This is a genomic window from Pantoea sp. GbtcB22, assembly GCF_019091025.1.
GTDB lineage: Bacteria > Pseudomonadota > Gammaproteobacteria > Enterobacterales > Enterobacteriaceae > Pantoea > Pantoea leporis.
Window position 1 is genome coordinate 1 of the sequence record NZ_JAGXKB010000004.1, and the last position, 57,671, is coordinate 57,671.

Consider the following 57,671-nt stretch of genomic DNA (forward strand, 5'->3'; position numbering starts at 1 on the left):
TATTTTTTTGCGTCCGGAGACGCGGATATCAATCCTGCGAGTGCCCACACAGATTGTCTGATAAATTGTTAAAGAGCGTTGCGAACAGCGGCTGAACCGTCTGTCGCGAGGTGGCGTATACTACGCTACTCTCCTTCGGAGTCAAACACTTTTTTCAGCGTTTTCATCCGGCGGGATGAATTTCTTCACTCCCTGCCGAGCCGTCTGCGTTGCCGCTTTGCCGTCTCAGTGGTGGCGCATTATAGGGAGTTATTCGGAGCTGACAAGTGCAAATTTCAAGTTTTTTGCTGTTCGCTTGAAATTTGCGCAAAAGGCCCGTTTTCAGGCCTTTTTGATACGTGCTGGCAGCTCTGCCAGACTGTTAATCACCCAATCCGCCACTGCTTCCCCTTCTGCCGTTACCGGCTTGCCACTACGCACCAGTACTTTGGTACCCACACCCGCTGCTAGCGCCGCCTGCATATCTTCTATTTTGTCGCCTACCATATAAGAAGAAGCCATATCGATATCCAGATGCTGCTGCGCGGAGAGCAACATGCCCGGCTGCGGCTTACGGCAATCACACTGCTGGCGATACGCTTCTACCGGTGCATCTGGCAAATGCGGACAGAAATAGATGCCATCCAAATCAACATCACGATCGGCCAGCGACCAATCCATCCATTCTGTGAGTTGCATAAACTGGTCTTCGGTAAACATGCCACGCGCAATGCCCGACTGGTTAGTCACCAGTACCAGCGCATAGCCCATTTTCTTTAACGCCTGTAGCGCTTCGATGGTGCCATCAATGAATTCGAAATTATCGATTTCATGAACATAGCCGTGATCAACATTCAATGTGCCATCACGATCAAGAAAAATAGCCGGGACTTTGTTCGCCACGTAGAAACTCCTGCTGAAAATGTGTCGCTAAGTATCGCATGATTGCGTATAGCGAGAGAATGGCAGTTTGAATGACTTCCATTGATTTAGCCGTCTGGATGCCTTAACATCCATCCAAATTTCGCACAGCCCTGCTGAGTGAAGCCCCATACACCACGGATTATGCAACACGATAATAAATAAACTAATGATTAAACTCGAAAATATCACCAAAGTATTCCAGCAAGGCTCACGCACCATTCAGGCGCTGTCCAACGTCAGCCTGCACGTGCCTGCTGGACAGATCTATGGCGTCATCGGTTCCTCTGGAGCCGGTAAAAGTACCCTGATTCGCTGCGTCAATCTGCTGGAGCGCCCAACCTCCGGACGCGTGCTGGTTGATGGCCAGGAATTAACCACCCTTTCTTCTGGCCAATTGACGCGGGCACGCCGCCAGATTGGCATGATTTTCCAGCACTTTAATCTGATGAACTCCCGCACCGTCTCCGGTAACGTGGCGCTGCCATTAGAGTTAGGCAATCTTTCGCGCGAACAGATAAAGAAGCGCGTTAGCGAATTGCTGGATCTGGTGGGATTATCTGACAAGCATGATAGCTGGCCAGCGAATCTCTCTGGCGGACAAAAGCAGCGTGTTGCGATTGCCCGCGCACTGGCGAGCAATCCTAAGGTGCTGCTGTGTGATGAAGCCACCAGCGCCCTGGATCCTGCAACCACGCGTTCGATTCTGGAGCTGCTTAAGGACATTAACCGTCGTCTGGGCATTACCATTCTATTGATCACCCATGAAATGGATGTGGTGAAACGCATCTGCGATCAGGTTGCGGTGATCAGCAATGGTGAGTTAATTGAAAAAGACAGCGTGAGCGAAGTGTTTTCGCATCCGAAAACGCCGCTGGCGCAACAATTCATTCAATCGACGCTGCATCTGGATATCCCCGACGACTACCAGCAACGCATGGCGCCACAGCCAACAGCTGATAGCGTGCCGCTGCTGCGTCTCGAGTTCACCGGCAAATCGGTGGATGCTCCGCTACTGTCAGAATCGGCTCGCCGCTTTAACGTTAATAACAACATCATCAGTGCGCAGATGGATTACGCCGGCGGCGTGAAGTTCGGCATCATGCTGGCTGAGATGGATGGCAGTGAAACAGATACACAAGCCGCGATTGCCTGGCTGAAAGAAAATCATGTGAAAGTAGAGGTGTTGGGTTATGTCTGAAGCGATGATGTGGTTACTGACGCGTGGCGTCTGGGAAACGCTGATGATGACCTTCGTCTCTGGTTTCTTTGGTTTTGTCCTCGGTCTTCCGATTGGCGTGCTGCTGTATGTGACGCGTCCCGGCCAGATTCTGGCCAACAACGCGCTTTATCGCGTGCTGTCCGCGCTGGTGAATATCTTCCGTTCGATTCCGTTCATTATCCTGCTGGTATGGATGATTCCATTCACTCGCGCCATTGTCGGCACCTCGATTGGCCTGCAAGCCGCGATTGTGCCGCTAACCGTCGGCGCCGCGCCGTTTATTGCACGTATGGTGGAAAACGCCCTGCTGGAACTGCCAACCGGATTGATCGAAGCATCTCGCGCCATGGGCGCCACGCCGCTGCAGATCGTGCGTAAAGTCCTGCTGCCGGAAGCGCTGCCAGGTCTGGTGAATGCCGCTACAATTACCCTGATTACGCTGGTTGGCTACTCCGCAATGGGCGGAGCGGTTGGCGCAGGCGGTTTGGGCCAGATTGGCTATCAATACGGTTACATTGGCTATAACGCCACCGTAATGAACACCGTGCTGGTTTTGCTGGTTGTGCTGGTCTATTTAATCCAATTCTGTGGCGACCGCATTGTACGTGCTGTGTCCCATAAGTAAGCAAGCAACATCAATAGTCCTCTATTAAGGAAAGGATATGTCTTTTACATTTAAAAAGATTGCCGCTGTGGGTGCTCTGATTGGCGCAATTGCGCTGGCAGGATGCGATCAGAAAGCAAAAGATCCAAACCACATTAAAGTGGGTGTGATTGTCGGCGCTGAGCAGCAGGTTGCTGAGACTGCAGTGAAAGTGGCGAAAGAGAAATATGGCCTCGATGTTGAGCTGGTTACCTTTAACGATTACGTGCTGCCAAACGAAGCGCTGAGCAAAGGTGATATTGACGTTAACGCCTTCCAGCATAAGCCGTATCTGGATCAGCAGATCAAAGATCGCGGTTACAAGCTGGCCATCGTAGCGAACACCTTCGTTTACCCAATCGCCGGCTACTCTAAGAAAATCAAATCACTGGATGAACTGCAGGACGGTTCACAGGTTGCTATCCCGAACGATCCAACCAACCTGGGACGTTCACTGCTGCTGCTGCAGAAAGTCGGCCTGATCAAACTGAAAGATGGCGTTGGCCTGCTGCCAACCTCACTGGATATCATTGAGAACCCGAAAAAGCTGAAGATTGTTGAGCTGGAAGCGCCGCAGCTGCCACGTTCACTTGACGACCAGCAGATCGCACTGGCGGTGATCAACACCACGTACGCCAGCCAGATTGGTCTGACGCCAGCGAAAGATGGCATCTTCGTGGAAGACAAAGATTCACCTTACGTGAACCTGATTGTTAGCCGTGAAGACAACAAAGACGCTGAGAACGTGAAGAAGTTTGTGCAGGCTTACCAATCAGACGAAGTGTCTGAAGCGGCCAACAAGATCTTCAACGGCGGCGCAGTGAAAGGCTGGTAATGTTCACCTTTCATTCCTTGCAGGGCGGCTTCGGCCGCCCTTTCTTTTGCCATAAATTGCACCTGACTTGTTATTTATTGTCGTCCTTGTTTCAATAACGCCACTTTTTTATTACTTGAGGATGTTGCCATGCGTTTTTTACCGCTCTGCTTGTTAGCATTGATGCTAACCGGGTGTGTGCGTGAATATCACCCGATAAGCAGTGCTCCTTCTCGTCCGCAACAGGCATCCAGCGAACCACAACGTAAACCGACTCCACGTCCCGCGCCGGTGAAGATCTACACCGATGCGACCGATCTGGTCAGCAACCCGTTCCGCGATTTGGGCGAAGTCTCTGCTGAAGATTGCCAGAGCAGCAGCCAGGATTCGCCTCCTAACATCAACACCGCGCGCAAGCGCCTGCAGATTCGCGCAGCCGGCATGAAAGCCAACGCCGTCCTGCTGCATAAGTGCGAAATTGTCACCAGCACGCCGGGATGCTATCGCCAGGCCATTTGCCAGGGCTCCGCACTGAAAGTATCAAATCAATGAGTGAGTTTGCCTTTGCGCAAATCGGCGTAATTCGTTCGCCGTGGAAAGAGAAGTTTGCCGTTCCGCGCCAGCCCGGTCTGGTGCAGGATGGCGGCGGCGAGCTGCATCTGCTACCACCTTACAATCAGCCGGAAGCGGTACGCGGGCTGGAAGCGTTTAGTCATTTGTGGGTGCTGTTTGTGTTCCACCAAACGATGGAAGGTGGCTGGCGTCCGACCGTGCGTCCACCGCGCCTCGGTGGCAATGCGCGTATGGGCGTGTTCGCCACCCGTTCAACCTTTCGCCCCAATCCTATCGGCATGTCGCTGGTTGAGTTAAAAGGCATTCGCTGCGAGAAGCAGCAGGTGATCTTGCAGCTCGGCAGCCTCGATTTAGTCGATGGCACGCCGGTGGTGGATATCAAACCTTATCTGCCGTTCGCCGAAGCGCTGCCTGATGCGCGCGCCGGGTTTGCGCAGGCGGCGCCTGATGCCACCATGCCGGTGCGCTTTTCGCCGCTGGCGCAGAGCCAGCTTCAGCTGCAGCAGAAAACCCATCCGCAGCTAGCGCGTTTCATTAGCGAAGTGCTGGCACAGGATCCGCGCCCGGCTTACCGTAAAGGTGTGACGGAAGATCGTGAATATGCCGCCTGGCTACTCGACTTTAACGTGCGCTGGCGCATTGATGAGGCAGGAACCGAGGTGATCGCCCTCGATCCCCGTTAAAACCCGCTTTTGAGTGATTGATCTCGCTGGTACACTAGCCGCCAGAAAAATTTGTCAGTTTCCTTCCGTATAACTGGAATCGTAATCAATGCGTACTACTCAATATCTGCTCTCCACTCTGAAGGAGACACCTTCCGATGCAGAAGTGATCAGCCACCAGCTGATGCTGCGCGCCGGCATGATCCGCAAACTGGCTTCCGGTCTCTACACCTGGTTGCCGACCGGGATTCGCGTGCTGCGAAAAGTTGAAAACATCGTGCGTGAAGAGATGAACAACGCCGGTGCGATTGAGATCTCCATGCCGGTGGTTCAGCCTGCCGATCTGTGGGAAGAGAGCGGCCGTTGGGAGCAATACGGCCCGGAACTGCTGCGCATTAAAGATCGTCACGAACGTCCCTTCGTGCTGGGTCCAACCCACGAAGAAGTGGTCACCGATTTGATCCGCAACGAGCTGAGCTCTTATAAACAGCTGCCGCTCAATCTGTATCAGATCCAGACCAAATTCCGCGATGAAGTGCGCCCGCGTTTTGGTGTGATGCGTTCACGCGAGTTCATCATGAAAGATGCTTACTCGTTCCACACCACGCAGGAATCGCTGCAGGAAACCTACGACGCGATGTACCGCGCCTACAGCCAGAGCTTCAGCCGTATGGGCCTGGATTTCCGCGCCGTACAAGCTGACACCGGTTCTATCGGCGGCAGCGCATCACATGAATTCCAGGTGCTGGCGCTGAGCGGTGAAGATGACGTGATCTTCTCCAGCGAATCTGATTACGCGGCCAACATTGAGAAAGCCGAAGCCTTAGCGCCGGCTGGCGAGCGTCCGCAGGCCACAGAAGCCATGACGCAGTTCGATACGCCAAACGCCAAAACTATCGCCGAGCTGGTTGAGCAACATCAGTTGCCGATTGAGAAAACCGTTAAGACGCTGTTCGTCAAAGCCACCGAAGAGAGCGGCCACACGCTGGTTGCCCTGCTGCTGCGCGGCGATCATCAGCTGAACGAAATTAAAGCGGAGAAGCTGGATATCGTCGCTGAACCGCTGGAGATGGCGAGCGAAGAACAGATTCGCGCGCTGCTGGGTGCCGGTCCAGGCTCGCTCGGCCCGGTCGGTTTGACCATGCCAGTGATCGCCGATCGTACTGTGGCAAAAACAGCTGACTTCTGCGCGGGTGCCAACATTGATGGCAAACACCTGAGCGGCATCAACTGGGGCCGCGATCTGCCAGAACCGCGCGTGGAAGATATCCGTAACGTGGTGGAAGGCGATCCAAGCCCAGACGGCAAAGGTACGCTGCTGATTAAACGCGGTATCGAAGTGGGCCACATCTTCCAGCTGGGTACCAAGTACTCCGAAGCGATGAAAGCAGCGGTTCAGGGCGAAGATGGTCGTAACCAGGTGATGACCATGGGCTGTTACGGCATCGGTATTACGCGCGTTGTGGCGGCGGCAATTGAGCAGAACAACGACGAACGTGGCATCATCTGGCCTGCGGCATTGGCACCGTTTGAAGTGGCCATTCTGCCAATGAATATGCACAAATCTTTCCGTGTGCAGCAGTTGGCTGAAGCGCTGTACAACACGCTGCGTGCCAAAGGCATTGACGTGATTCTGGATGACCGCAAAGAGCGTCCAGGCGTGATGTTCGCGGATATGGAGCTGATTGGCGTGCCGCACACCATCGTAATTGGCGATCGTAATCTCGATAACGAAGAGATTGAGTACAAGGCGCGTACCGCCAGCGAGAAGCAGATGATTAAGCAACATGACATCGTCGACTTCCTGGTGAAAGCACTCAACAAGTAACGCTAAAACGCCTCCAGCCGGAGGCGTTTTTTATTGCACCTTTCCGCGCATCGCCTTCACGTTACTGCGCCGCGTTTTACCTTCCAGCCGCCTCACTTTAGAGCCGTGCGTCGGTTTGGTCGCACGCCGCACTTTTTCCACCGTGGTTAACTCCCGAATCAGATTTATCAGCCGCTGCACGGCCGCTTCCCGATTCATTTCCTGGCTGCGATGTTCCTGTGCTTTGATGATCACCACGCCTTCCGCGGTAATCAAATGATGGCTCGCCGCCAGCAGCCGCTCTTTATAAAACGGCGGCAGCGATGAGGCATGAATATCAAATCGCAGGTGAATCGCCGTCGACGTTTTATTCACATGCTGGCCACCGGCACCTTGCGCACGGATGGCACTGAGTTCCACTTCATTATCTGCAAGTGAAAGCGATCGAGACAGCACAATCATCTGTCACCTACCGTTTGGCTCGACGTTGCGTCGCGTAATAACCTGTTCATCAACTTAACCTTTTGTGCGCACGCTGAATGCATAAGACCAGCGCGAAATGTCACTTTTGCCCATTTGCTTGCATCATTCCCGTGACGACCGGGCTGATTTCGATGAAATTCCTGTGATATAGTCGCCTATCATCCAGAGTATCAACTCTGCTGAGGAGGTGTATGTGCAAAAGTATTGTGAGTTAGTTCGCCAGAAGTATGCCGAAATTGGTAGCGGCGACCTTGGGTATGTGCCAGACGCCATAGGTTGTGCGTTGAAGGCTCTCAACGATATTGCCGCTGATTCTGCGCTAAACTCTTCTCTCAGGGAACAAGCAGCGTATGCCGCTGCAAACTTATTGGTGAGCGACTATGTTGACGAATGAAGCCTACAAACCCATCAACTGCGATGATTACGACAACCTTGAACTCGCCTGCCAAAAACATTGGACGCTGTCGTTAGAGTTAAAAAACGGCGATCAGCTCAAGGCCAAAGCCGTGGACATGGTCTCACGTAAAAACGTCGAGTACCTTGCCGTCGATCTTTCAGGCGAGACCCGCGAAGTGCGGCTCGACCACATCGCCAGCTTCACACATCCGGAGCTGGGCACCGTCGTCGTCAGCGAAGACGAGTAAAACCTCTCTCGGGCGGGAATCACATCCCGCCCACCTCGCTTAAGGTTTTAACGAACTGTAATACGCCGATAAATCTGCCATATCCTGATCGCTCAATCCCGCTACAAACGCTTTCATCACTTCCGCCTGGCCGCCGCTCCGCTCGCCTTTTTTATAGGCTTGCAGTGAATGCAGCAGATAAGGCGCATGTTGCCCGGCCAGATTGGGATAAAGCGGCACCGCGCTTTTGCCCTCCGCACCGTGACACGCCATACAGCTGGCCGCTTTTTGCGCACCCGCATTCACATCGCCATCGGCCAACGCCGGCAGCGCCGCAGCGAATAACGCCGCGGCCGTCAAAAGTTTCATCATTGCTCTCCATTTTATTGTTGTGGTGACCAGACCGCCTGCCAGCCTTGCTCGTTGCTGGCTGCGCCTTCGCGGGTAATAAACAGCCCCGGCGCGCTAATTAACGTCTGGTTAAAATAAATCAACGGAATACGTTCGCGCTGCCAGGGCGCAACGCCCAGCTCTTGCCACAGCTTCTTCATCTCGCGGCCACCTGCGCGCCCCTGTATATGATAATAACCCTGCGCCTGAAAGCGGATCGTGATCGCTTCATCCGCTGCAGGCTGGCGCAGCTCGGCAATCCACGCATTCGCGTGCAGCGAACCTAAACCAGCGGGTAAATTAAGCGGCTGCGTGCGGTCTTGCCAGGTTAGCAAGTGCTGACTAAGTGAAGGCTGCGGCGGTAACCAATAGAGTTGCTGGCGATAGCGGCGCAGCTCAAAAGCGCCGAAACGCAAGCAAGGTTTGGCGTCTTCACGGCTGTTGATGACTTCATCGGTGATGCGTTTCAATGCCTCGCGCGAAGGCATCGCGCCGCCCTGTTGAGCAATCCAGCGGCGTAACAGCGCATGACGCCGCGCTTCGCTCATGTTCATTAACGGCGGGAAGTGCAGCGCGCCCTGCGCATCGCTAAGCTGCGCCAGCTGTTCAGCCAGCAACTCGTCGAGCAGTTGCTCCTGCTCGCCACAGAGCGCGGCGCTGCGTGCACTGGCGGCACTGAAGTGCGGCCAGCGCGCCTGCAGCTGCGGCAGAATCTGCTGACGCAGGAAGTTGCGGTCATAGCGGCTATCGGCGTTGCTTTCATCTTCAATCCAGCGCAGTTGATGCTCGGCAGCATAGTTTTCCAGCTGCTGACGGCTAACGTCGAGCAACGGACGCAGATGCCGATGTTCACCCACGCTGCGCTGCAGCGGCATCGCGGCCAAACCCGCCGGTCCGCTGCCGCGTTTTAACGCCAGCAGCAGCGTTTCCGCCTGATCGTCAAGGTGCTGAGCGGTAAGTAAGTGTTCACCGGGTTGCAGATGCTGAAACAGCGCCTGATAGCGTGCTTCGCGGGCAGCCGCTTCAATGCCGTTGGCGCGGCCATCAACCTGCACATGCAGCACTTCACAGGGAATCTGCCACTGCTGGCAAACTTGCTGGCAATGCAGCGCCCAGCTATCGGCATTCGGGCTAAGACCATGATGGACGTGTAACGCGCGCACGCGTAGCGCTGGCTGCTGACGTTGCCAGCAGACCAATTGATGCAGTAGCACGGTGGAATCAAGTCCGCCGCTGAACGCCAGCACATAGCCAGCGTCGGGTGTCAGCAGCGAAGCAAGATGAGATAAAGACATGAGCGCGTTCCGTCCGGGCGAGCCACCGAATTGCGGCTCGCGGCGGACGCTAGTTTACGCCTGATACAGCTCCAGCGGCAAACCATCCGGATCGGGGAAGAAGGTGCAGGCTTTACCGGTTAACGCATCGATACGAATCGGCTCACACGTCACGCCCTTCTCCGCCAGCGCCGCTATAGACTGCTCAACATCCTCAACGCAAAACGCCAGATGACGCAGGCCGCAGGCTTCCGGTCCACTAACGCGTGGCGGCGGCGAGGGGAAAGAGAACAGTTCGATGGTATAAACCCCGTTCAGGCCAAGATCGCCTTTCCACGAGTCACGCTCGGCGCGGTAATATTCACCCAACAATTCAAAGCCCAGCACATCACAATAAAACGCCTTACTGCGCTGATAATCGGTGGCAATAATGGCGATGTGATGGATCTGTTTAATCTGCAGCATAGCGACTCCGGTTTTCACACAAGCCGCTTACACTACGTGGCAGATGCGGCCATGAAAAGAGGTGATTGTCCTAAGTTAGCCTTCGTCATCTTCACGCAATACGCGCACCAGATAACGCCCATCGTCCGTCAACGTCGCACCGTGAATGTCGGTCTCGAAGCCGGGATAGTGCCGGCCGATGGTGCATAGCATCAGCAGAAAATCGAGTACGGAACGGCTCTCTTCGGTGATCATCTCGCCCGGCATCACCACCGGCACGCCAGGCGGATACGGCAGAATCATGTTGGCGGAAATGCGCCCCACCAGCTCGCGAATATCCACCGTTTCCACCTGACCTTTTACCTGGCGCTGAAATGCCTGATGCGGCGTCATCTTCATCTCCGGCAGTACGTCGAACGCTTTCAACATCAGTCGCGGCAGATCATGTTGCAGGATCAATTGATGAATACCCTGCGCCAGCGTTTGAATGCGCATGTTGCGGTAGAAGTCGGGATCTTCAGCGTAGAGATCCGGCAGCATATTTTTCACCCGCAGGTTGAGATCGTATGCGCGCTTAAACTCCGTCAGCCCACGCAGCACGCTCATCGCTTTGGTTTTATCGATGCCGATGCTGAACAGGAACAGCAGATTGTACGGCCCGGTTTTCTCCACCACGATGCCGCGCTGATCGAGGAACTTCGCCACCAGCGCGGCTGGAATGCCCTCTTCCGCCATGTTACCCAGCTCGCTCATGCCCGGCGTCAGAATGGTGACTTTGATCGGATCGAGATACATATGATCGCGATCGGCATGGGTGAAACCGTGCCAATCCTCCTCGCCCGGCTGGATCGGCCAGCATTCGGCCTGATCGACCTGCTCTGGCTGCCAGATATCAAAGAACCAGCCGTCAGACTCTTCCCGCAAGCGTTGAATCTCACGACGGAAATGCAGCGCACGTTCAACCGAGCGGTTGATCAGTCGCTTACCCGGATTGCCGCGCAGCATCGCCGCCGCGGTTTCAATCGACGAGACAATCGCGTAGCTTGGCGAGGTGGTGGTGTGCATCATGTAGGCTTCGTTGAAGGTGTGCTCGTCGTAATCGCCTTTGATGTGAATCAGCGAAGCCTGCGAGAACGCCGCTAACAGTTTGTGCGTCGATTGCGTTTCATAAATCACTTTGCCGGGAGTACGATCGCCGCTCATGCCGCTTTTACCGGCATAGATCGGATGGAAATTGGTGTACGGCACCCACGCAGAATCAAAGTGGATCGATGGCACATCCAGCGTCTGTTTGATGAACTGCGTGTTGTACAGCAGGCCATCGTAGGTTGAGTTGGTGATCACCGCATGCACTGGCCAGCTAGCGCGCGGCGTGGCGTTGACCTTTTGCTGGATGCTGTCACGCGTAAACTCGCGCTGCGGAATGCCGCCCAGAATGCCCAGCGCGTTGCGCGTCGGTTTCAGCCAGATTGGGATGATGTCGCTCATCATCAGCAAATGGGTCAGCGATTTATGGCAGTTGCGGTCAATCAGCACCGTGCTGCCCGATGGAGCCGCATACATGCCGACGATTTTGTTCGAGGTCGAGGTGCCGTTAGTCACCATGTAGCTTTGCTCAGCGCCAAAGGTGCGCGCAACGTACTCCTCCGCTTCCAGATGCGGGCCGGTGTGATCGAGCAATGAACCCAATTCCGTGACCGAGATCGAGACATCCGCTTTTAAGGTGTTCGAGCCAAAGAAGTCATAAAACAGGCTGCCCACCGGGCTTTTCTGGAAGGCGCTGCCGCCCATGTGACCCGGCGTGCAGAAGGTGTATTTGCCCTCTTTGACGTAGGTGAACAACGCTTTAGTTAGCGGCGGCGTGATGTTATCGATGTACTCATCGGTGTACTGACGAATATGCAGCGCGATGTCATCGGCAGCGCTCAGGGCATACTCGAAGAAGTGCAGCGCCATGCGCATCTCGTTGATGCTGACATCCATCTGCGAATGGGTGTTGATGAAGGCATAGAGCGGCAGATATTCATTAAGCTGATTGATGTCGCTACACAGCGCCAGACTGTAATCGTCCCAGTCAAAAATCACACCGCAGATACGCGGATTGTGTTCAATCAACTTCAGCAGGTCGCTGGCATTATTGGGGTAAACGGTTTGGAAGCCTTGCAGCTTGAGGGCAGCATCCAGTTCGCGAATAGGCTCATCTTTGTAGAAAGCGCCGTGCGGTCCCATGATCGCAATAATATTCAATGCTCACCTCCTGTGGTGTTGTGGCACTGAATAAGGATAGCGAAAAGCGCGCGGGGATAAACCTGGAATGCTCTGCTGTTGAGTGATTGCAACCGAATGCTAATGCACCAGAAAAGCCACGATCAAGCCAAAGGGGACAGGAAAGAGCAGCCCGAAGAGCAAAGCGTCCGAGCCATGGATGGCGAGGCCGATCTGCATGGATGCAGTTATTCTTTGCGATCGGGCTGGTCTTTTCTGGACCTTGCACCGGAGTCACAGCGAAATCGTCGAACCAGGTAGCCATGGATGGTTACCCTACGGATGGCTGATCAGAATGGTGTTCGTTCGACATAAAAAAAGCGGACCGGGGTCCGCTTCTTGCTTAGCTCTGATGTATCAAGCGTAGCCGTAGTTCATCAGGCGCTGATAGCGACGGTTGAGCAACTCTTCGGTGCTCAGCACATCGAGATCGGCCAGATCGGCCAGCAGTTGCTGCTTAAGCGAAGCCGCCATATCTACCGGTTGACGATGCGCACCGCCCAGCGGCTCAGGAATGATGGAATCGATCAGCTTCAGCTCTTTCAGACGCTCAGCTGTGATACCCATCGCTTCCGCAGCCAGCGGAGCTTTATCGGCGCTTTTCCACAGGATCGACGCACAACCTTCCGGTGAAATCACCGAATAGGTGCTGTACTGCAGCATGTTGACTTTGTCGCCCACGCCGATTGCCAGCGCACCACCGGAACCGCCTTCGCCGATTACGGTACAAATTACCGGAATTTTCAGGCCAGACATTTCACGCAGGTTGCGTGCGATCGCTTCTGACTGACCGCGCTCTTCTGCACCCACGCCCGGATAAGCTCCCGGCGTATCGATGAAGGTGATCAGCGGCATCTTAAAGCGTTCAGCCATTTCCATCAGACGCAGCGCTTTGCGATAGCCTTCTGGTGCCGGCATACCGAAGTTACGACGAATTTTCTCTTTGGTTTCGCGACCTTTCTGATGACCAATGATCATCACTGGACGACCGTCAAGACGGGCAATACCGCCGACAATCGCTTTATCATCGGCATAAGCACGATCGCCAGCCAGTTCGTCGAAATCATCAAACGCGTTGCGGATATAGTCCAGTGTGTAAGGACGCAGCGGATGACGCGCGAGTTGCGCCACTTGCCATGCGCCTAAATCGGAGAAGATTTTACGGGTCAGCTCAACGCTTTTTTCGCGTAAACGCTGCACTTCCTCATCCAAATTAATATCGTGTTTCTCATCCGAACGGCCAATCGATTTTAACGAGTCGATTTTCGCTTCAAGCTCTGCGATTGGCTGTTCAAAATCCAGGTAATTAAGACTCATAATGTTCCTGTTTTAGTCAAACTCCAGTTCCACCTGCTCCGATCCTACTAACGACCGCAAATCGTTGAGTAAACGATCGCTGGGCGAAATACGCCACGCTGCACCAAAGCGTAGCTTCGCTCGCGCATCGGCTCTCTGATAGTAGAGATGCACCGGAATGGTCCCGGAACGATGAGGCTCCAGAGACTGGCGGAGACGGTTTAAAAGCTGGTCATCAATTTGCCTGTCCGTCAGCGAGATAGCAAGTCCGCGCGCGTATTTTTCCCGCGCTTCGTCGATGTCCATCACTTCTCGAGCGGTCATTTTAAGGCCACCGCTAAAGTCATCAAAGCTGACCTGTCCACTGACGATCAGGATACGGTCCTTCTCCAGCAACTGCTGGTATTTATCTAACGCATCGGTAAATAACATCACTTCAAGACGACCAGAACGATCGTCAATGGTACAAATACCAATTCGGTTACCGCGTTTAGTGACCATCACGCGGGCGGCAATCACCAGCCCCGCCGCGACGGTTACTTTACCACGATCTGTCGGATGCATGTCTTTCAGCCGCATGCCGCCGACGTAACGCTCAATTTCTTTCAAATACTGGTTAATCGGATGTCCGGTAAGATAGAGACCCAAAGTCTCTCGTTCGCCATCCAGTTGAATTTGTTCCGGCCACGGCGTGATGCTGGCGTAGGATTTCTCTACCTGCTCTGGCTCTTCGGCCAGCACGCCAAACATATCGGCCTGGCCGATGGCTTCGGCTTTAGCATGCTGATCGGCCGCTTTTAATGCATCGCCGAGTGCACTCATCAAAGCCGCGCGATGCGGGCCGAGACGATCGAATGCGCCCGACATGATCAGTTTTTCCATTACGCGACGGTTGATCTTTTTGGTGTCGGTGCGCGCACAGAGATCAAACAGCTCTTTGAAGTAGCCGCCTTCATTACGCGCATCAATGATCGCTTCGATCGGGCCCTCACCCACGCCTTTGATCGCGCCGATGCCGTAAACGATCTCGCCTTCGTCATTGACGTGGAACGGATACAAACCGGAGTTGATGTCTGGCGGCAGCACTTTAAGGCCCATGCGCCAGCATTCGTCGACCAGGCCAACCACTTTCTCGGTGTTATCCATATCAGCGGTCATTACGGCCGCCATGAACTCTGCCGGATAGTGCGCTTTCAGCCACAGGGTTTGATAGGAAACCAGCGCGTAAGCGGCGGAGTGCGACTTGTTAAAGCCATAACCGGCAAATTTTTCTACCAGATCGAAGATTTTCATCGACAGCTCACCGTCGACGCCCATCTTCTCCGCACCGTCCCGGAACACCGAACGCTGCTTCGCCATCTCTTCCGGTTTCTTTTTACCCATCGCACGACGCAGCATGTCCGCGCCGCCCAGCGTGTAGCCAGACAGCACCTGCGCAATCTGCATCACCTGTTCCTGATACAGAATGATGCCGTAGGTCGGCTCCAGCACCGGCTTCAGGGTTTCGTGCTGCCACTGAATATCCGGATAAGAGATCTCTTCGCGACCGTGCTTACGGTCAATGAAGTTATCTACCATGCCCGATTGCAGCGGTCCCGGACGGAATAGCGCAACCAGTGCGATCATATCTTCGAAGCAGTCAGGCTTCAGACGTTTGATCAGATCTTTCATGCCGCGCGATTCAAGCTGGAACACCGCCGTGGTTTCCGAGCGCTGCAGCATATCAAAGCTTTTCTTGTCATCCAGCGGAATGGCGGCGATATCAATCGGTGGCAAACCCTGCTTTTCACGGCGCGGGTTAATCATCTTCAGCGCCCAGTCGATGATGGTAAGCGTACGCAGGCCAAGGAAGTCAAACTTCACCAGCCCGGCATATTCCACGTCATTCTTATCAAACTGGGTAACCGGGAATTGCCCGTTTTCATCGCAGTACAGCGGCGCAAAATCGGTGATTTTGGTCGGCGAGATCACCACACCACCGGCATGTTTACCGGCGTTACGCGTGACACCTTCCAGTTTGCGCGCCATGTCGATCAGCGCTTTCACCTCTTCATCAGCCTCGTAGATCTCCGGCAGCTGCGGTTCAGCCAGGAAGGCTTTCTCCAGCGTCATGCCCGGATCCGGCGGGATCAGTTTCGAGATACGATCAACAAAACCGTACGGATGACCGAGTACGCGTCCCACATCGCGGATGACCGCTTTCGCCGCCATGGTACCGAAGGTGATGATCTGCGATACCGCATCGCGTCCATACATATCGGCCACGTGATCGATCACCTGATCGCGCTTCTCCATGCAGAAGTCAACGTCAAAGTCAGGCATCGACACACGTTCCGGGTTCAGGAAACGTTCGAACAGCAGGTCAAACTCCAGCGGATCGATATCGGTGATTTTCAGCGCATACGCCACCAATGAACCGGCACCCGAACCGCGGCCTGGGCCGACGGGAATGCCGTTGTCCTTCGACCACTGAATAAACTCCATCACGATCAGGAAGTAGCCCGGGAAGCCCATCTGGTTGATAACAGTGAGTTCAATCTCCAGACGTTCATCATATTCCACGCGTTTTTCTGCGCGCACCGCCGGATCCGGGAAGAGGAATTCCATACGCTCTTCCAGGCCTTCACGTGACTTCGCCACGAGGAAGTCTTCAGTGCTCATGTCACCGGTGGGGAACTGCGGCAGGAAATATTCGCCGAGGCGCACCGTCACGTTACAGCGCTTAGCAATCTCTACGCTATTTTCCAGCGCTTCCGGAATGTCCGAGAACAGCTCGCACATCTCCTCTTCACTGCGCATATATTGCTGAGGACTGTAGTTGCGTGGACGCTTGGGATCGTCCAGCGTATAGCCGTCATGAATTGCGACGCGGATTTCATGCGCATCAAAATCTTCTTCATTCAGGAAGCACACTTCGTTGGTGGCAACGACGGGAATGCCTTCGGCCACCGCCAGCTCGACGGCGGCATGCAGATACGCTTCTTCATCGGCGCGACCGGTGCGCATCAATTCCAGGTAATAACGATTCGGGAAGTGTTCCTGATAAAAGCTCAAACACTGCGCTACCATCGCGCTATTACCGCGCAGCAGACTGCGGCCCACGTCGCCGCGACGTCCGCCAGACAGCAGAATCAGGCCTTCGCCCAGCTCCAGCAGCCAGTCGCGATCAATGATTGGGCCCGCAATGCCGTAACCGCGCTGATATGCACGTGAAATCAGCAAGGTCAGGTTTTGATAACCGGTGTTATTGGCCGCCAGCAGCGTTAACTGTGTCAGCTCATCGCCCATCAATTCGCTGGCAACCTGGAAGTCAGCACCAATAATCGGCTTGATCCCCGCGCCGTGCGCGCTGCCGTAAAAACGCACCAGCCCGCACAGGTTGATGTAATCGGTAATAGCAATCGCCGGCATGCCCAGCGCAGCCGCCTTCTTGACTAAGGGTCCGGTTTTCGCCAGACCATCAACCATGGAGTAATCACTGTGGACGCGCAGATGTATAAAACGAGGTTCAGCCATATCAGTTTCCGGTTAAAACAGCGTCAGGCTATTAAAGCGTAGTTGGCTGGCGGGCTGCCAGCACATCGGCATCAATCAAGGCGTTACGCACCGGCGCAAAGCTGCGACGATGATGAGGTGTGGCGCCGTGCTGCGTCAGCTTTTCCATGTGCAGCGCGGTTGGGTAGCCTTTGTGTTGCGCAAAGCCATATTGCGGGAACAGCAGATCCAGTTCGGCCATTTCACGATCGCGCGTGACTTTGGCGATGATCGAGGCAGCACTGATCGCTTGCACCAGGCTATCACCCTTCACCACCGCCTGCGAGGGCATCGGCAGCGCCGGGCAACGGTTACCATCAATCAGTACGAAGTCCGGTACAATTTGCAAACCCGCGACCGCGCGCTGCATCGCCAGCATGGTAGCGTGCAGAATATTGAGCTGATCGATCTCCTCTGGCTCGGCACGACCAAGGCTCCAGGCCAGCGCCTTCTCTGTGATCTCGTCATACAGCGCCAGACGACGCTTCTCGGAGAGCTTTTTCGAGTCGGCCAGTCCTGCTATCGGGTTGGCGGGATCGAGGATCACCGCCGCCGTGACCACGGCGCCAACCAGCGGGCCGCGCCCTACTTCATCAACGCCAGCAATCCGCTGCGCGTTGGGATAGATAAATTCAGCCATTGATAATCTCCAGTACCGCATCCGCCGCCTGCTCATCGGCATTCCAGCGAATCTGTTGATGCAGTTCGGTGAAGGTTTTCAGTAGCGCTTCGCGCTCCGGGCCAGCGTGCAGTAACGGCTCCAGCGCCGCGGCGAGCGCGTCGGGCTGGCATTCGTCCTGCAGCAACTCTTTCACCAGCTCGCGACCGGCCAGCAGATTTGGCAGGGAAACGTACGGCGTTTTTACCAGACGTTTTGCCAGCCAGAAGGTCGACGGCTTCATGCGATAACCAACCACCATCGGGCATTTCGCCAGCATGCACTCCAGCGCAGCGGTGCCAGACGCAAGAATAGCGGCATCGCTGGCCAGCATCGCCTGGCGGCCTTTGCCATCCAGCAAATGCATCGGCAGTTCTGGCGCAACTTGCGCTTTGATCTGCTCAAACTGCGCGCGGCGTTTGGCGTTCACCAGCGGCACCACGATTTCCAGCGTGGGATAGCGCTGACGCAGCAGCTGCGCGGCGCGCAGGAAATCGGCGCTGAGCATTTCCACTTCGGCACCGCGACTGCCCGGCAACAAGCCAAGGCAAATCGCCTCGTCAGCAATGCCTAACTCGCGGCGCGCCGCCAGCTTATCGGGCTGCAGCGGCATCGCATCAGCCATGGTGTGGCCGATAAAGCGGCACGGCACGTTAAAGCGATCGTAAAACGCTTTTTCAAACGGCAGGAATGCCAGCACCAGATTGGTGTTGCGGCCGATTTTGAAAACGCGCTTTTGACGCCATGCCCAAACCGAAGGGCTGACGTAATGAATGGTGCGAATGCCCGCGCGCTTGAGGCGACCTTCCAGCGTGATGTTGAAATCCGGCGCATCAATGCCCACGAACACATCCGGCTTGAGTTCGGTGAAGCGCTGTGTCAGGTCACGACGAATTTTCAGCAGACGCCGCAGGCGTCCCAGCACTTCGACGATGCCCATCACCGCCAGCTCTTCCATCTCATACCAGGCTTCGCAGCCTTCGGCCTGCATCAGCGGACCGGCCACGCCAACAAAGCGCGCATCAGGATGGCGCGCTTTTAACGCACGGATGAGACCTGCACCAAGAATATCGCCGGAGGTTTCTCCGGCGACCAGGGCAATCGTGAGGGGACGCGCTGACATGGATTAACGAATCAATCCACGCGTTGAACGGGCAAGGAAGTCATAGAAAGGCTGTACTTCACTGTGTTGTTTCGCCAGCTCTTCAATCTCTGGTTTCACTTCATCCAGCGTTTTGCCGCTGCGGTATAGCAGTTTGTACGCATTGCGAATGGCATGCAGCGCTTCTTTGCTAAAGCCGCGACGCTTCAGACCTTCGATGTTGATACCGTATGGCGTTGCGTGGTTGCCCTGCGCAATGACATAAGGCGGCACATCCTGCGCGACGCCTGAACAACCGCCAACCATCACGTGAGCACCAATGGTGCACCACTGATGTACCGCCGTCATGCCGCCGATAATCGCAAAATCATCAACGGTGACGTGACCGCCCAGCGTGGCATTGTTAGCAAAGATGCAGCGATTACCGATCACGCAGTCATGCGCGATGTGAGCATTCACCATCAGCAGGTTATCGCTGCCGACCTTGGTCACATTGCCGCCCTGCGTAGTGCCACGATGAATGGTGACGCTCTCGCGGATGCGGTTGCGATCGCCAATTTCAACGCGCGTCGGTTCGCCCGCATATTTCAGGTCCTGATTCACTTCACCGATGGAAGCGAACTGGTAGATCTGATTGTCTTTGCCGATACGCGTGTGGCCGTTCACCACCACGTGCGATTTGAGTACGGTTCCTTCACCAATTTCCACATTAGCGCCGATAAAGCAAAACGGGCCGATGTGAACATTGGCGCCGATGACGGCACCCTCTTCAATGACAGAACTGGGATGGATATTGGCGGTTGAATCAATCACTTATTATGCCTCCCGGCTACGGGCACACATCATGGTCGCTTCACAGACAATTTTGCCGTCCACGGTCGCCACGCCTTTAAAGCGCGTCAGACCACGACGGGTTTTCTCGAAGGTCACTTCCATGATCATCTGATCGCCCGGCACAACCGGACGTTTGAAACGGGCTTCATCGATACCAGCGAAGTAATAGAGTTCGCCTGGTTCCAGTTTCCCAACGCTTTTGAACGCCAGAATACCGGTCGCTTGCGCCATCGCTTCCAGGATCAGAACGCCTGGGAAAATCGGCTTACCAGGGAAATGTCCCTGGAAAAACGGTTCGTTAACAGAAACGTTCTTCACCGCGCGCAGATATTTATGCTCTTCAAAATCCAGCACGCGATCAACCAGCAAGAAAGGATAGCGATGTGGCAGCAGTTCTAAAATCTCTTCAATTTTCAGAGTATGCGTTTCAGTAGTCAAAATACTCTTCCTGTCCTAAAAATCTGATGGCATCAATAACACGGCCTGCACCGATCAAAATGATCTTCCGCAGGCCGCAAATTAGTTCGGGGCGTTTCGCTTTCTTACGATACCTGCTGCCATTCTCGGGTTACCGAAGGTGGAAGAAAGTACACTTCTTGTTATGAAAGCAAGTAGCGTGGGATGCGTTTAGTCGTCTTTACCGACCTTACGTTCGATGGCTTTTAAGCGTTTGCTTATTTCATCGATGTTCATCACCAGCGCTGCTGTTTTACGCCAGGTTTTGTTGGGTTGCAGTGGAATACCCGACGAATATACGCCTGGCTCTGTGATCGGGCGCATTACCATGCCCATGCCCGTTACGGTCACTTTGTCACAGATTTCCATATGGCCGTTAATGACGCTGGCGCCGCCAATCATACAGTAACGTCCAATCTTCAGACTACCCGCCATGATCACACCACCCGCAACAGCGGTGTTATCACCAATCACGACGTTGTGCGCAATCTGACACTGGTTATCTATGATAACACCATTGCCGATCAGAGTGTTATCCAGCGCGCCGCGATCGATGGTAGTACAGGCACCAATTTCAACCCGATCACCAATCACGACGGTACCCAGCTGCGGGATTTTCACCCAATTGCCGCGATCGTTAGCATACCCGAAACCATCAGCACCAATGACGGTGCCGGACTGAATCAGACAATCCTGACCAATCTGGATTTCGTGATAAATCGTGACGTTAGCCCACAAACGTGAGCCGCGACCGATACGCGTCTGCTTACCAACAAAACATCCTGCACCAATAACGACGTCGTCACCCAGCTCTACGCCAGACTCGATTACCGCATTTGCGCCTACCGAAACGTTGTTACCCAGCTTAGCCGTTGCAGCGATCACCGCGCTGGGCGCGATATTCTGCGCGGGCTGCGGCGTTGTGTCCAGCAGTTGTGCCATGCGGGCATAAGTCAGGTAAGGATTTTTCACCACCAGGGCGGCCGTTTTACACCACTCCAGATCCGCTTCCGTCAGCACCACGGCTGAAGCCTGGATAGTAGCGAGCTGCTCGCGGTAGCGGCTGTTTGCAAGAAAAGTGATTTGGCCAGTTGTGGCGGATTGCATAGAAGCAATGCCGGAGATGACGATATCGCCATCTCCGTGCAATTCTGCATCCAACTGCTGGGCTAAATCAGCCAGTCGAATTGATGACATCAATTATTTAACCTGTTTTACAACGTCAGCAGTGATGTCTTTAGCATCAGAAGAAGAGTACAGCACGGCCTGAGAGTCCAGAACCAGATCGTAACCTTCGCTTTTCGCTACAGACTGAACAGCGGTCTGGATTTTAGCCAGCAGCTTGTTACGCTCCTGCATCTGACGAGTTTGGTTGTCTTTGTCAAAAGCCTGTGCTTTTTGTTCAAAGGCAGCACGCTCAGAAGAAATTTGCTTCTCTTTCTTGGTGCGGTCGCTCGCTTTCATGGTCGATGCATTACGCTGCAGATCCTGAATTTCTTGCTGGATCTTCTGCTGCTGAGACTGGAGGTCAGAGGCGCGGCTCTGGAATTCACCTTCAAGCTGTTTAGCAACAGCGGCACGCTGCGGAGACTGCTGGAAAACCTGGCTCAGGTTAACGACGGCAACTTTATCAGCCGCTTGGGCACCCGCAGAAGCAGCTAATGCAACACCCAGAGCAGCAGCACAGAACAACTTTTTCACTATAAACTCCTTACCTCAACGTGTGTGTTTGCAGCGTGCCGCATTATCAGGCAGCACGCGTGCAAGACGGTATTTTCACTTCCCTGCTCAGAGCCTTACCAGGTTTTACCAATGTTAAACTGGAATTGCTCTGACTTGTCTCCCTCGACTTTCTTCATCGGCTGGGCGTATGAGAAGACCAGCGGCCCTAACGGTGACATCCACTGCAGTGCCACACCGGCAGAGACGCGAATGTTATTAGGATCGCTGTAATCTGGCACACCCGCCGCGCGTGTTTCCGCAGTGTTCTGCCATTTGGTATCCCAAACGGTACCGGCATCCATAAACACCGAGGTACGCACGGAATTCGCATACTTCTCGCTCAGGAACGGCGTTGGCGTAATCAGCTCCAGGCTGGCAATCGCCATGGCGTTACCACCGACCGCATCGTCCGACTTACAGACGCCGTTTGGATCAGAGATATTACAGTTTGACGAGCCATCGTTCAGGTACGCAGCTTTAGGACCAATGGTGTTGGACTGGAAGCCACGAACCGTGCTCGAACCACCGCCGTAGAAGTTCTCATAGAACGGCATCTCTTTTCCATTAAGTCCGTCACCATATCCTACACGGCCACGGCCTAACACCACCCACGTACCATCGCGGTTCAGCGGTACATATTGCTGGCTATCCAATGTCGCTTTATAGAACGCATTATCAGAGCCTGGAATCGTCACTTTACCGTTCAGGTTGGTACGGTTACCGCGCGTAGGGAAGAAGCCGCGGTCTAAAGTGTTATAGGTCCAACCGTAGTTGAAGGTGAAATCATCTGCAGAGAAATCACCGTCATCGTTCAAGCCCTGATGGCGACCGACCGAATCCAGATAACGCCACATCGCAACCTGAGGACGCATGTTGGACAGGTCGTTATGCACATAACCTAAACCAACACGCAGCGTGTTATTTTCATTGACCGGGAAGCCTAGCGTACCGTCGAGACCATAACTTTTGTTGGTATAGTCAGACAGATCCGCATTATCGGCTTTAAAGTCGTTGTAGAACAAACGACCGCCAAGGCTCACGCCGTCGACCGTGAAGTACGGATCGGTCAGTGAGAACTCAGCATAGGTCTGGTAATCGTTTTTGGTACCGCTGATGCCTACAGTGTTACCGGTGCCGAGCCAGTTTTCCTGGGTCACGCCCACCTGGAAGCTGACGCCACTTTCAGTACCGTAACCGACACCAAAGTTGAAAGTACCGGTGTTACGCTCTTTCACCTTGTAGACGACATCAACCTGATCCGGCGCACCCGGAACACGTTGCGTATCCACATCCACGGTTTCGAAGTAACCGGTACGATTCAGACGCTCTTTACCCTGATCGACGAGATCGCTGCCCAACCAGGCACCTTCCATCTGACGCATTTCACGGCGCAGTACGGAATCTTTTGAGGTGTCGTTACCTTCAAAGCGCACTTTACGCACGTAGTAACGGTTGCCCGCATCCACGTTGATATGCAGCTTGACGGTTTTATCAGCATCGTTGATTTCTGGCTGCGTCATTACGCGCGGATAGGCGTAACCGTAGCGTCCCAGCAATTTCTTAATGTCATCTTCCATCTGGGTGACTTTGGTGCCGTTATACAGCTCACCCGATGGAATCCTGGTCATCTTTTCGATTTCAGCAGAATGGCCCGCCATGCTGCCGTTCACGATCACGCCAGCAATCTTGTACTGATCGCCTTCGTTAATGTTCACGGTGATGTAGATGCCTTTCTTATCTGGCGTCAGGCTCACCTGCGTGGAATCGATGTTGAAACGCGCATAACCGCGATCCAGATAGAAGCTGCGCAGGGTTTCGAGATCGCCCGCTAACTTCTGTTTCTGGTATTTACGATCGCCCACCACGTTCCACCATGGCACTTCGTCACGCAGTGAGAAGCGCGAGATCAGTTCGTCAGAGGTAAATGCTTTATTACCGACGATGTTGATCTGCTGGATCTGCGCTGAAACGCCTTCCTGGAAGACGAATTTCAGATCCACACGGTTGCGCGGCAGCGGCGTAGCAATCGCTTTGACGCTGGCGGTGTATTTACCGACGCTGTAGTAGAAGTCTTCCAGACCCTTCTCGATTGAAGAGAGCGTGGTGCGGTCCAGCGCTTCGCCAACGCGCACGCCAGAGGCTTCGAGGTTCTGTTTCAGCTGATCTTCTTTCACCGCTTTGTTGCCGGAGAAAGTGATGTTGGCAATGGTTGGACGCTCTTTCACCTGAACAATCAGGGTTGTACCGTCACGCAGAACCTGCACATCTTCAAAGTTACCGGTGGCGAACAGTGAGCGAATGGTGTTTCTGACATCATCGTCATTCACCGTATCACCGACACGTACCGGCATGCTGAGCAGAGCCGCGCCGACGGCGACTCGCTGGAGACCTTCGAAATGAATGTCCTTCACTACGAAATCGTCTGCACCGTAAACGGTGGCGCTGCTAAACAGCAGCGACGCTATGAGCAACTTTTTCATCGCCATCGTTGTTATGCGTTTTCCTAACACATCCCGCGCCTGTATGCGTTCCAGCTATTACAGACGTGAGAAATCATTGAAAAGTGCAAGCCCCATTAACAGCACTAGCAATATTGAGCCAATGCGATAACTAAAGTCCTGAACTCGCTCGGACACCGGTCCACCTTTGATCTTTTCGATCGCCAGAAAGAGCAGGTGACCACCATCTAAAACCGGCAGAGGGAACAGGTTAATGATGCCCAGGTTGACGCTGATCAGCGCCAGGAACATCAGGTAATAAATCACCCCGTACTCAGCTGATAACCCGGCACCCTGCGCGATCGAAATCGGCCCGCTCAGGTTATTCAGCTTCACATCCCCGATTATCAACTTGCCCAGCATGGAGACTGTTAGCTTCATCAACTGCCAGGTTTTTACACTGGCTTCGCCGATCGCCGCAAAAGGTCCATACTGCCTTACCGTTTTGTACTCATCAGGCAGCGGAATCACACGCGGGATGACACCCGCGAAGCCTTCCGCTTCATTGCCCGGTTTCGCTTCCGGCGTTAACGTCAACGCCACAGGTTCGCCGTTGCGCTCGATATCTAGCGCCATGTTTTTGCCCGGATTATCCCGCACCTGTGCCGCAAAAGCCTGCCACTGTGACAATGGCTGACCATCGACTTTAACGATCCTATCGCCCGCTTGCAAACCAGCATTGCTTGCCGGTGAGTTTGCCTGAACTTCGGCTAAGGTCGTTTCAATCTGCGGCCCACGTGGACGAATACCTAAAGCGACCACCGGATCCTGTTTATCAGGCTCAAATTGCCAATCGCGCAAATTTAATTGCTTTTGCTGCGTGGCTTCTTCGCCAAATTGCGAGACGGTAAGCGTGGCATCGCTGTCGCCGATTTTACCGATCAGCGCCATACGCACAGCATCCCAATCAGGCGTTTCGATACCATCTACCGCTTTAAGTTCCATGCCGGAGGTAATTTGCGCTTCGGCAGCGACGGAACCGTTCAGAATTTCACCAACCACAGGACGCACACCTGGCACGCCGTGAATAAACACGACCCAGTAAGCAAAGATGGCGAAGATGAAGTTGGCGATAGGACCGGCTGCGATAATCGAAGCACGCTGCAGCACGGTTTTGTTGTTGAAGGCTTGATGACGCAGCTCGGCGGGAACGCTTTCAACGCGTTCGTCGAGCATTTTGACGTAGCCGCCAAGAGGGATCAGCGCGATGACATATTCGGTGCCCTGACGATCGCTGCGACGCCACAGCGCTTTACCAAAGCCAATCGAGAAACGTTCAACTTTAACACCGCAGCGGCGCGCCACCCAGAAATGGCCAAACTCGTGCACGGTAATTAGCACGCCAAGCGCCACGATAAAGGCGGCAAAACTCCAGAGTATACTCAACATCGCCAGCTATCCTCAGAGGGTGCGAAACACCAACAGCAGCAGGCAGGCAAACACCGGCACCGCAGCAGTCAGGCTATCAATACGATCGAGAATACCACCGTGCCCCGGAATCAAGTTACCGCTGTCTTTAATGCCCGCTTCACGCTTGAACATACTTTCAGTCAGGTCGCCCAATACCGATGCCAGCGTCGCAATCACCGCACAGATAATTAGCGTGCCCGGCGCCACCGAAAGCGGTGCCAGCAGAGCAAACAGCCAGGCGATAATGGCAGATGACAATAGGCCGCCGAAGAAACCTTCCCAGGTTTTACCCGGAGAGACTTTCGGTGCCAGCTTGTGTTTGCCAAACAGGCGACCAAACATGTAAGCACCGGAATCTGCGCCCCAGACAAGGAACATCACGAACAGCAGCCACCATGCGCCGGCGAAATGGTCAGTATCGTAATGATACTGACGCAGCGCCATCATGCCCCAGAAGAACGGAATCAAGGTGAGCACGCCAAACAGCAGGCGCAGCGTACGTGAGTGACGCCACAACGCGGCAGAAGCGGGATAGAACAGTACTAAGATGAGCGCGACAATCCACCACAACAGCGATGCCCAGAGCGAGCCTTCCATCTGGAATTGGTGCAGATTGCGTTGATAGGGTTCAAGGGTAAAGAGCATCGCGGACAGCAACAGGCCGCAAAGCACGGCCAGCCAGATACGTTGCTGACGCGTTTTCATGCCGGCAAACTGCCCCCATTCCCAGGCGGCAAGCATGCAGATGATGATAGTGATAATCGCAAAACCGGACAGGGGTAACCAGAACAGTGCAGCGATCACCAGCGGAATCAAAATTAACGCGGTAATCAGACGAGACTTCAGCAAAGGTTACCCCCAAATTGCTTAGGCGCCGCCTGGTGCAGTACCGCCATAGCGTCGCTCCCGCGTAGAGAATGCATTCAGTGCACCTTCAAAAACGTTTTCATCAAAATCAGGCCAAAGAACATCGGTAAACCAAAACTCAGCATAGGCGATTTGCCACAGCAGGAAGTTGCTAATCCGATGCTCTCCCCCGGTCCTTATCACTAAATCCACTGGCGCCAGCTCCTGCATACACAGATACGGAGCCAGGCTTTCTTCGGTAATCTGGTCAGGACGCAATAAACCTTCCTGAACCTGTTCGGCCAATTTTCTGGCACCCTGGATAATATCCCAACGGCCGCCATAGTTGGCAGCAATGTTTAGGGTCAGTCCATTATTTTGCTGAGTCAGTTCCTCGGCGCGGCGAATGCGTTCCTGAATTCGGTTATTGAAACGACTGATATCGCCAATAATGCGCAGACGCACATTGTGTTTGTGCAGGTTTTTGACTTCGCTGTCGAGCGCCCAGACAAACAACTCCATTAACGCTGCCACTTCCTGAATCGGACGGCTCCAGTTTTCACTGCTGAACGCATAAAGCGTGAGCGCTTCCAGTTTATGGCTAACCGCAAAGCTGACAGCCCGGCGTACTGATTTTACCCCGGCTTTGTGGCCTGAAATACGCAGTTTGCCCTGATTTTTTGCCCAGCGACCATTACCATCCATAATGATGGCCACGTGACGTGGCGTGCAGTACGACTCGTCATCGATTGTGTTGTGATTGTTGGACGACATAACGCGTAATAATTCCTTTCATCAGAAATGCTGTGGTTTCTGAATACATTGCGCCTGCAGCAAACTCCGGCAAACACGCCAGATGACATCGAAACAATGTCGGCTGTGAAACGCGAGCGAGCGACTATACCATTTTCACCCAGAGCGAACAAATAGCGGGAACTATCAACCTGCTAAACGAAAGCGCGGTAACAATTCATTGGCACGCACGCGCGCTAACCGATCAATCTCCATCACCTCGTCAATGCTGCCCGGCTCCAGACAACTCAGGGACGCCAGCACTTCGCTGTTGATGGCGGCAATATCGGTAAAGCGAATCTGGTGCTGCAGAAAAGCTGCCACCGCCACTTCATTCGCTGCATTCAGCGATGTCGTAGCGGCCTGACCTGTGGCACAGGCATCAATCGCAAGCTTCAGGCAGGGATAGCGCTCGTAGTCCGGCTCGGAAAACGTCAACGACTTCATGCGCGTGAAGTCGAGCGGCGTTACGCCCGCAGAAATGCGTGCTGGCCATGCCATGCTGTGCGCAATAGGCGTCCGCATATCCGGAGAGCCCAATTGCGCCAGCACGCTGCCGTCGCAATAACGCACCATCGAATGGATAACCGACTGCGGATGCAGGATCACCTCCATCTGCGCGTCAGTCGCATTAAACAGCCAGCGGGCTTCAATGTATTCAAGACCTTTATTCATCATGGTGGCCGAATCAACGGAGATTTTACGCCCCATTGACCAGTTCGGATGCGCACAAGCCTGATCCGGCGACATACCGGCTAAATCCGCTAATGGCGTGTCACGAAAAGGACCACCCGATCCCGTAAGGAGAATCGACTCGATGCCGTTTCCCCGCAGATCAGCGTACCCCAACTGATGCTGTATGGAAGCGGGTAAACTCTGAAAAATGGCGTTGTGCTCGCTATCGACCGGCAGCAATTGCACCTGATGTTGGCGTACCGCCTCCATAAACAGACGGCCGCATGTGACAAGCGACTCTTTGTTGGCCAGCAGCACGGTTTTACCGGCACGAATCGCCGCCATGGTGGGCTGTAAACCTGAGGCGCCAACAATCGCCGCCATCACCTGATCCACGTCATCCAGCGCGGCCAATTCGCAGGCTGCCTGAACGCCGGAGAGCACTTCGGTATTAACGTTGAGTGCTTTCAGTCGCTCACGCAGCGCTTGTGCGGAAGTCTCGTCGGACATCGCGGCATAGCGCGGTTGGAATTGCAGGCATTGTTCAGCCATCAACGCCACATTCTGGCCAGCCACCAGCGCGGTCACCTGATAAAGTTCAGGATTGGCGGCAATCACCGCCAGCGTGCTGGTACCAATGGAGCCGGTCGATCCCAGCAGAGTTAATCGCTTCATCATGCTATCCCTGTGAAGTCGTGGAGAGTGTCCGCAACAGCGCCAGACACAATGTAAAACGCCGCCAGAGTCGAACACGTCTCGTCTCTGAACGGCGTTTTGAAAAGCAGTTGATGGAATTAGAAGTCCATCAGTTCCTTTTCTTTATCGGCCAATGCGGCATCAACACTCTTGATGTGCGCATCGGTCATTTTCTGGATCTCGTCCTGCGTACGACGTTCGTCGTCTTCGCTGATCTCTTTGTCTTTCAGCAGCGCTTTGATCTTATCGTTGGCGTCACGGCGGACGTTACGCACGGAAACACGGCCCTGCTCTGCTTCGCCACGTACGATCTTGATCAGGTCTTTACGACGCTCTTCGGTCAGCGCTGGCAGCGGCACACGAATATCGCTACCGGCTGAGCTTGGGTTCAGACCCAAATCAGACGTCATAATCGCTTTCTCAACCGCAGCGCTCAGCGAGCGATCAAATACGTTGATTTTCAACGTACGTGAATCCTCAACCGTCACGCTAGCCAGCTGGCGCAGCGGCGTTGGTGTACCGTAATAAGGAACCACAATGCCGTCGAGCAGTGAAGGCGAAGCACGGCCGGTGCGGATTTTGCTGATGTTGTTTTTAAATGCATCCACACATTTTTCCATCCGCGTGTCTGCATCTTTTTTAATGTCGTTAATCACGTTGAAACCCTTGAATTCGGTTGACCTGGCCATTTCCGGGCTAACCGGAAGCGGTATCGATAAACATCGATCATCCTAATTGCTGCGCGATGTCAGAGCATCGCGGCAAAAGAATATACCTTATTTTAACGTGCGTCGGGTATTAATGCGTAATCAGGGTGCCTTCTTTTTCACCCATCACGACGCGACGCAATGCGCCAGGCTTGTTCATGTTGAAGACGCGGATAGGCAGCTTGTGGTCACGCGCCAGCGTAAAGGCGGCGAGATCCATTACTTTAAGCTCTTTATCCAACACTTCTGCATAGCTCAGTTGGTCATACAGCGTGGCATCCGGGTTTTTCACCGGATCTTCAGAGTAGACGCCGTCTACTTTGGTGGCTTTCAGTACCACGTCGGCTTCGATTTCGATGCCGCGCAGGCAGGCTGCAGAGTCAGTGGTAAAGAACGGGTTGCCGGTACCGGCCGCGAAGATCACGACGCGGTTATTACGCAGCAGGCTGATCGCTTCTGCCCAGCTGTAGTTATCACACACGCCGTTCAGCGGAATCGCTGACATCAAGCGCGCATTGACATACGCACGGTGCAGCGCGTCACGCATTGCCAGGCCATTCATCACTGTTGCCAGCATGCCCATATGGTCGCCGACCACACGGTTCATGCCCGCCTGGGCCAGACCTGCGCCGCGGAACAGGTTACCGCCACCAATAACCACACCCACCTGAATGCCCAGCTCAACCAGCTCTTTCACCTCTTGCGCCATGCGGTCAAGCACGCTCGCGTCGATGCCAAAACCTTCGGCACCTTGCAGTGCTTCGCCACTCAGTTTTAGCAGGATACGTTGATATACAGGTTTTGCGTTGGTCGCCATGGTCAGTTCTTCCTGGAAGATATGATGAAAAGGAGAAGTAAAATCTGGTCGATCATCCGCAAAGCCCGCGAGAAAAGCTATTGGGATGAGACTGAAAGTGCTGCACTAAATCGCAGACAAAAAAGAACCGCCTTGTGGCGGTTCTTTCGGACCATTAAGACTGTTTGGACATTGCAGCAACTTCTGCTGCGAAGTCAGCTTCAACTTTCTCAATGCCTTCGCCCACTTCGAAGCGGATGAAGTTGATGACGTCAGCGTTTTTCTCTTTCAACGCCTGGCCAACGGTTTTGCTTGGGTCGATAACGAAAGCCTGACCGGTCAGAGAAACTTCGCCGGTGAATTTCTTCATGCGGCCTTCAACCATTTTCTCTGCGATTTCTTTTGGCTTGCCAGACTGCATGGCGATATCCAGCTGGACCTGGTACTCTTTCTCGACCACGTCTGCAGACACGTCTTCTGGCTTAACGAATTCTGGCTTGCTTGCAGCGATGTGCATAGCAACTTGCTTGCTCAGTTCTTCGTCAGCACCGGTGGTAGAAACAACCACGCCGATACGTGCGCCATGCTGATAGCTGTTCAGCTCAGCGCCTTCCAGGATAGCAATACGACGGATGTTGATGTTCTCACCGATTTTCGTAACCAGCGCTACGCGTTCTTCTTCGAACTGCGCTTTCAGAACTTCCACATCGGTAACTTTGCCAGCGACAGCTGCATCCAGAACCTTGTCAGCAAACGCCTGGAAACCGCCATCTTTTGCAACGAAGTCGGTCTGGCAGTTTACTTCCAGGATCGCCGCGAAGCCGTCAGCGATTTTGGTTTTGATCACGCCATCAGCAGCAACGTTGCCTGCTTTCTTAGCCGCTTTGATTGCGCCAGATTTGCGCATGTTCTCAATCGCCAGCTCGATGTCGCCGTTCGCTTCGGTCAGCGCTTTTTTGCAGTCCATCATGCCTGCGCCAGTACGCTCACGCAGTTCTTTTACCAATGCAGCGGTAATATCAGCCATTCCAGAATCCTCGATTCGTCTCTGTGTGCTCACACACTGTCAGAAACTTGTTGCGGAAAATTTACTCTGCCCCGCTCGCTCTGTAGTGAGCGTGACAGACTTAGATAAAATAAAGGGGCCTGAACGGCCCCCTTAACAGATAACATCTGATGTCTAAGGGCTCTTAGAAAGAGCGAACCTTATTAAGCTTCAGCAGCTTCTTCAGCCTGCTCAGCCAGATCCTGTGAACGGCCTTCGCGCACGGTAGTGGCAACGGCAGTCAGGTACAGGCTTACAGCACGGATCGCATCGTCGTTACCTGGGATAACGAAGTCAACGCCGTCTGGATCAGAGTTGGTATCAACGATAGCAAAAACTGGGATACCCAGGTTGTTTGCTTCTTTGATAGCGATGTGCTCGTGATCAGCGTCAACAACGAACAGTGCATCCGGCAGACCGCCCATATCTTTGATACCGCCCAGGCTGTTTTCCAGCTTGGCCAGTTCGCGAGTGCGCATCAGCGCTTCTTTCTTGGTCAGTTTGTCGAAAGTACCGTCCTGAGACTGAGACTCAAGATCTTTCAGGCGTTTGATTGACTGACGAACGGTTTTCCAGTTAGTCAGCATGCCACCCAACCAGCGGTGGTTTACGAAGAACTGGTCGCAGCTCAGAGCTGACTCTTTTACCGCTTCGGCAGCAGCGCGCTTAGTACCAACGATCAGGATCTTACCTTTACGGGAAGAGATCTTTTTCAACTCAGCCAGAGCGTCGTTGAACATTGGCACAGTCTGCTCGAGGTTGATGATGTGAACCTTGTTACGTGCGCCGAAGATGAATGGCTTCATTTTCGGGTTCCAGTAACGGGTCTGGTGACCAAAGTGAACACCAGCCTTGAGCATGTCGCGCATTGAAACAGTTGCCATGATTACCTCTAAAGTTTGATTTGGGGTTGGGCCTCCATGTATCCCATACGACCGACCTCTTTCAAGGCACCCCGGCGTATGTGTCGATACATGTGTGTTTTAGTACACATAATGAGTTTTATGCGTTTCCTGCCAGCCAAACGTCGGTGACAGAGAATCGTCGGCGCGCTTTATACCACAATGCGCAGGAATACGCCAATAGTAGTTGAGCGCCGCAGGCGCAGACAATCGCCATTTGGCAGCCCTTTTGCTGGCTGCTAACATGACTGCCACAGAACTCATTATTGTCGAAAAATTCGACGATTGCGGATTAATTTAATGGCTATTTCAATTAAAACCCCTGAAGAAATCGAAAAAATGCGCGTGGCGGGCCGCCTTGCCGCTGAAGTGCTGGAGATGATTGCCCCGCACGTGGTGCCTGGCGTCACCACCGGTGAACTGGATCGTCTCTGCCACGAACACATCACGCAGAAGCAGCAGGCGATTTCCGCCTGCCTCGGCTATCACGGCTTCCCGAAATCGGTGTGTATTTCGGTGAATGAAGTGGTATGTCACGGTATTCCGAGCGACGATCGCGTGCTGAAGGATGGCGACGTGGTTAACGTCGATGTCACGGTGATCAAAGATGAGTATCACGGCGATACCTCAAAAATGTTCATCGTCGGTAAAGCCACCATTCAGGGCGAGCGCCTGTGTCGCGTTACTCAGGAAAGTCTCTATATTGCGCTGCGTCTGGTGAAACCGGGTATTCGTCTGCGTGAACTGGGCCGCGCGATTCAGCAGTATGTCGAAGCACAGGATTTTTCGGTGGTGCGCGAGTATTGCGGTCACGGCATCGGCAAAGGCTTCCACGAAGAGCCGCAGGTACTGCATTACGACGCGGATGATAGCGGCGTGGTGTTGCAAGCAGGCATGACCTTCACCATCGAACCGATGGTCAATGCCGGTGATTACCGCATCCGCACCATGAAGGATGGCTGGACCGTGAAAACCAAAGATCGCAGCTTGTCCGCGCAGTATGAGCATACTATTGTGGTGACAGAAAACGGCTGTGAGATTCTGACGCTGCGTGAAGACGACACCCTTCCAGCGGTGCTTGAAAACGTCGCGTAATTATCTCGCTAACAGTACCAGGCCGGCTTATCGCTGGCCTTTTTTATGTGCGTAATGAAGAGGCATGTTGATGAGTGGTAGCGTGACCGAAGCAGTACACAAAGGCCTGACCGATTCCCCCGCCAGCTGGCCCGATGACGCCCTGACGCGCGACAAGCTCAAACACTATCTTGAGCAATTCCAGCAGCACCTGGGCATTGCATTTGATGCGGGCACCGATATTGAATCTCTGATTGATGCCCGCACGCTGTTTATCGACCGCTTACTGCGCCGCCTGTGGCGCTTCTTTGGTTTCGACCAGATGAAGGAGATCGCACTGGTTGCCGTTGGCGGTTATGGTCGCGGCGAACTGCATCCCCTCTCCGATATTGATGTGCTGATCCTCAGCCGCCAGCCGCTGGACGACACAGCCGCGCAGCGCGCCAGCGAGCTGCTAACGCTGATGTGGGATTTGAAGCTGGAAGTTGGTCACAGCGTACGTACGCTGGAAGAGTGCTTGCTGGAAGGCTTATCCGATCTTACGGTCGCCACCAACCTGATCGAATCGCGCATGCTCACTGGCGATGTGGCGCTGTTTCTCGAACTGCAAAAGAACATCTTCAGCGATGGTTTCTGGCCGTCGTCGCGCTTCTTCGCCGCCAAAATTGAAGAGCAGCAGGAGCGCCACCAGCGCTATCACGGCACCAGCTACAACCTCGAACCGGATATCAAAAGCAGCCCCGGCGGCCTGCGCGACATACACACGCTGCAATGGGTGGCGCGTCGTCACTTTGGCGCCACCACCATGGATGAGATGGTTGGTTTCGGCTTTATCACCGAAGCGGAACGCAATGAAATCAACGAGTGTCAGGAATTTTTGTGGCGCATTCGCTTTGCGCTGCACTTAACGCTGCCACGCTATGACAATCGTCTGCTGTTTGATCGACAACTCACCGTCGCTCAACGCCTCAACTATCTGGGCGAAGTCAATGAGCCGGTTGAGCGCATGATGAAGGACTTCTACCGCGTCACGCGCCGTATCGGCGAACTCAATCAGATGCTGCTGCAGCTGTTCGATGAAGCGATTCTGGCGCTGTCGACCACTGAAAAACCGCGCAACATTGATGACGATTTCCAGATTCGCGGTGATCTCATCGACCTGCGCGATCTCACGCTGTTTGAGCGTGAGCCGCAAGCCATCTTGCGTATGTTCTACGTGATGGTGCGTAACGAAAACATCAAAGGTATTTACTCCACCACGCTGCGGCAGCTGCGCTATGCGCGCCGCCATTTGAAGCAGCCGCTGTGTCAAATTCCTGAAGCGCGTGAAACCTTTATGGCGATTCTGCGTCATCCTGGCGCGGTTAAGCGTGCGCTGGTGCCGATGCATCGTCACAGCGTGTTATGGGCCTATACGCCGCTGTGGGGCAACATCGTCGGTCAGATGCAGTTCGATCTGTTCCACGCTTACACGGTGGATGAGCACACCATCCGCGTGCTGCAGAAGCTGGAGAGTTTTGCCGACGAAGCCACGCGCCCGATGCATCCGCTGTGCGTTGAACTCTGGCCGCGCCTGCCACAGCCGGAACTGTTGCTGATGGCTGCGCTGCTGCACGATATCGCCAAAGGCCGCAACGGCGATCACTCCATTCTCGGCGCGCAGGATGCGCTCGACTTTGCCGAACTACACGGACTGAACTCCCGCGAAACGCAGCTGGTTGCCTGGCTGGTACGCCATCATTTATTGATGTCAGTCACCGCGCAGCGCCGCGATATTCAGGATCCCACCGTGATTCAGCAATTCGCCGAAGTGATGCAGAACGAAAACCGCTTGCGCTATCTGGCGTGCCTGACGGTTTCCGATATCTGCGCCACCAATGAAAGCTTGTGGAACAGCTGGAAGCAGAGCCTGTTGCGCGAGCTGTTCTTCGCGACCGAAAAACAGCTGCGCCGCGGCATGGAAAACAGCCCGGATCTGCGCGAGCGCGTGCGCCATCATCGTCTGCAAGCGCTGGCGCTGCTGCGGATGGAAAACCTCGACGAAGAGCGTTTGCACCATATCTGGAGCCGCTGCCGCGCCGACTATTTCCTGCGTCACACACCGAATCAGCTCGCCTGGCATGCGCGCCACTTAATTCATCACGATCTCAACAAACCGCTGGTGCTGGTCAGCCCGCAGGCCACGCGCGGCGGTACCGAGATCTTTATCTGGAGCCCGGATCGTCCGCACCTGTTTGCGGCGGTGGCCGGCGAGTTGGATCGCCGCAATCTCAGCGTGCATGATGCGCAGATCTTTACCAGTCGCGATGGCATGGCAATGGACACCTTTATTGTGCTGGAGCCGGATGGCAGCCCGCTGGCCGCCGATCGCCATCCGCTGATCATTCAGGCGCTGGAACAAGCCATCACGCAAAACGAATGGGTGCCGCCGCGTACGCGCCGTCAGTCTGCGCGCCTCAAGCATTTCAGTGTCGATACCGAAGTCAATTTCCTGCCGACGCACACCGACCGCCGCAGTTATCTGGAATTGGTCGCGCTCGATCAGCCCGGCTTGCTGGCGCGCGTGGGTGAAGTGTTCGCCGATTTGGGCGTGTCGCTGCACGGCGCACGCATCAGTACGATTGGTGAACGGGTTGAGGATCTTTTCATCCTCGCCGATAGCGAGCGGCGTGCGCTTGGGGTGGAAATGCGCAATGTGTTGCAACAGAGGTTGACAGAGGCCCTTAATCCAAACGATAAAGTGTGACCGCAATCGATTAATCAAATTTATTTACCGTGCCAGTGCGATGCTGGCACCCGTATTACAGACTTAGGAAATCATTATGCAACAGTTACAGAGCGTTATCGAATCTGCCTTTGAGCGCCGCGCCGACATCACGCCATCTAGCGTAGACAGCGCGACCCGCGATGCTATCACCCAGGTTATTGGCCTGCTGGATAGCGGTGAACTGCGCGTTTCTGAAAAGATCAACGGTGAGTGGGTAACGCATCAGTGGCTGAAGAAAGCAGTGCTGTTGTCGTTCCGCATCAACGACAATCAGGTCATGGAAGGTTCTGAAACCCGCTTCTACGACAAAGTGCCAATGAAGTTTGCTGGCTGGGATGAAGCGCGTTTTAAAAACGCCGGTTTCCGCGTTGTGCCACCTGCTGCCGTGCGTCAGGGCGCATTCATCGCACGTAATACCGTGCTGATGCCTTCCTACGTCAACATCGGCGCTTATGTTGATGAAGGCACCATGGTTGATACCTGGGCGACTGTGGGTTCTTGCGCGCAGATCGGTAAAAACGTCCACCTGTCAGGCGGTGTGGGCATCGGTGGCGTGCTGGAGCCGCTGCAGGCTAACCCAACCATCATCGAAGATAACTGCTTCATTGGCGCACGTTCAGAAATCGTTGAAGGCGTGATCGTCGAAGAAGGTTCCGTGATCTCCATGGGCGTTTACATCGGCCAGAGCACCAAAATCTTTGACCGCGAAACCGGCGAAGTGCATTACGGCCGCGTACCTGCGGGTTCCGTGGTGGTTTCCGGTAATCTGCCGTCTAAAGATGGTAGCTACAGCCTGTACTGCGCGGTAATCGTGAAGAAAGTTGACGCTAAAACGCTCAGCAAAACAGGCATTAACGAACTGCTGCGCAGCATCGACTGAGCTTCTCCTGCCTGAAGATCTTCCCGACGGGCCTGCCTACAGGCCCGTAATTATTTGTTTACACTCCCGCCAGAATTACCTGTTTCGCGCCGCGAATTAACACGTGCGTTTATTTTTCAAACAGTTCATAATCCGCGCCAAGTTAACTCCGGTCGCGCACTGTTCATCCCGGTTTTTGTGTCTACAGTTGATTAAGTATGCCGTAAGCGTTCCGGTTGCCGCGTTTCTGCTGCATCCCGAATGATGATGATAGTCCTGCGCGCTCACCCACTCTTAGATGGAATATAAACGCTATGTACGACAACCTGAAAAGCTTAGGTATCAGCAACCCTGACGACATCGACCGTTACAGCCTGCGTCAGGAAGCTAACAACGACATTCTTAAAATCTACTTCCGCAAAGACAAAGGTGAATTCTTTGCTAAAAGCGTGAAATTCAAATATCCACGTCAGCGCAAAACCGTTGTCGCCGATCACACCAGCCAGGGTTACAAAGAAGTGCAGGAAATCAGCCCGAACCTGCGTTATGTGATCGATGAACTGGACCAGATTTGCCAGCGCGACCAGGTTGAAGTGGATCTGAAGCGCAAAATTCTGGCGGATCTGCGCCATCTGGAAAGCGTGGTCTCGAACAAGATCGCTGAAATCGAATCAGACCTTGATCAGCTGACCCGCAACAACCGTTGATTTTGCGCTTTAGATAACAGGCCAGCCGATGCTGGCCTTTTTTTATGGCTGCTGATAAGGCAGCGAAAGCAGCCAGGTATCACGCTGTGCCTGCCTCACCGCCCCACTCTTTTGATCTTTCCATTGCGTCTGCATGATCCACTGTTGATAACGCGGCTGCTGCAGGCTGTTATCGGCCATTGAAAGCAGCGGAATGATGCGCTGGCTCACGCGATCGCGGTTTTTCCACGGCCAGAGTTTAGTGGCATCGCTGTACGGCGCCATCATGTCGAGCGCAGCCAGCAACGATCCGCCCGGCTGCTGGCTATGCCATAAATCGCCTAACCCTGCTTTACCGGCTAGCTGCGCCAATGCGCTAAGCGCCTGCAGATTGATGTAGCTGTAATGGAAGGATCGCGTGCGCGCTAACTCTGCGGGCTGGCTGCCATCGGCACGAATTTGCAGCGGAATTTTATTGCGCGCCAACTCTACCATCGCTGTGACTGTCTCACGATCGCCCAGATACCACGCGATTCCCGCCACCTGCGTGCAATACCAACTGCCATGATTATTTACCGCCGCCGCTTCTTGCAGTGCTAGCGGATTGTGCCGCAGCCAGTGCAGATACTCGCTAAACCACTGCTGCATCGCTTGCTGATCGGCAGGCTGCCAACCGGGCGCATTGCGTAGCAAAGTCAGCGCATCCACCACGCGCGTGGCAAAGTAGCGCCCATCGAGCACGCCATCATGGCGGCCCGCGGATCGGCCCGGAATGCCTTGAGCAAAGTTAAGATTAGGGTGCATACGGCTGGTGGGATTGATAAACCAGTGACGCATCATCGCCAGCGCTTTGTCGGCATAACGTTGATTGCCAGATAAATACCAGGCCAGCGTCAGCGCCTGAAAATCGGCGGTAAAGCGCGCCAGCCGCACGCCATCACTTTGATCATTCTTACTGGCAGGATTCACTTCGCCATCACGACGCTGCCACGGCAGGCCGTCGGCGCTGCTGGCGTCCGGCCACCAATAGGCGCTCAGGCTTAAATAATCCTGCTTCGAGCCGCTCGGCGGCATCATACCTTTATCGGTGACGCTGGGATTGGGGTGTTGCAGCGCGTTATCCGCCTGCTGTTTTAGCTGATGCCAGGCGTCGAGCGTTGGCGGCGCGGCCTGATGATGTGCCAGCTGCTGCTTAACTTTCTGCAGATCGTTTAACGAGAGAAAGGCCGGATCGTTAGCCACACTTAGCACGCTATACAGCCACAGCAGCGCAATCCACAGGTTCCTCATTAACTTTGCTCATCCAGTTGAAGCGCCACGTAAAGCAATAAGCGATCGTCAAAATTGCCCAGATCGAGCCCGGTGAGCTCGGAAATACGGTTGAGGCGATACTCCAGCGTGTTGCGATGAATGAACAGCGCGCGTGCCGTAGCGCTGGGTTGCACGTTGTGGCTGAACCACGCCACCAGCGTGCGTCGCAACAAGCCATTGTTATCCATGCTTTTCAGCTTTGCCAGCGGGCGTGCCAGTTCGTTGGCCTGCCAGCCGCCGCGTAAACTGTCGAGCAGCACCGGCAGCACCAGATCCTGATAAAAATAGCTGCGCTGTTCCGGCATGCGCTGTTTGCCCACCATCATTGTGGTTCGCGCGGTGCGGTACGAACGTGCGATGCTGCCGGGACCGGTAAAGTAGTTGCCGAGCGCGATGCGCATTCGCACCTGGCCGCTCTCCTTCATGCGTTGCAGCAGTTGATCCACGCGACGACGATGATCGTCCTGATCGTAGCGGCCATGCGCATTCAGTGCCGGTTTCAGCACCACCATTTCGGTGAGTGAAACAATCGCAATCAGGTTGTCGCGTTCCGGCGTGGTCAGCAGCGTTTGCAGCTGTTGCAGCTCGGACATGGCGCTATCAACGCCGAGCTGGCCGCTGTCCACTTCCACCACCGCCACCACGCGCGGTTGATTGAGATCGATGCCGAGCCGCTGCGCCCATTCGCTGAGCGCTGGCGATAAGGTTTCGCTGCGCACCAGATTCAGCACCAGCTCTTCTCGCAAGCGGCTATCTTGCGCCAGCATGTGTAGCAAACGCGCCTGTTCCAGCATCATTTCGGCGGTCATACACACCAATTCGCCGTAGTGACGCAGCGTTGCCGGTTGGCCGGTCAAACCGATCACGCCGACGATATCGCCATCAATACGCAGCGGCAAATTGATGCCAGGACGCACGCCGTGCAGATGTTTTGCCACCGCTTCGTCGATGTCTACCACGCGCCCTTGTGACAGCACCAAAAGCGCGCCTTCGTGCAATTCGCCAATGCGCTCACGATCGCCACTGCCGATGATGCGACCACGCGCATCCATCACGTTGACATTGCTGTCAATAATTTGCATGGTGCGGGCAACAATATCCTGAGCCAGTCGCGCATCGAGATGATAGGTGGCCATCAAACACTCCGGAGATAAGGACGAACAGACAGAATACGCATCCGTTACGGCGCTGACATTGTGCAACTGCACATAGCCAGCGGGATTATGCGGGATTTGCGGTAAGCGTCACATTCAGTACCGGACATTTGCACAGACACAAAAAAGGCGAGCCAAAGCTCGCCTGTTATCAACAACCTGAAACTTACTGCATCAGCAGATACAGGCTGCTGTCACCGCGCTGTACGTTCAGTGCCAGCACCGAAGGTTTGGTGTCGAGCACTTTACGCAGCTCGCCAAGATTAGCCACGGCTTGCTGGTTGACACCCAGAATCACGTCACCTTTCTTCAAGCCAATACGCGCCGCTGCGCTGCCAGGCTTGACGCTATCGACGCGCACGCCTTTCTGGCCGTTGGTATCAATATTGCTGAGATCGGCACCTTCAATACCGGTGTAAATGGTGGCGGACTGCACTTTATCCTGCGAGCTCTGCTGCAGTTCAACGGTAACATTCACCGGTTTGCCTTCGCGCAGCAGACCCAGCTGCAGCTTGGTACCGACCGGCAGCGAGCCGACTTCGGCACGCAGCGCTGCAAAGCTGGTCAGCGCTTTACCGTTCATCGACACCACCACGTCACCCGCTTTCACGCCGGCTTTCGCCGCAGCAGAGTTCGGCAATACCTGGCTAACAAAAGCGCCGCGCTGCGCATCGACTTTCATCGCTTTCGCCAGCTCTGAGTTCAGCTCGGTGCCCATAATGCCCAGCTCGCCGCGTTTCACCTGACCGTACTCCACCATCTGCGCGGTAAGGTTTTTCACCATTGAGCTAGGGATCGCAAAGCCGATACCGATGTTGCCGCCGTCCGGCGCCAGAATCGCGGTGTTAATCCCGATCAGCTCGCCGTTAAGGTTTACCAATGCGCCACCGGAGTTACCACGGTTAATCGCCGCATCGGTCTGAATGAAGTTTTCGTAATTTTCAACGTTCAGGCCGCTGCGGCCCAGCGCCGAAACAATCCCCGAAGTCACCGTTTCGCCAAGGCCGTACGGATTACCAATCGCCACGGTGTAATCACCGACGCGCAGGTTGTCGGAGTCGGCAATCTTAATTGCGGTGAGGTTTTTCGCATCCTGCAGCTGAATCAGCGCGATATCTGATTGTGGATCTTTACCGATCACTTTGGCGTCGTAACGACGTCCATCGCTGAGCTGCACCTGGATTTTGGTCGCGTTATCCACCACGTGGTTGTTGGTCACCACATAGCCTTTATCCGCGTTAATTACCACGCCGGAACCCAGCGCACGGAACTGCTGTTTCTGCGCGTTAGCACCGCCATCCGCGCCGCCGTCACCACCGCCGTTTTGACACATGGGTGAGCTTTGGAACGGTGAACCGTCCTGGCAGAACGGAGAATTATCACCAAAGAATTGCTGGAACTGCTGCGGCATACGCGGCGTTTTAACCGTCGTCGAGCCTTCCACACTGATACTCACCACGGAAGGCATGACTTTTTCCAGCATGGGTGCCAGGCTTGGCAACTGCTGGCTGGAAGAAGAAGCGGTCTCTGCGGCAAATACACTCACAGGGCTCAACGTCGCCGCGCCGAAACTCAGCGCCAACGCCAGCATAATTGTGTTTTTTTTCATTTATCTGTGTCTCTCTAAGAATTACGGCCAGACCATTGCTGTGGTCGTGATGATGAGATTAAGTTTTTAGCGCGAAGTTCCTAATAAAGTTTTAGGTAAAGGTAAAAAATTGTTCTTCATCTTTACAATTGTGCGCTTATTCAACCGCCATTAAACGACGATATTCATCCCAGGCATAATTGTCCGTCATCCCACTAATGTAGTCCTGAATCAGGCGCGCACGATAATAACGTTCCCACAACAAGCGCTGATATTTATGCTCAACAATTAATGAGCGCATGTGTTGTTGATAGGCCTTTCGATGTTTGCCGGAAAGCTTGTGAAACAAGCGGGTTTCAATCGGATGCTTTGCCAGAAAGTCTTCGTTCATCAAGGTGGTAAATTGCTCGTAATCCAGCAACAGCAGTGACTGATATATTTCGAGCAAACCTTTAATTACCCGATAACCCTGCAATTCCAGTTGTTCAACTTCCGGATGATTAAACACCTGCTGACGCGCGACCGTTTTAAATAGTTTCAGCAAACGCCCTTCTTCACCATCATCTTCCAGTAAAGCGTGATTAAAATCGCCTTCGAAAATAGCCGGTAAGTTGTCGATGAAACGCTTAACCGCATGGCTAACCAGCACGTTTTGCACGTTAACCCGCAATGACATAAAGAATTGATCGCTGATACTGCGGCGTTTTTTCTGATTAGCCTCTTTCCAGGCATCACCGATAGTGCGGCTGAAAACATCGCCGTTTTTTACCGCGCCCCAGGCATCCAATAAATGCTTATACAACGTTTCAACGTGGAAGATGTCTTTTTCTACGGCGTCATCCAAATCGGCAATGCAATAAGAGATATCGTCGGCGGCTTCCATTATCCAGGTAAGCGGGAAACGATGGTGCTGTTTAATATTGGTCGCTTCACGCAACTCAGCCACATATTCTCGCTCAGATAAATAGAAGCCCGGCTTTTTCATTAATACGCTAAATTCGGCCGGTTTATCGCCTTGCCACCATGCGGGCGCGGTATATTTCAATATACAGGCGACCTGCGCATAGCTGAGATTGAGTTGCAGCAGCGTATGCACCAGGCGAATCGCCTGCGCGTTACCCTCGAAATGGCATAAATCTTGACGAATCATTGCATTCAACTGGTCAAAAGCGGCGCGCTCAGCCTCATCGGCAACGCCCGCCACCAGCGGATCGACCAGCTCGGCAGGCAGATTTTCGTCGAACCAGTCATTGATCGCCGCCTCGCCAAAATGACCAAACGGCGGATTGCCGACATCGTGCAGTAAACAGGCCATCTCAATCAGGCTTTCGAAGGCACCTTCAAACTCATCCAGCCCATAATTCGCCAGCCCGCCGCCCTGGGTTTTCAGCGCTTGCAGAATCTCTTTGGTGATATATCGCCCGGTTTGCTGCACTTCCAGCGAGTGCGTTAGACGCGAACGCACCGCCGCATTGCGCTCGAGCGGGAATACCTGGGTTTTCTGTTGCAGGCGACGAATGGCGGCGGAGTTAATAATACGTCCGCGATCGCTTTCAAAGTGGCGGGTAATAAAGTATTCCCCTTCGGGATCTTTGCGGCTGGTATAAGGGCGGGTGAAACTGATCTTCTTCCTGAAATTGATCGTCGCCATAATTACCCCTTATTTTTTCGTGAATTCTTCCTCAATCAGCCATGTTAGACTATGCCTCACTTTTGCGGGTTACATCCATTAAATTAGCGAGATTCTTATGAAAGTAGGCATTATTGGCGCGATGGAGCAGGAAGTTACACTGCTGCGTGACAAAATCGAAAACCGCCAGACACTGACGCTGGCCGGCTGCGAAATTTACACCGGTACGCTGAATGGTGTTGAGGTGGCGCTGCTGAAATCAGGCATCGGCAAAGTGGCTGCCGCGCTCGGCACCACCTTGCTGCTTCAGCTGTGCAAGCCGGATGTGGTAATCAACACCGGTTCTGCCGGCGGATTGGCGCCAACGCTGAAAGTGGGCGATATCGTGGTGTCGGATGAAGTGCGCTATCACGATGCCGACGTCACCGCCTTCGGTTACGAGCCAGGCCAGATGGCCAGCTGCCCCGCCGCTTTCGTGGCGGATGACAAACTGATTGCCGCCGCTGAAATGGTTATCAAGCAGCTCGACCTCAACGCGGTACGTGGTTTGGTAGTGAGCGGCGATGCGTTTATCAACGGCGCTGCACCACTGGAACGCATCCGCACCACCTTCCCGCAGGCGATTGCGGTGGAGATGGAAGCGACCGCAATTGGTCACGTTTGCCATCAGTTCAAGGTGCCATTTGTGGTGGTGCGCGCCATTTCTGACGTTGCCGATCAGGAATCACACCTCAGCTTCGATGAGTTCCTCAGTGTTGCGGCAAAACAATCTTCACTGATGGTTGAAAACCTGCTGGTTCAGCTGGCGCGTGGCTAAAATCCTGCTGCTTGGGCTGTTGCTGCTGTGCAACAGCCTGTTCGCTGCCGCGCCGCGCGTCATCACTCTTTCGCCCCATCTGACGGAACTGGCCTTCGCCGCAGGCATTACGCCGCTCGCCGTCAGCGCCTTCTCCGATTATCCCGCGCAGGCCAACGCGCTGGAACAGGTGGCGAACTGGCAAGGCATTAAAGTGGAACGCATTCTGCAACTGAAGCCGGATGTGGTGCTGGCGTGGCGCGGCGGTAATCCACAGCGGCAAATTGAACAGCTGCAGCGTTTCGGGGTCAAGGTTGAGTGGATCGATCCGCAAACCATTGACCAAATGATCGATGCGCTGGCGGCGTTACAGCGCTGGAGTCCGCAGCCGCAGCAAGCCATCGATGCGGCGCAGGCATTACGCGCGCAGGAAGCGGCGCTGCGCAAGCAGTATCAGCAAAGTACGCCGCTGCCGCTGTTTTTGCAGTTTGGTCAGCAGCCGCTGTTTACGGCTTCGCGTAACACCATGCAAAACCAGGTCATTGAGCTGTGCGGCGGCAGGAATATTTTTGCCGATAGCAGCGTTAGCTGGCCGCAGGTGAGCCGCGAACAGGTGCTGATGCGCCATCCGCAGGCGATTGTCATCGGGGGTGATGCCGCTCGGGCCGCCAGCATCGCGCAATATTGGCAGCCGCAATTGGATGTGCCGGTGATCGCCATCAATGACGACTGGCTGAGCCGTCCGGGGCCTCGCATGCTGCTGGCAGCGAAACAGCTGTGTGCAGATTTACATCCGACGAAAAAAAGCACTAATTAAGATTAAAGATTCGGCATAAGTTGTCGTAAATCATAATACAAGGCACAGCGGCCACGTATGCTCTGTGCCCTTTTTTAGCGCTTAGCGCAATTTTGTCTTCACCAGGAACTATTCATGACCAGAGCACTGCTGCTGGCCATAGGGCTCGTGATCGCTGCACCTCTGAGTGCGGCCACGTCGACCGGCTCTATTGCCGCTACCTTAACATTATTCTCGCGTTGCGATATCTCACGCCAGAGTGAACACTCTCTGCCCAAAGTGGATTGTGGACGTCACTTCAGCGCGCAGCCGCGCATTACCGAACGAGTATTAAAACGCGATGCTAAACGCCGCGAATCTGCGCGTTTAGTGACTATTGAGTGGTAGGAATCTGGCTACCAGAACGGCAGCCAGAAGCAGCATTAGATGCTGAAGGAAGAACCACAACCGCAGGTGGTTTTGGCATTCGGGTTGGTCACGATAAAACGTGAACCTTCCAGGCCTTCGGTGTAATCCACGGAACCGCCCACCAGATATTGCAGGCTCATCGGATCCACCACCAGCGCCACGCCTTGTTTCTCGATGGTCATGTCACCGTCATTCATTTGATCGTCAAACGTGAAGCCGTACTGGAAACCGCTGCAACCGCCGCCGGTAATGTAAACGCGCAATTTCAGCTCGGGATTTTCTTCATCAGAAATCAGGTTTTTCACTTTTTTTGCTGCTGCATCAGTAAATTGCAAAGGCAGCGCTGCTAAGTCGTCACTCATCTTTTACTCCGGGTAAACGTCGAGGTCAGAAAACGACCTTAATCTCGCTATTATCTGCCAGCCGTCCAGTGCAATCAAGTGTCACGCTTGACACTGTGTGCCGCCGCATGCGCAGGAAAGTATATACCCTAAACTTTAGCGCAAGCCGTTATTCCCGTAGAATGGCGCCAGATTTTTTCCCGAACAGCAGGAGCAGAACAATGAGTAAGTCAGAAAACCTGTATGCCGCAGCGCAACGCCTGATCCCCGGCGGTGTGAACTCCCCGGTACGTGCATTTACCGGTGTGGGCGGTGTGCCGCTGTTCATCGAACGCGCTGACGGTGCGTATCTGTATGACGCCGACGGCAAAGGCTATATCGATTATGTCGGTTCGTGGGGCCCGATGGTGCTGGGTCATAACAACGCCAACATCCGTAACGCAGTGATTGAAGCGGCTGCGCGCGGTCTGAGCTTCGGCGCGCCAACCGAGATGGAAGTGAAAATGGCCGAGCTGGTGTGCGAGCTGGTGCCAAGCATGGACATGGTGCGCATGGTTAACTCCGGCACCGAAGCCACCATGAGCGCCATTCGCCTGGCGCGCGGCTTCACCCATCGCGACAAAATCATTAAGTTCGAAGGCTGCTATCACGGCCACGCCGACTGCCTGCTGGTGAAAGCCGGCTCCGGCGCGCTGACGCTCGGCCAGCCAAACTCGCCGGGCGTACCGGCCGATTTCGCTAAGCACACGCTGACCTGCACCTATAACGATCTCAGCACCGTGCGTGCGGCTTTCGAGCAGTATCCTGAGGATATTGCCTGCATCATCGTTGAGCCGGTAGCGGGCAACATGAACTGCATTCCACCGCAGCCAGACTTCCTGCCAGGCCTGCGTACGCTGTGTGACGAATTCGGTGCGCTGCTGATTATCGACGAAGTGATGACCGGCTTCCGTGTTGCATTAGGCGGTGCTCAGGCCTATTACGACGTGACGCCAGACCTGACCTGTCTCGGTAAAATCATCGGCGGCGGCATGCCGGTCGGTGCCTTTGGTGGTCGTCGTGATGTGATGGATGCGCTGGCACCAACCGGTCCGGTTTATCAGGCCGGTACCTTGTCCGGTAACCCGATTGCCATGGCGGCGGGCTTCGCGTGTCTGTCGCAAATTGCGCAGCCTGGCACCCACAGCACGCTGACCGATCTGACCACGCAGTTAGCACAAGGCCTGCTGGCCGCAGCGAAAGCCGAAAATATTCCGCTGGTGATCAACCACGTGGGCGGTATGTTCGGGATTTTCTTCACTGATGCCGATGAAGTGACCTGCTATCAGGACGTCACTCAGTGTGACGTTGAGCGCTTTAAGCGTTTCTTCCACCTGATGCTGGAAGAAGGCGTTTACCTTGCGCCATCTGCTTTTGAAGCGGGCTTTATGTCGCTGGCGCACAGTAAAGAAGATATTCAACGCACCATCGATGCGGCACGCCGCAGCTTCGCGAAACTTTAAAACCGTCTGAATGGCGCACTCTACCGTCGTTGTGGAGTCGCCATTCCGGGTTACCCTGATTACGCCCGCCGCAACAGCCAGATAAAATACGGCGCACCAAAGAAGGTCGCCATCAACCCGGCTGGAATTTGATCCGGAAACGCCAGCATCCTGCCGCACCAGTCGGCGAAAATCATCAAGCCGCCGCCCAACAAACCGGCCATCAACACCTGTGGTAACGCACGGCGGAACCCGAGCATGCGCACGATATGCGGCGCCATCAGCCCGATAAAGCTCAGCGGCCCGATGGTCAAGGTTGCCGTGGCGGTTAATGCCGCCGCCAGCAGCAGCAGGCTGAGGCGCGAGGTGGTGAGCGCCATGCCCGCTGAACGCGCGGTAGCGCTGCCGAGTGGTAACAACGTTAACCAGCGACTTGCCAGCGGCGCCAGCGCCATCAGCACCACACCCACGACCGCGCTTTGCACGGCCTGCTGCATATTGATGTTGTAGGTTGAACCGGAAATCCAGCTCAGCAAGCCCGCCATGCGCGGATCGCCGCTGGCCAGCAGCACCATCAAAAGCGTGACAAACGCGCTGTTAAGCGCCATGCCCGCCAGCAACATGCGTTCTGGCGAAAAGCCGCCGCGACTCGCCACCAGCATAATAATCATCAGCGTCAATGCCGCACCCAGCGCACCGGCAGGCAACAGCCACGCCACCGCATCGCCCGGCACGAAGAACATCATCACCACCACGCCGCACGCTGCACCCGAGCTGATGCCCAACACTTCCGGGCTCGCCATCGGATTACCAGTGAGCCGCTGAATCAGCGCACCCGCCACGCCGAGCATCATGCCCACCATCAGCGCGGCCAATACGCGCGGTGCGCGCCACGGCAGCAGCTGCTGCAGCATATCGCCGCCCACCCACGCAAAGCCGTGCGCATCGCGGCCAAAGGTGATGCCAACCCAACTCAATACGCCCAGAATCAGCAATCCGATCAAACACCAGCGTAAGACCTTCTGCCGCTCAGCCGGCACGCTATCGCCCTGATTTAGCGCTGGCGGTACCGATCCAGTACGCAGGCGCGGTAGCAACCAAAGCAGAATCGGCACGCCGATCAGCGCGGTCGCCGTGCCGGTAGACACTTCACGCCAGTGGCTGGTCAGCCATAGCACGCACTGATCGGCCAACCACAGCAGCAGCGCACCGATCAGCGGCGCCAACATCATGCGGCTCATCAGGCGACGCCCGCCGAGCATCTTCGCCAGCAGCGGCGCGAAAAGGCCGATAAAGCCGATGATGCCTGCAACATTGACCAGTTGCGCGCTAAGTAAAATCGCCAGCGCCAGCGCAGCTATACGTGCCGCCGACAGCGCCAGACCGAGGTTTTTTGCTACGCCATCGTCGAGCCCCATCAGCGTCAGCGGACGCAGCAGCGCCAGCGCCACCACAAACGCCAGCAGCAGACGCGGCCACAGCTGCGCCACATTGTGTCCATCCAGCTGGTTGAGCGCGCCGGTGCTCCACAAGAACATGTTCTGCAGCTGATCGTGATTGAAGATCGCGAAGATTTGATTCACCGAACCGGCGTACAAACTCAGCACCAGCCCAGCCAGAATCAGTGTCACCGGCGACAGACGTTTGCCCCAGGCCACGCCGAATACCAAAATACCGACAATTACCGCGCCGCCCATCGCCGCAAACTGCTGCGTGAACTCGCCGCCCGGCAAATGCCATAACGTCGCGACGGTAATTCCCAGCTGAGCGCCCGACGACACGCCAAGCGTGGTGGGTTCCGCCAGCGGATTGCGCAGCACCTGCTGAAACAGCAAACCGGCCAGGCCAAGGCCCGCGCCAACCAGCAGCGACAGCGCCAGTCGCGACAGCAAACTGTGATGAAACACCACTTGCTGGATGTTGTTGACGTCAGGCGCAAAAAACGCCTGCGACCATTGATCGATCGGCAGCGCCTGGCGCAGATTGATCACGGTTAAGGCCAGCGCCAGCAGAAACACCGTACTCAATAGCGCGACGGGAAAAAAACGATTGCGCATCAGTGCGACTCCAGCGCGTGTTCCAGCACGCGGACAAATTTCAGCGCCGAAGAGGTCGCGCCGTAATACCATACCGCCGGCACGCGCTGGAAACGCTGCGCGCGCACAAACGGCAGCGCCTGCCACAGCGCGGTGGCCATCACCTGCTGCATATCGCGATCGTTATCGTGATCGAAGCAGATCACCTGCACATCACCCACTTCCGCCAGCCGCTCCAGCCCAACGACTGCACTGCCCCAGAAGTTGGTTTCGCCCTGCCAGGCATTGCTCAAGCCAAGGATCTCCATCACCTCAAGGAACAAACTGTTTTTACCGAAGGTAATCGCGTGGCGGCTGTCCATCAGCGACATCAGCAGCACCGGACGATCGGCCCACGGCCTGAGGCGTTCACGCGCCGCCGCCAGCTGTTCATCCACATACTGCAGATGCTGCACGGCCTGCGCTTCACGGCCAAGACGTGCGCCGAGCGCCTGCAGCGAGTGACGCGCGGTGCTGAGAGGTTTGCCGTCGCCGCTGTTGAGGTCAAAACCCATGGTTGGCGCGATGCGCTGCAGCTTATCCAGCGCCGGACCATAACCATTGGAGTGCAGGATGAGTGAAGGTTCGAGCTGCGTCATCAGCTCCAGATTGGGCTCGGTGCGTAAGCCAAGATCGATAACGCTGGACGGCAGCTGCGGATCGCCGACCCAAATGTTGTAGTTGTGCATGTCGGCCACCCCGAGTGGCGTCACGCCGAGCGCCATCAGCAGCTCCACCGGCAGCCACTCCAGCGCCAGAATGCGCTGCGCATCCGGCACGGCGGCACGCAGCGGCAACGCAGACATCAACGGGGAAAGTGCCAGCGCCATCAGCAGGCGGCGGCGAGAAATGTCGAACATGGCGAGGCCTTAATAAACGAAACTGACGGGCGCGCCGCCAAGCGGATGCGGCAAAATGCCCATCGGAATACCGTAAATGTTGCCCAGCACATCGGCCTGCATGATCACCTCGGGGCCTCCTTCGGCAATCACTTCGCCACCGCGCAATGCCACCAGACGATCGCAATAGCGCGCCGCCATGTTGAGATCGTGCAGCACCGCAATCACCGTTAGCCCACGTTCGCGGCTGAGACGCTGAATCAGCGCCAGCACATCAACCTGATGGGCGATATCCAGCGCCGAGGTCGGTTCATCCAGCAACAGGCAGCGACTGTTCTGCGCCACCAGCATCGCCAGCCAGGCACGCTGGCGCTCGCCGCCAGAAAGGCTATCCACCAGACGCCCGGCAAAAGGCTTTAATCCCACTAGCGTAATCGCCTCTTCCACCCGATCGCGATCTTCCTGACCATAGCGGCCCAGCGCGCCGTGCCACGGATAGCGGCCAATCGCCACCAGCTCGCGCACCGTCATGCCTTCCGCCGCGGGCAGTTGCTGCGGCAGATACGCCACCTGACGCGCAAAATCTTTGCTGCCCCAGTTATCTACCGCGTCCTCATTCAGCAACACGCGCCCTTCACTCGCCGCATGGTGACGACCGAGCATTTTCAGCAGCGTGGATTTGCCGGAACCATTATGACCAATCAGCGCGGTGACTTTGCCCGGTGCAAAGGTAAGAGACAGCGGATGCAGCAGCGTGCGGCCTGGCACACGAAAACTGACGTTATCCAGCCTGAAGGTGGTTTCTGCGTGGTGCGGATGCTGCATGATAATCCCTGGTTAATCTGCAGGTCGCCATTGATGGCGACCTGCGTAACACGATTAGAAACGGAAAGTCGCAGTACCGACAATCTGACGCTCAGCGCCCCAGTAGCAGGCGTAGTCGCGGTAGCAGCTGGCGACGTATTCACGATCGAAGAGGTTATTGACGTTAACGCCGATGGTGGAGCCCGGCATGCCAAAGCGTGCGAGATCGTATTTCAGCGCGGCATCAACGGTGGTGTAACCGGCTACGTCGAAGTTTTGGTTCACATCGTCGCCGCTGGCGTACAACCCTTTGCTCTCGCCGACATAACGTACACCTGCACCCACGGTCACGCCCGACAGCGCCGTTTCATGGAAGGTGTAATCACTCCACAGCGATGCCATATGCTTCGGCACCTGCACCGGCGTTTTGCCTTTCAGGTTAGTGTCTTCGGTGTATTCCGCATCAGTGTAGGTATAAGACGCGGTCATATTGATGTTGGCATTCAGCGCGGCTTTGGCTTCCAGCTCCACGCCACGCGAGCGGATTTCACCACTCTGAATGCTGGCATTTGGGTGGTTAAGGGTATCCGGATCGGCCGTCAGGTTTTTGGTTTTGGTCAGCTGATACACCGCCGCCGTCAACACCACCGGACGATCTTTAGGAACGTATTTCACACCGGCTTCATACTGCTTCGCGCGGGAAGGATCAAAGGCTTGACCATCATAAGTTGAACCTGAGTTCGGAATGAAGGCTTCGCTGTAGCTGAAGTAAGGTGCGATACCGTTATCAAACACATAGTTCAGCCCGCCACGCCAGGTGAAAGCCTGATCGTTCTGGCGATCAACGCTACTGGCTACGCGATCATAGACCGAGTTCATCGCGTAATCATAACGACCGCCGAGGGTTAACACCCAGCGGTTCCACTCCATCTGATCCTGCGCGTATAAACCGGTTTGGCGCTGCTTATTGAGGTGCTGATAAGGATTAGGGAACGGCGTCACGCTGTCGTCGCCATATTGTGGATTAACGGCATTCAGCGGTGATGCGGTACCAAATTGCGCATCAATATCATTACGCGTGCGCTGGAAATCGACACCCAGCAACAGTGTGTGATCAATTTGACTGGTGGTGAATTTGGCCTGCGCCTGGTTGTCGACTGCAAACTGGTTGAGCTTTTCATCAGAAACCGCTGAACCGCGGGTGATTTGCTGTGTTGCGGCATTAAAACCATTGCCATAAATGCTGCGATAATCCGTTCTCAGATCCGCATACCGCAAATTCTGCCGCACCGTCCAGGTGTCGTTGAAACTGTGCTCGAAGTTGTAGCCCACCATCCTGGTGTTGCGCGAAATCTTGTTGCTGTCTTCGCCTTCATCAAAGTTAGTTGGCAGCTTGTAACTGCTGCCGTCAGGACGGGTGATGCCCACCACGGTGCCCTGACGCGGCAACCAGCCGTAATAGCCGGTTTCCGGTTCGTTCTGGAAGTAGGTCAGCAAATCGAAACGCGTATTCTCATTCGGACGCCAGCTGAATGATGGCGCAATGGTGTAGCGCTTCTCTTTGTTCATATCCTGCTGCGCATCGGCGCTGCGCGCGAGACCGGTCAGGCGATAGCTGTAAACGCCGTCATCATCCAGCGAGCCGCCGAAATCGAAACCCGTGGAGAACTGATTGTTTGTGCCCATCTGGAACTGCACATCACGCAGCGTCTCCTGCGTCGGACGCTTACTCACCAGCGACACCACGCCGCCTGGATTGCTCTTGCCGTACAGCACCGAAACCGGACCGCGCAACAGTTCGGCGCGTTCAAGGAAATAGGGATCGATAGCAAACTCAGAGTAGTTATCACCCTGCAGTTTCAGGCCATCAAGATATTGGTTGGTGTTGGTTTCGCTGAAGCCGCGAATAGAGAGCGCATCGATAACATTGGAGCTACCGCGGTTACCGGTCAACACGCCTGGCGTGTAGTTGAAAGCCCCTTTCACGCTGGTGACGTTTTTCATCGCCATCTCTTCCTGCGTGACTACCGAGATTGACTGCGGGTTCTTCTCGATCGGCGTATCGGTTTTGGTGCCGGTGGCGCTGCGTTTGGCCGCAATGGTTGGCGACGGGCCCCACGCTTTCTCTTGCTCGACTCCGCTGCCGCCATCGGCGCTAACCACCACGGTATCTTCTGCCAACGCCTGCACGCTGAACGTACCCATAGTCATTGAAATAAACCAAGCCAGCGAACGCGGGCGTAAGAAACAAGGATAAGTGTTTCGCGTATTCATAAGTGAGGTCTCTCGAAAAAAGTCGATGCAGGCGAATACAAACGAGAATGATTATTATGACGCACGGATTTTAGGCGAAATAGCGTCATATTCGCAACGATTAATGCCTGTAAGCGCGGCGTTTACAGCCAGATCGCGCATATTCATGATCGCAAATAATAAATCAGCAATAAAAGGAGCGGAGGCCGGCAATCGGGAAATTGCATTGCCGCACAGAGGAAGTTTATTTCATCCCGACGGAGCGCCAAACCAACGATAACAAGTAAAATCATAAACTTAAAAAAATGGCCCGCTAATTGCTTATGTCCTGCATTCTCCTTCCCGCAGACACACTCATGACCGCTATAAACTGGAACATTGTTGATCGCGTTGTCTTCATCAATTTGAAGAAACGCAAAGACCGATTAACCCGCATCACTAAACAACTTAAAAAGCTGGGTTTAACCGCTGAAAAAATCGTTCGCCTGGAGGCGATCAAGCATGAAAAGGGCTACATCGGCTGCACGCAATCGCATATCGCCGCGCTGGAGATGGCACGCGATAACGGCTGGGAGCGCGTGCTGATTCTGGAGGATGATTTTAGCTTCAATGAAAGCCAGAAGAACTACGACAATCTCAACCGCTACTTTGCCGCCCTGCCGCAAATCAACTGGCAAGTGGCTTTTCTGGCGGCCAATTATCGCCGAGTCACGCCGTTAAAGAGCGTGGGCTATATCGTGCGTGCTAACTTCGCGTGGTGTGCATGCGCCTATATCGTAAATCACCGCTATTACACCACGCTGATTGAAAACTATCGCGAGGCGCTGCAGGCGCAATTGCAAGGTGGTGCGCAGGCACAATATGCCCTTGATGTGCACTGGAATAGCCTGATGCAGCAGGATCTTTGGCTGGGCGTATTCCCCAATGCCGGTGCACAACGGCTCGATAAAAGCGATATCGAAAATAGAACGGTAGATTACCGCGCACTCTTCAGAAAACCGTTGAGTCAAATCGTTGCGCCCGCCAAATTCACACCCTCCACTTCAGGCCCAATTAAAGTCGACTTTTACTTCCAGTGGCCGCCGGGTTGGACGAACTTTGAATCGGTGATTGAGGCGATGCAGGCCAATCCCGCGTTCGATTGCCGCATCGTGGTGGTGCCTTACCTGAACTGGAAGGCGAGCGATGTTAATGGCGATATTCAGCGTGAGATTCTGCGTGAAAGAGGGCTGGATTACATAGGATTTGAAGACTACCAGTTAGAGGAGCGTCAGCCCGATGTGGTGTTCTTGCAAAACCCTTACGACGAAGCACGCCCCGAAGCCTTTCGCAGCGACTACCTGCATGAGCGCGGCGTGAAAATCGCTTACATCCCTTATGCGCTCGATACCGGAATTGGCGCAGAGAGCATGGTGTATCAATATAATTTGCTTTGTCAAAATCTGGCGACGTGGATATTTGCCCGCTCGGAAAAACATAAAACTGAGTTTGCGCTGCAGTGTCAGGCAGGAAATCGCCATGTGCACGTTACCGGCCATCCTAAATTTGACCACTATCAGCGTCGTTTCCATCTCACGGATAACCTGCCGGCTCAAACGGTAACCACCTTCCTGTGGACGCCGCATTTCGTACTGCCTGGCGACCAGAAGATGTACACCACGTTCAGCCTTTACTGCTCGGCGTTCTTAAAACTGATTGAGCGTCAAGACATTCATCTGATCATTCGCCCCCATCCGCTGCTGAGTCAATGGATAGGTGAAGCCAACCCAACGGCACAAACTCTTTATCAGCAGTTACAGCGCGCATCGCAGCAACACACCAATCTGGAGTGGGATCTCGGGCATGATTACACGCTGACTTTTGCGCGTTCCGATGCACTCATTGCGGACGCCGGTTCCTTCCTGCTGGAATATCTGCCGTCGAAAAAACCCATCCTCTACCTCACTCACGAAACCTGTCACGGTTTGAACCGCACTGCAGAATTCATTTATGACGCCTACGACGTTGCCTGGTGTGAAAAGGATATTTTCACCTTTGTAGACAACATTGTCGCGGGTCACGATGCAATGAAAGTGCGCCGGGAACAAGTCCTGCGTGAGGAACTGCAGATAGAGGAGAAAACAGCGGGCGAGAAAATCGCTGAAATTATTTGTTCATCACTCAGACCGCAAGCGGCGGAATAAAAAATGAAAAATGTAGCCATAATACTTTCTGGCGGTACAGGCACCCGCTTTGGCAGCGACAAGCCAAAACAATTCGCCAAGTTAGCGGGACGTGCCGTGATTGAATACACCATCGAACGTTTTGAAAAATCGGCCGACATTGATGAAATTATTATCGTCTCACAAAATGAGTACATCGATTACATGTGGGAGTTGGTGGCAAAAAATCAGTGGCACAAAGTGAGTAAAGTGGTGAACGGCGGTAAGGAACGTTTTGACTCAACGTATTCCGCGCTGAAAACCCTTATCAACTATGACGGTCATTGTAAAATCTTACTGCATGATGCCGTGCGTCCATTAATTAGCGACACTATTATTCGCAAATGCGTAGATGCACTTGAATCCTTTGACGCCGTAGATGTGGTGATCCCCTCAGCAGATACTTTAGTAGAAGTTCACGATGATGGCTGCATTGCCAATATTCCTCATCGTGCCAGCATGCGCCGAGGCCAGACCCCTCAGGCATTTCGTCTGGAAAAAATTCGCCAGGCTTATGAGAAAGCAGCGGCCATGGGTAAGTTTACGTTTACCTGCGACTGCGGAGTATTGCGTAATATGCTGCCTGAAACGCGTGTTATTACCGTAGAGGGCGATGAGAACAATATTAAAATCACCCATCCACTTGATCTCTTTATCGCAGAAAAATTGCTGCAGGAGAAAAGCTCACACGCATTGAATTCTGCAAATCTCGATTTCCTGCGCGATAAGCATATGGTTATTTTTGGTGGAGGTAGCGGAATTGGTCTGGAGATGATGAAAGTTGCCACGCTGTGCGGGGCCAAAGTACATATTGCCAGTCGTTCACATAATGATATCGACATTACTCATCTCGACAGCGTAAAAAACTATTTAACTGACATTGTTGCCGAGCATGGCAATATTGATTTTATCGTCAACACTGCGGGTGTCTTGATTAAGAAACCGCTCGCCACGCTTACTCAGCAGGAAGTGATGGCGCTGATTAACATTAATTATCTGGGAGCCGTAAACGTGGCAATTGCGGCAAAAGAGCGGTTAATCTGCAACTCCGGCATGTTATTGAATTTCACATCCAGTTCTTACACTCGTGGACGGGCTTTTTACGCCCTTTACTCATCGGCAAAAGCTGCGGTAGTCAATCTGACTCAGGCGCTGGCGGAAGAGTGGATTGAGGATAAAGTCAAAGTGAACTGCATTAATCCTGAGCGTACCGCCACACCGATGAGAACCGTTAATTTTGGCGAGGAACCTGCAGATTCACTGCTACATGCACGAGACGTTGCAGTAAAAAGCCTGGAAGTTCTCGTGACGCAAAGTACTGGTATGGTTATTGATATTCGCAAAAGTAATTGTAAGAATCAGCCCAGCTAACCACCTATCCCAATAAAAAAGGGCGCCGCAGCGCCCTGTGTTTTCTCAGCAACTTATTTGCTGCCGAACATATCTTTAATCCAACCCGCCACGCCGTCAGAATCTTTCTGCTCATTCTGTGGCTGATGTTGTTGCTGCTGTTGCTGTTGCTGCTCTTGTTGCTGCTGCAACTGCTGCTGTTGTTGCTGAACCTGCTCTTGCTGCTGCTGACACAGCGCGTTCGGATCCAGCGACCACACCGGCAACGAACGCCATGTGCTGCTGCCCGTACCGCAGATAAAGTTACCGGCAGAATCGATATTCATCTGCGTGATATCTTCCGGCGGCGTCAGCACCAGCGGCATTGGCGCCTGGTTGTCGAGATAGCGACGATAAAGCTGCATTGCACCGCTGGCACCGTACAGCTTCGAGGTTTGGTTGTTATCGCGGCCAACCCAGGTAATCGCCACTTCTTTGCCATCAATACCGGCGAACCAGCTATCGATCAGGTCATTGGTGGTACCGGTTTTGCCAGCCAGATGCGCTTTAGGATAACGCGCACCCAGCGCACGCGCAGTACCGTGATCGGCGACCTGCTGCATGGTGTAGAGCGTCAGATACGCCGCCTGCGCCGGTTCAACACGCTGCGCCTGCGGATAGCTCTGATACAGCACCGTGCCATCTTCCGCAATCACCGAACGCACCGCCGACAGCTCAGCGCGGTTACCGCCGCTGGCAATCGACTGGAACGCCTGCGCCACTTCAATCGGCGTCAGGTTCAGCGCACCGAGCAGCATTGACGGCACCGGATGCAGCTGATCTTTCGGCACGCCGAGCTTGTTCCAGGTATCGACCACCGCATCCAGTCCCAGCGTCATACCGAGGTTGACGGTTGGCACGTTCATCGAGTTGGTCAGCGCATCCACCAGCATCACTTTGCCGCTGAAACGACGATCGTCATTCATCGGTTTCCAGATGCTGCCGTTCGGCTGTTTCAGCGCAATCGGTTCATCGGCGATCCAGCTGTTGAGGCGATAGCTGTTCGGCTGGCTCAGCGCGGTGAGATAGGTGGCCGGTTTTGCCAGCGAGCCAATCGAACGACGTGCTTGCAGCGCGCGGTTGTAACCGGCGAACTGCGGATCGGCACCGCCGACCATGGCGCGCACTTCACCGCTGAAGCGATCCACCA

General features: G+C 54.5%; 51 protein-coding genes (1 of these 51 running past the window's edge). 18 read left to right on the forward strand and 33 right to left on the reverse strand.

The window, feature by feature from the left end:
* Positions 1-321: 321 nt before the first annotated feature.
* The gene (gene gmhB / locus KVT28_RS14375; protein WP_101762026.1) at positions 322-882 is read right to left on the reverse strand and encodes a D-glycero-beta-D-manno-heptose 1,7-bisphosphate 7-phosphatase; all 561 of its coding nucleotides are present in this window, start codon (positions 880-882) and stop codon (positions 322-324) included.
* Between the two features lie 187 nt (positions 883-1,069).
* Between gmhB and metN the strand changes: the two genes are divergently transcribed.
* The 6 genes from metN (at position 1,070) to proS (ending at position 6,642) form a co-directional block, all read left to right on the forward strand.
* The gene (gene metN, locus KVT28_RS14380) at positions 1,070-2,101 is read left to right on the forward strand and encodes a methionine ABC transporter ATP-binding protein MetN (RefSeq protein WP_217549040.1); all 1,032 of its coding nucleotides are present in this window, start codon (positions 1,070-1,072) and stop codon (positions 2,099-2,101) included.
* Positions 2,094-2,747: a methionine ABC transporter permease MetI gene (locus KVT28_RS14385; RefSeq protein ID WP_101762028.1), complete on the forward strand. Its 654-nt coding sequence runs from the start codon at positions 2,094-2,096 to the stop codon at positions 2,745-2,747. The genes metN and KVT28_RS14385 overlap by 8 nt, the downstream gene beginning before the upstream one ends.
* 37 nt (positions 2,748-2,784) lie before the next feature.
* Positions 2,785-3,600 carry a MetQ/NlpA family lipoprotein gene (locus KVT28_RS14390; protein ID WP_101762029.1) on the forward strand — a complete coding sequence of 272 codons (816 nt, stop codon included), beginning with the start codon at positions 2,785-2,787 and terminating at the stop codon, positions 3,598-3,600.
* 129 nt (positions 3,601-3,729) lie between these two features.
* The gene (gene rcsF, locus KVT28_RS14395; RefSeq protein WP_101762030.1) at positions 3,730-4,131 is read left to right on the forward strand and encodes an Rcs stress response system protein RcsF; all 402 of its coding nucleotides are present in this window, start codon (positions 3,730-3,732) and stop codon (positions 4,129-4,131) included.
* Positions 4,128-4,835: a tRNA (N6-threonylcarbamoyladenosine(37)-N6)-methyltransferase TrmO gene (tsaA, locus tag KVT28_RS14400; RefSeq protein WP_101762031.1), complete on the forward strand. Its 708-nt coding sequence runs from the start codon at positions 4,128-4,130 to the stop codon at positions 4,833-4,835. The genes rcsF and tsaA overlap by 4 nt, the downstream gene beginning before the upstream one ends.
* A gap of 88 nt (positions 4,836-4,923) precedes the next feature.
* The gene (proS, locus tag KVT28_RS14405) at positions 4,924-6,642 is read left to right on the forward strand and encodes a proline--tRNA ligase (protein WP_101762032.1); all 1,719 of its coding nucleotides are present in this window, start codon (positions 4,924-4,926) and stop codon (positions 6,640-6,642) included.
* 30 nt (positions 6,643-6,672) lie between these two features.
* Here proS and arfB read toward each other — a convergent pair whose 3' ends face one another.
* Positions 6,673-7,083: an alternative ribosome rescue aminoacyl-tRNA hydrolase ArfB gene (arfB, locus tag KVT28_RS14410; RefSeq protein ID WP_101762033.1), complete on the reverse strand. Its 411-nt coding sequence runs from the start codon at positions 7,081-7,083 to the stop codon at positions 6,673-6,675.
* A gap of 214 nt (positions 7,084-7,297) precedes the next feature.
* Between arfB and KVT28_RS14415 the strand changes: the two genes are divergently transcribed.
* Together KVT28_RS14415 and rof are read left to right on the forward strand one after the other, a co-directional pair.
* On the forward strand, positions 7,298-7,498 hold the full coding sequence (locus KVT28_RS14415; protein ID WP_036622231.1) for a YaeP family protein: 201 nt from the start codon (positions 7,298-7,300) through the stop codon (positions 7,496-7,498).
* Entirely contained in the window at positions 7,485-7,748 is a 264-nt protein-coding gene (gene rof / locus KVT28_RS14420) for a Rho-binding antiterminator (protein ID WP_101762034.1), read from the forward strand. The genes KVT28_RS14415 and rof overlap by 14 nt, the downstream gene beginning before the upstream one ends.
* A gap of 39 nt (positions 7,749-7,787) precedes the next feature.
* Here rof and KVT28_RS14425 read toward each other — a convergent pair whose 3' ends face one another.
* From KVT28_RS14425 to rpsB, 21 genes are all read right to left on the reverse strand, one after another.
* Positions 7,788-8,096 carry a cytochrome c gene (locus KVT28_RS14425; RefSeq protein ID WP_217549331.1) on the reverse strand — a complete coding sequence of 103 codons (309 nt, stop codon included), beginning with the start codon at positions 8,094-8,096 and terminating at the stop codon, positions 7,788-7,790.
* 14 nt (positions 8,097-8,110) lie between these two features.
* Complete coding sequence (tilS, locus tag KVT28_RS14430; RefSeq protein ID WP_217549042.1) at positions 8,111-9,412, reverse strand: tRNA lysidine(34) synthetase TilS; 1,302 nt, start codon at positions 9,410-9,412, stop codon at positions 8,111-8,113.
* Between the two features lie 54 nt (positions 9,413-9,466).
* A complete protein-coding gene (locus KVT28_RS14435; RefSeq protein ID WP_008108470.1) occupies positions 9,467-9,856 on the reverse strand; it encodes a VOC family protein in 390 nt (129 codons plus the stop codon).
* A 75-nt stretch (positions 9,857-9,931) separates the two neighbouring features.
* A complete protein-coding gene (locus KVT28_RS14440) occupies positions 9,932-12,082 on the reverse strand; it encodes a lysine decarboxylase LdcC (RefSeq protein ID WP_217549044.1) in 2,151 nt (716 codons plus the stop codon).
* Positions 12,083-12,457: 375 nt separating this feature from the next.
* A complete protein-coding gene (gene accA, locus KVT28_RS14445) occupies positions 12,458-13,417 on the reverse strand; it encodes an acetyl-CoA carboxylase carboxyl transferase subunit alpha (RefSeq protein ID WP_101762038.1) in 960 nt (319 codons plus the stop codon).
* Positions 13,418-13,429: 12 nt separating this feature from the next.
* Positions 13,430-16,912 (reverse strand): DNA polymerase III subunit alpha, encoded by a 3,483-nt coding sequence (gene dnaE / locus KVT28_RS14450; protein WP_101762039.1) that lies wholly within the window; start codon positions 16,910-16,912, stop codon positions 13,430-13,432.
* A 31-nt stretch (positions 16,913-16,943) separates the two neighbouring features.
* A complete protein-coding gene (rnhB, locus tag KVT28_RS14455; RefSeq protein ID WP_101762040.1) occupies positions 16,944-17,570 on the reverse strand; it encodes a ribonuclease HII in 627 nt (208 codons plus the stop codon).
* Entirely contained in the window at positions 17,563-18,711 is a 1,149-nt protein-coding gene (gene lpxB, locus KVT28_RS14460; protein ID WP_101762041.1) for a lipid-A-disaccharide synthase, read from the reverse strand. Before lpxB ends, rnhB begins: the two co-directional genes overlap by 8 nt.
* 3 nt (positions 18,712-18,714) lie before the next feature.
* The gene (gene lpxA, locus KVT28_RS14465; RefSeq protein WP_217549046.1) at positions 18,715-19,503 is read right to left on the reverse strand and encodes an acyl-ACP--UDP-N-acetylglucosamine O-acyltransferase; all 789 of its coding nucleotides are present in this window, start codon (positions 19,501-19,503) and stop codon (positions 18,715-18,717) included.
* A 3-nt stretch (positions 19,504-19,506) separates the two neighbouring features.
* Entirely contained in the window at positions 19,507-19,962 is a 456-nt protein-coding gene (fabZ, locus tag KVT28_RS14470) for a 3-hydroxyacyl-ACP dehydratase FabZ (RefSeq protein ID WP_007893924.1), read from the reverse strand.
* Positions 19,963-20,151: 189 nt separating this feature from the next.
* Positions 20,152-21,177, reverse strand: a complete 1,026-nt coding sequence (gene lpxD / locus KVT28_RS14475) for a UDP-3-O-(3-hydroxymyristoyl)glucosamine N-acyltransferase (RefSeq protein ID WP_101762043.1) — start codon at positions 21,175-21,177, stop codon at positions 20,152-20,154.
* A gap of 3 nt (positions 21,178-21,180) precedes the next feature.
* Positions 21,181-21,681, reverse strand: a complete 501-nt coding sequence (locus KVT28_RS14480) for an OmpH family outer membrane protein (RefSeq protein ID WP_007893920.1) — start codon at positions 21,679-21,681, stop codon at positions 21,181-21,183.
* 95 nt (positions 21,682-21,776) lie between these two features.
* A complete protein-coding gene (gene bamA / locus KVT28_RS14485) occupies positions 21,777-24,188 on the reverse strand; it encodes an outer membrane protein assembly factor BamA (RefSeq protein ID WP_101762044.1) in 2,412 nt (803 codons plus the stop codon).
* A gap of 51 nt (positions 24,189-24,239) precedes the next feature.
* Positions 24,240-25,589: a sigma E protease regulator RseP gene (gene rseP, locus KVT28_RS14490; protein WP_101762045.1), complete on the reverse strand. Its 1,350-nt coding sequence runs from the start codon at positions 25,587-25,589 to the stop codon at positions 24,240-24,242.
* A gap of 12 nt (positions 25,590-25,601) precedes the next feature.
* Positions 25,602-26,459 carry a phosphatidate cytidylyltransferase gene (cdsA, locus tag KVT28_RS14495; RefSeq protein ID WP_101762046.1) on the reverse strand — a complete coding sequence of 286 codons (858 nt, stop codon included), beginning with the start codon at positions 26,457-26,459 and terminating at the stop codon, positions 25,602-25,604.
* 18 nt (positions 26,460-26,477) lie between these two features.
* Complete coding sequence (gene ispU / locus KVT28_RS14500) at positions 26,478-27,230, reverse strand: (2E,6E)-farnesyl-diphosphate-specific ditrans,polycis-undecaprenyl-diphosphate synthase (RefSeq protein ID WP_217549049.1); 753 nt, start codon at positions 27,228-27,230, stop codon at positions 26,478-26,480.
* A 165-nt stretch (positions 27,231-27,395) separates the two neighbouring features.
* On the reverse strand, positions 27,396-28,598 hold the full coding sequence (gene ispC / locus KVT28_RS14505; RefSeq protein ID WP_217549333.1) for a 1-deoxy-D-xylulose-5-phosphate reductoisomerase: 1,203 nt from the start codon (positions 28,596-28,598) through the stop codon (positions 27,396-27,398).
* Between the two features lie 119 nt (positions 28,599-28,717).
* Positions 28,718-29,275, reverse strand: coding sequence for a ribosome recycling factor (gene frr / locus KVT28_RS14510; protein WP_036649587.1), 558 nt, complete (start codon positions 29,273-29,275; stop codon positions 28,718-28,720).
* A 142-nt stretch (positions 29,276-29,417) separates the two neighbouring features.
* On the reverse strand, positions 29,418-30,143 hold the full coding sequence (gene pyrH / locus KVT28_RS14515) for a UMP kinase (RefSeq protein WP_007893903.1): 726 nt from the start codon (positions 30,141-30,143) through the stop codon (positions 29,418-29,420).
* 154 nt (positions 30,144-30,297) lie between these two features.
* Positions 30,298-31,149 carry a translation elongation factor Ts gene (gene tsf / locus KVT28_RS14520; RefSeq protein ID WP_101762048.1) on the reverse strand — a complete coding sequence of 284 codons (852 nt, stop codon included), beginning with the start codon at positions 31,147-31,149 and terminating at the stop codon, positions 30,298-30,300.
* A gap of 182 nt (positions 31,150-31,331) precedes the next feature.
* A complete protein-coding gene (rpsB, locus tag KVT28_RS14525) occupies positions 31,332-32,051 on the reverse strand; it encodes a 30S ribosomal protein S2 (protein ID WP_007893898.1) in 720 nt (239 codons plus the stop codon).
* A gap of 318 nt (positions 32,052-32,369) precedes the next feature.
* On the opposite strand from rpsB, the gene map reads away from it, so the two are divergent.
* From map to KVT28_RS14545, 4 genes are all read left to right on the forward strand, one after another.
* A complete protein-coding gene (gene map / locus KVT28_RS14530; protein WP_101762049.1) occupies positions 32,370-33,164 on the forward strand; it encodes a type I methionyl aminopeptidase in 795 nt (264 codons plus the stop codon).
* Between the two features lie 70 nt (positions 33,165-33,234).
* Positions 33,235-35,889, forward strand: a complete 2,655-nt coding sequence (gene glnD / locus KVT28_RS14535) for a bifunctional uridylyltransferase/uridylyl-removing protein GlnD (protein ID WP_110867586.1) — start codon at positions 33,235-33,237, stop codon at positions 35,887-35,889.
* Positions 35,890-35,965: 76 nt separating this feature from the next.
* Positions 35,966-36,790 carry a 2,3,4,5-tetrahydropyridine-2,6-dicarboxylate N-succinyltransferase gene (gene dapD / locus KVT28_RS14540; RefSeq protein WP_008108489.1) on the forward strand — a complete coding sequence of 275 codons (825 nt, stop codon included), beginning with the start codon at positions 35,966-35,968 and terminating at the stop codon, positions 36,788-36,790.
* A gap of 293 nt (positions 36,791-37,083) precedes the next feature.
* On the forward strand, positions 37,084-37,476 hold the full coding sequence (locus KVT28_RS14545) for a DUF3461 family protein (RefSeq protein WP_007893894.1): 393 nt from the start codon (positions 37,084-37,086) through the stop codon (positions 37,474-37,476).
* A gap of 42 nt (positions 37,477-37,518) precedes the next feature.
* On the opposite strand, the gene KVT28_RS14550 is transcribed toward KVT28_RS14545, so the two are convergent.
* From KVT28_RS14550 to dgt, 4 genes are all read right to left on the reverse strand, one after another.
* Positions 37,519-38,745, reverse strand: a complete 1,227-nt coding sequence (locus KVT28_RS14550; RefSeq protein ID WP_217549051.1) for an alginate lyase family protein — start codon at positions 38,743-38,745, stop codon at positions 37,519-37,521.
* A complete protein-coding gene (locus KVT28_RS14555; protein ID WP_061718082.1) occupies positions 38,745-39,902 on the reverse strand; it encodes a CdaR family transcriptional regulator in 1,158 nt (385 codons plus the stop codon). Before KVT28_RS14555 ends, KVT28_RS14550 begins: the two co-directional genes overlap by 1 nt.
* 184 nt (positions 39,903-40,086) lie before the next feature.
* Positions 40,087-41,529, reverse strand: coding sequence for a serine endoprotease DegP (gene degP / locus KVT28_RS14560; protein WP_101762052.1), 1,443 nt, complete (start codon positions 41,527-41,529; stop codon positions 40,087-40,089).
* Positions 41,530-41,665: 136 nt separating this feature from the next.
* Positions 41,666-43,159 (reverse strand): dGTPase, encoded by a 1,494-nt coding sequence (dgt, locus tag KVT28_RS14565; RefSeq protein WP_101762053.1) that lies wholly within the window; start codon positions 43,157-43,159, stop codon positions 41,666-41,668.
* 97 nt (positions 43,160-43,256) lie between these two features.
* On the opposite strand from dgt, the gene mtnN reads away from it, so the two are divergent.
* The 3 genes from mtnN (at position 43,257) to KVT28_RS14580 (ending at position 45,117) form a co-directional block, all read left to right on the forward strand.
* A complete protein-coding gene (mtnN, locus tag KVT28_RS14570) occupies positions 43,257-43,955 on the forward strand; it encodes a 5'-methylthioadenosine/S-adenosylhomocysteine nucleosidase (protein WP_101762054.1) in 699 nt (232 codons plus the stop codon).
* Positions 43,948-44,751, forward strand: a complete 804-nt coding sequence (btuF, locus tag KVT28_RS14575; protein WP_101762368.1) for a vitamin B12 ABC transporter substrate-binding protein BtuF — start codon at positions 43,948-43,950, stop codon at positions 44,749-44,751. The genes mtnN and btuF overlap by 8 nt, the downstream gene beginning before the upstream one ends.
* A gap of 114 nt (positions 44,752-44,865) precedes the next feature.
* Positions 44,866-45,117 carry a hypothetical protein gene (locus KVT28_RS14580; RefSeq protein WP_101762055.1) on the forward strand — a complete coding sequence of 84 codons (252 nt, stop codon included), beginning with the start codon at positions 44,866-44,868 and terminating at the stop codon, positions 45,115-45,117.
* A gap of 35 nt (positions 45,118-45,152) precedes the next feature.
* Here the strand turns inward: KVT28_RS14580 and erpA are convergent, their stop codons facing one another.
* The gene (gene erpA, locus KVT28_RS14585) at positions 45,153-45,500 is read right to left on the reverse strand and encodes an iron-sulfur cluster insertion protein ErpA (protein ID WP_007893884.1); all 348 of its coding nucleotides are present in this window, start codon (positions 45,498-45,500) and stop codon (positions 45,153-45,155) included.
* Between the two features lie 200 nt (positions 45,501-45,700).
* Here erpA and hemL point away from each other — a divergent pair, with 200 nt between their 5' ends.
* A complete protein-coding gene (hemL, locus tag KVT28_RS14590) occupies positions 45,701-46,981 on the forward strand; it encodes a glutamate-1-semialdehyde 2,1-aminomutase (RefSeq protein ID WP_101762056.1) in 1,281 nt (426 codons plus the stop codon).
* A 59-nt stretch (positions 46,982-47,040) separates the two neighbouring features.
* Here hemL and fhuB read toward each other — a convergent pair whose 3' ends face one another.
* Genes fhuB through fhuA form a run of 4 tightly spaced genes read right to left on the reverse strand, consistent with a single transcriptional unit; the run spans position 47,041 to position 52,952 of the window.
* Entirely contained in the window at positions 47,041-49,017 is a 1,977-nt protein-coding gene (gene fhuB / locus KVT28_RS14595; RefSeq protein WP_217549053.1) for a Fe(3+)-hydroxamate ABC transporter permease FhuB, read from the reverse strand.
* A complete protein-coding gene (fhuD, locus tag KVT28_RS14600) occupies positions 49,017-49,895 on the reverse strand; it encodes a Fe(3+)-hydroxamate ABC transporter substrate-binding protein FhuD (RefSeq protein WP_217549055.1) in 879 nt (292 codons plus the stop codon). The genes fhuB and fhuD overlap by 1 nt, the downstream gene beginning before the upstream one ends.
* Positions 49,896-49,904: 9 nt before the next feature.
* The gene (gene fhuC / locus KVT28_RS14605; RefSeq protein WP_007888799.1) at positions 49,905-50,699 is read right to left on the reverse strand and encodes a Fe3+-hydroxamate ABC transporter ATP-binding protein FhuC; all 795 of its coding nucleotides are present in this window, start codon (positions 50,697-50,699) and stop codon (positions 49,905-49,907) included.
* A gap of 54 nt (positions 50,700-50,753) precedes the next feature.
* Positions 50,754-52,952 (reverse strand): ferrichrome porin FhuA, encoded by a 2,199-nt coding sequence (gene fhuA / locus KVT28_RS14610; RefSeq protein WP_217549057.1) that lies wholly within the window; start codon positions 52,950-52,952, stop codon positions 50,754-50,756.
* A 335-nt stretch (positions 52,953-53,287) separates the two neighbouring features.
* On the opposite strand from fhuA, the gene KVT28_RS14615 reads away from it, so the two are divergent.
* Together KVT28_RS14615 and KVT28_RS14620 are read left to right on the forward strand one after the other, a co-directional pair.
* Positions 53,288-55,114 (forward strand): glycosyltransferase family 25 protein, encoded by a 1,827-nt coding sequence (locus KVT28_RS14615; protein WP_217549059.1) that lies wholly within the window; start codon positions 53,288-53,290, stop codon positions 55,112-55,114.
* 3 nt (positions 55,115-55,117) lie between these two features.
* The gene (locus KVT28_RS14620; RefSeq protein WP_217549061.1) at positions 55,118-56,503 is read left to right on the forward strand and encodes a bifunctional cytidylyltransferase/SDR family oxidoreductase; all 1,386 of its coding nucleotides are present in this window, start codon (positions 55,118-55,120) and stop codon (positions 56,501-56,503) included.
* Between the two features lie 53 nt (positions 56,504-56,556).
* Here KVT28_RS14620 and mrcB read toward each other — a convergent pair whose 3' ends face one another.
* Positions 56,557-57,671: the 3' end of a bifunctional glycosyl transferase/transpeptidase gene (gene mrcB / locus KVT28_RS14625; RefSeq protein WP_217549063.1), read on the reverse strand. The gene runs 1,426 nt beyond the window's last position; the window shows 1,115 of its 2,541 coding nt (coding positions 1,427-2,541); the start codon falls outside the window, past its right edge — the gene reads right to left on this strand; its stop codon occupies positions 56,557-56,559.

What these genes read in the sequence shown, in the direction of transcription:
- metN (WP_217549040.1), top strand. Translation starts at nt 1,070, where the DNA reads ATGATTAAACTCGAAAATATCACCAAAGTATTCCAGCAAGGCTCACGC.
- KVT28_RS14385 (WP_101762028.1), top strand. Translation starts at nt 2,094, where the DNA reads ATGTCTGAAGCGATGATGTGGTTACTGACGCGTGGCGTCTGGGAAACG.
- KVT28_RS14390 (WP_101762029.1), top strand. Translation starts at nt 2,785, where the DNA reads ATGTCTTTTACATTTAAAAAGATTGCCGCTGTGGGTGCTCTGATTGGC.
- rcsF (WP_101762030.1), top strand. Translation starts at nt 3,730, where the DNA reads ATGCGTTTTTTACCGCTCTGCTTGTTAGCATTGATGCTAACCGGGTGT.
- tsaA (WP_101762031.1), top strand. Translation starts at nt 4,128, where the DNA reads ATGAGTGAGTTTGCCTTTGCGCAAATCGGCGTAATTCGTTCGCCGTGG.
- proS (WP_101762032.1), top strand. Translation starts at nt 4,924, where the DNA reads ATGCGTACTACTCAATATCTGCTCTCCACTCTGAAGGAGACACCTTCC.
- arfB (WP_101762033.1), bottom strand. Translation starts at nt 7,083, where the DNA reads ATGATTGTGCTGTCTCGATCGCTTTCACTTGCAGATAATGAAGTGGAA.
- rof (WP_101762034.1), top strand. Translation starts at nt 7,485, where the DNA reads ATGTTGACGAATGAAGCCTACAAACCCATCAACTGCGATGATTACGAC.
- KVT28_RS14425 (WP_217549331.1), bottom strand. Translation starts at nt 8,096, where the DNA reads ATGAAACTTTTGACGGCCGCGGCGTTATTCGCTGCGGCGCTGCCGGCG.
- tilS (WP_217549042.1), bottom strand. Translation starts at nt 9,412, where the DNA reads ATGTCTTTATCTCATCTTGCTTCGCTGCTGACACCCGACGCTGGCTAT.
- KVT28_RS14435 (WP_008108470.1), bottom strand. Translation starts at nt 9,856, where the DNA reads ATGCTGCAGATTAAACAGATCCATCACATCGCCATTATTGCCACCGAT.
- accA (WP_101762038.1), bottom strand. Translation starts at nt 13,417, where the DNA reads ATGAGTCTTAATTACCTGGATTTTGAACAGCCAATCGCAGAGCTTGAA.
- dnaE (WP_101762039.1), bottom strand. Translation starts at nt 16,912, where the DNA reads ATGGCTGAACCTCGTTTTATACATCTGCGCGTCCACAGTGATTACTCC.
- rnhB (WP_101762040.1), bottom strand. Translation starts at nt 17,570, where the DNA reads ATGGCTGAATTTATCTATCCCAACGCGCAGCGGATTGCTGGCGTTGAT.
- lpxB (WP_101762041.1), bottom strand. Translation starts at nt 18,711, where the DNA reads ATGTCAGCGCGTCCCCTCACGATTGCCCTGGTCGCCGGAGAAACCTCC.
- lpxD (WP_101762043.1), bottom strand. Translation starts at nt 21,177, where the DNA reads ATGTCATCAATTCGACTGGCTGATTTAGCCCAGCAGTTGGATGCAGAA.
- bamA (WP_101762044.1), bottom strand. Translation starts at nt 24,188, where the DNA reads ATGGCGATGAAAAAGTTGCTCATAGCGTCGCTGCTGTTTAGCAGCGCC.
- rseP (WP_101762045.1), bottom strand. Translation starts at nt 25,589, where the DNA reads ATGTTGAGTATACTCTGGAGTTTTGCCGCCTTTATCGTGGCGCTTGGC.
- ispU (WP_217549049.1), bottom strand. Translation starts at nt 27,230, where the DNA reads ATGTCGTCCAACAATCACAACACAATCGATGACGAGTCGTACTGCACG.
- ispC (WP_217549333.1), bottom strand. Translation starts at nt 28,598, where the DNA reads ATGAAGCGATTAACTCTGCTGGGATCGACCGGCTCCATTGGTACCAGC.
- pyrH (WP_007893903.1), bottom strand. Translation starts at nt 30,143, where the DNA reads ATGGCGACCAACGCAAAACCTGTATATCAACGTATCCTGCTAAAACTG.
- tsf (WP_101762048.1), bottom strand. Translation starts at nt 31,149, where the DNA reads ATGGCTGATATTACCGCTGCATTGGTAAAAGAACTGCGTGAGCGTACT.
- rpsB (WP_007893898.1), bottom strand. Translation starts at nt 32,051, where the DNA reads ATGGCAACTGTTTCAATGCGCGACATGCTCAAGGCTGGTGTTCACTTT.
- map (WP_101762049.1), top strand. Translation starts at nt 32,370, where the DNA reads ATGGCTATTTCAATTAAAACCCCTGAAGAAATCGAAAAAATGCGCGTG.
- glnD (WP_110867586.1), top strand. Translation starts at nt 33,235, where the DNA reads ATGAGTGGTAGCGTGACCGAAGCAGTACACAAAGGCCTGACCGATTCC.
- dapD (WP_008108489.1), top strand. Translation starts at nt 35,966, where the DNA reads ATGCAACAGTTACAGAGCGTTATCGAATCTGCCTTTGAGCGCCGCGCC.
- KVT28_RS14545 (WP_007893894.1), top strand. Translation starts at nt 37,084, where the DNA reads ATGTACGACAACCTGAAAAGCTTAGGTATCAGCAACCCTGACGACATC.
- KVT28_RS14550 (WP_217549051.1), bottom strand. Translation starts at nt 38,745, where the DNA reads ATGAGGAACCTGTGGATTGCGCTGCTGTGGCTGTATAGCGTGCTAAGT.
- KVT28_RS14555 (WP_061718082.1), bottom strand. Translation starts at nt 39,902, where the DNA reads ATGGCCACCTATCATCTCGATGCGCGACTGGCTCAGGATATTGTTGCC.
- degP (WP_101762052.1), bottom strand. Translation starts at nt 41,529, where the DNA reads ATGAAAAAAAACACAATTATGCTGGCGTTGGCGCTGAGTTTCGGCGCG.
- dgt (WP_101762053.1), bottom strand. Translation starts at nt 43,159, where the DNA reads ATGGCGACGATCAATTTCAGGAAGAAGATCAGTTTCACCCGCCCTTAT.
- mtnN (WP_101762054.1), top strand. Translation starts at nt 43,257, where the DNA reads ATGAAAGTAGGCATTATTGGCGCGATGGAGCAGGAAGTTACACTGCTG.
- KVT28_RS14580 (WP_101762055.1), top strand. Translation starts at nt 44,866, where the DNA reads ATGACCAGAGCACTGCTGCTGGCCATAGGGCTCGTGATCGCTGCACCT.
- erpA (WP_007893884.1), bottom strand. Translation starts at nt 45,500, where the DNA reads ATGAGTGACGACTTAGCAGCGCTGCCTTTGCAATTTACTGATGCAGCA.
- hemL (WP_101762056.1), top strand. Translation starts at nt 45,701, where the DNA reads ATGAGTAAGTCAGAAAACCTGTATGCCGCAGCGCAACGCCTGATCCCC.
- fhuB (WP_217549053.1), bottom strand. Translation starts at nt 49,017, where the DNA reads ATGCGCAATCGTTTTTTTCCCGTCGCGCTATTGAGTACGGTGTTTCTG.
- fhuD (WP_217549055.1), bottom strand. Translation starts at nt 49,895, where the DNA reads ATGTTCGACATTTCTCGCCGCCGCCTGCTGATGGCGCTGGCACTTTCC.
- fhuC (WP_007888799.1), bottom strand. Translation starts at nt 50,699, where the DNA reads ATGCAGCATCCGCACCACGCAGAAACCACCTTCAGGCTGGATAACGTC.
- fhuA (WP_217549057.1), bottom strand. Translation starts at nt 52,952, where the DNA reads ATGAATACGCGAAACACTTATCCTTGTTTCTTACGCCCGCGTTCGCTG.
- KVT28_RS14615 (WP_217549059.1), top strand. Translation starts at nt 53,288, where the DNA reads ATGACCGCTATAAACTGGAACATTGTTGATCGCGTTGTCTTCATCAAT.
- KVT28_RS14620 (WP_217549061.1), top strand. Translation starts at nt 55,118, where the DNA reads ATGAAAAATGTAGCCATAATACTTTCTGGCGGTACAGGCACCCGCTTT.